Below are 57,671 nucleotides of genomic sequence, written 5' to 3' on the forward strand. Positions count from 1 at the left end.
TCTTATCAGCGACATGACCGCGATAAGTACGAGTTGGTGCAAATTCTCCTAATTTGTGACCGATCATTTCTTCGGTTACAAATACAGGAACGTGTTGACGGCCATTATGGACAGCTATGGTCAATCCGATCATCGTAGGGATGATCATTGAACGACGGGACCAAGTCTTAATTGGCTTTTTATTCCCGCTTTCCACCGCTTTCTCTACCTTCGTCAACAAGTGTAGGTCAATAAAAGGACCTTTCTTGAGGGAACGTGGCATGGTGATTCCTTAATTATCAGTACCCTACCTACCGAAATTAGTCGATTTAACTATTCGATAATGTAGAGTATTTAGTTTAATGCACTAATTACTTAGTACGACGACGTACGATAAATTTATCAGTACGCTTATTCGAACGAGTCTTGTAACCCTTAGTTGGTACACCCCAAGGTGATACCGGATGACGACCGCCAGATGTTTTACCTTCACCACCACCGTGTGGATGGTCAACTGGGTTCATGGCAACACCACGAACAGTTGGGCGAACACCGCGCCAGCGTGAAGCACCAGCTTTACCCAGAGAGCGAAGCATGTGTTCAGCATTGCCGATTTCACCTAAAGTAGCACGACAATCTGCTTCAACTTTACGCATTTCGCCAGAGCGAAGACGTAAAGTAACGTAAGCACCATCTTTCGCAACTAATTGTGCGTAAGTACCAGCAGCACGAGCAATTTGCGCGCCCTTACCTGGTTTAAGTTCGATTGCATGCACAACACTACCTAATGGCGTGTTGCGTAAAGGCATAGTATTACCCGGTTTAATAGGAGCATCAACACCAGACTGGATAGAATCACCAGCTTTTAAGCCTTTAGGGGCTAAGATGTAACGACGCTCACCATCTGCGTATAATACTAAAGCGATGTTAGCACTACGATTTGGATCGTATTCTAAACGCTCTACTTTCGCAGGGATACCATCTTTATTTCGTTTAAAATCAACGATACGATAATGTTGCTTATGACCACCACCAATGTGACGAACCGTAATGCGACCATTATTGTTACGACCACCAGACTTAGACTTAGTGTCTAATAATGGTGCGTAAGGCTTACCTTTATGAAGCTCTTTGTTTACCACTTTAACTAGGTGACGACGACCCGGAGAAGTAGGTTTACATTTTACAATAGCCATTTTAACTACTCCTATGATTCAGCGCCAACGAAGTCGATGTCACTACCTTCTGCAAGAGTTACGTAGGCTTTTTTCCAGTCGTTACGACGACCAAAACGAGCACCGGTACGTTTTACTTTACCCTTAACATTAAGTGTATTAACACCTACAACAGAAACTTCAAAAAGCTTCTCAACGGCCGCTTTAATTTCAGCTTTAGTTGCATCAGTAGTAACTTTGAAAACAACAGTGTTGTTTGCTTCAGCTGCTACAGTTGCTTTTTCAGAAATATTTGGTGCTAAAAGCACTTTCAACAAACGTTCTTCGTTTATCATGCTAGTATCCCCTCAATTTCTTTAACTGCATCAGCAGTAATTAAAACTTTTTCGAAACCAACTAAGCTTACAGGATCAATTGCTGCAACGTCACGAACGTCAACTTTATATAAGTTGCGTGCTGATAAGAACAAGTTCTCGTCAACTTCTTTAGTTACAATCAATACATCTTTAAGCTCTAAGCCTTTCAACTTAGCAACTAATTCTTTAGTTTTAGGTGTTTCTACCGAAAAATCGTTCACTACAACTAAACGTTCTTGACGAACTAGTTCAGATAAGATGCTAGCAATAGCACCACGATACATTTTACGGTTAACTTTTAAACTGTGATCTTGAGGTTTAGCAGCGAATGTTACGCCACCAGAACGCCAGATTGGACCACGAGTAGTACCGGCACGAGCTCGGCCTGTACCTTTTTGACGCCATGGTTTTGCACCACCGCCGCTCACTTCTGAACGAGTTTTCTGAGCACGAGTACCTTGACGAGCACCAGCTGCATATGCAACTACTACTTGGTGTACTAAAGCTTCATTAAACTCACGTCCAAAAGTTGCTTCAGAAACTTCAAGAGCACCTGATGCGTCTTTTAATGATAATTCCATCACAAAATCTCCTGGACTAAGCTTTAACAGCTGGTTTGATGATTACGTTACCGTTGATAGCACCCGGAACTGCACCTTTAACAAGCAACAAGTTACGTTCTGCGTCAACGCGAACCAATTCAAGGTTTTGTGTAGTAACGCGCACAGCACCCATGTGACCAGACATTTTTTTGCCTTTGAAAACGCGACCTGGTGTTTGACACTGACCTAACGAACCGTTAGATCTGTGAGAAATCGAGTTACCATGAGTTGCATCTTGCATGCTGAAATTCCAGCGCTTGATACCACCTTGGAAACCTTTACCTTTAGAGGTACCGGTTACATCTACTAATTTAGTGTCATTGAAAATCTCAACAGTGATTTCACTGCCAGCTTCAATATCGCTACCTTCATTTGCATTTAAGCGGAATTCCCACAGGCCACGACCTGCTTCAACGCCTGCTTTAGCGAAATGACCAGCTGCTGGTTTGTTAACACGGCTTGCTTTACGCTTGCCCGTAGTAACTTGAAGCGCTGAATAACCATCGTTATCTACAGTTTTAACCTGAGAAACACGGTTCGCTTCAACTTCTAGAACTGTAACAGGAGTAGAAACGCCATCTTCTGTGAAGACACGAGTCATACCCACTTTACGTCCAACTAGACCTATAGTCATTGTTAAAACTCCTCTTAGCCCAAGCTGATTTGAACATCAACACCAGCTGCAAGATCTAAACGCATTAATGCGTCTACAGTCTTTTCAGTTGGCTCAACGATATCAATCATGCGTTTGTGAGTACGAATTTCGTACTGATCACGCGCATCTTTGTTAACGTGTGGAGAAGTTAATATTGTAAAACGTTCTTTGCGAGTAGGAAGTGGAATAGGACCACGAACCTGTGCGCCAGTACGTTTAGCAGTATCAACGATCTCTGCTGTAGATTGATCAATCAAACGATGATCGAACGCTTTCAAACGAATGCGAATTCTTTGATTTGACATTTATCAAATCCCCTTTTAAAAGAACAAAAAAATACATCCCTCTGCTTCCTTATGTGCTGGAAGGGGGTGTATTACTTAAAAACATTCAACGCAAAATTAGCGTTGCTGTAATAAGGAAATAACTAATATGTTATCGCCTTAGTTTGTTTTACATTGGGTTTTTACCTTTATAAAAGATAAAAAACTGTATAAACAAAACTACACTCAGTTCTCCTGAATGTGGTCGCGTATTATACATAAGATTAGAATATGAGCAAGTATTAATTACTCATTCATAAATTTTAAATATTCAGGCTGTTAACCTAATAGCGTTTCAATTGAATATTCATTACACTCGAAATAACTATAAAAAGAATTAACTATAATAATTATCATCATATAAAGAGGGGAAGTACATGAATAAACCTTGGTTTACTAATTATCCTACCAACGTAGCTAATGAAATCGATTTAAGCCGCTACACTTCATTAATAGACTTGTTTCATGAAACAACGGGTAAATATCAACAGCAAACGGCTTTTAGTAATTTTGGTGCGGAGCTGACTTTCGATCAGGTAAATTTTTTATCACGTGACTTTGCCGCTTTTTTACAAAATAAGTTGAATATTACCAAAGGCGAGCGTGTTGCACTGATGTGCCCAAATACCTTATGCTTTCCAATTGCTATGTGGGGTATTATTCGTGTTGGGGGCGTACAAGTAAATGTAAACCCTATGTACACGCCGCGTGAATTAGAACATCAACTTAACGATGCTCAAGTAGAAACTATCATTATATTTTCTCCATCTACGTCAATGCTCGCTGATGTTATTAAGAAAACTAAAATAAAAAATGTAATTACAGTTAATCTAGACGACTTAATTAATAAAGGCCTACCTTCTGAACCTACTGATGAGCGTTTAAGTAATACTGTTAATTTCACCGACGCTTTAGCACAAGGTAAAGGTATTGAATTAGTAGAGCCCGCTCTCTGCCAAGATGATTTGTTGTATTTACAATATACCGGAGGTACAACAGGATTATCTAAAGGCGCAATGCTCTCTCACGGTAATTTAATTGCGAATATACTGCAGTATGAAGAATTTGCTCAAAATGAAATTGATTATGGCAATGATATTGTTATTACGGCTATTCCGATGTACCACATCTTCGCATTGATGGCTAATACCCTCGCTTATTTCACCTTTGGTGCTAAAAATGTTTTAGTTACGAATCCCCGAGATATGCCCAGCTTTGTCGAAATATGGAAAAACACACCCGCAACAACTTTTACTGGAGTAAATACCTTATTTAACGGCTTATTACACACCCCTGGTTTTGAACAAGTAGACTTTTCAGCATTAAAGCTGTGTATTGGTGGTGGCGCTGCTGTTCAACAAGCTGTTGCAGATAAGTGGTTACAAGTAACAGGTACTAGACTACAAGAAGGCTATGGTTTGTCAGAAACATCTCCTGTCTTATCGTTAAACTTTGGTGCTACCATCAACGGTAAAGACGTTTATGTACCGGGTATCGGTGTTCCGCTTCCTAATACTGATATTTCTATTCGAGATCATAATGGTAATATTGTGAAACAAGGAGAAGCTGGTGAATTGTGTGCTAAAGGCCCGCAAGTAATGTCTGGCTATTGGAATAATGTTGACGCGACAGAAGATGCCATGACACCCGATGGCTATTTCAAAACAGGCGATGTTGCCATGCTCGATGACCAAGGTTTTTTCCATATTGTCGATCGCATTAAAGATATGATTAATGTTTCTGGCTTTAATGTGTACCCCAATGAAATTGAGGCTGAAATTGCCAATATGCCAGGCATTGTTGAATCCGCTTGTATTGGTGTAACTGATGAGAAAACAGGAGAAGCGGTTAAACTGTTTGTAGTGAAGAGCAAAGACGCAGAATATAACAAGATCACAGAACAAGATGTTATCGATTTTTGTCGTCGAGGCTTAACAGCATACAAAATTCCTAAGCATGTTATCTTCATCAATGAAATTCCTAAGTCGACCGTAGGGAAATTATTACGAAGAGAATTAAGGTAAAAGTTAAGCACTAATAAGCAAGCTAGATTGGTATTTAAGATAAATCTAGCTTTTTTATGTTCTGCTCCTAGCTCTGTTTAACCTATATATAAGCAGAGCTTTTTATTTTACCCCTCATTTACATTTTTTTTTCCAATTTTCTATCGATCCTTAAATAGTAATGTTATACTCGCGCGCAAATTTTCAACAATTCTACATTTTATTCTTCCTTTACTTATATAAAGTATTAAGGAGAGAAAAAGCAGAATAGACCTCAAACTAAATAGAGTAAAGCAATGGCAGATTTATCTAAATACAGAAACATTGGTATCTTCGCTCACGTTGATGCGGGTAAAACCACAACAACTGAACGTATCCTTAAATTAACAGGTCAGATCCATAAAACTGGTGAAGTACATGACGGTGAGTCAACTACTGATTTCATGGAACAAGAAGCTGAGCGCGGTATTACTATCCAGTCTGCTGCAGTAAGCTGTTTTTGGAAAGATCACCGTTTTAACGTAATTGACACTCCTGGTCACGTTGATTTCACAGTTGAAGTTTACCGTTCACTTAAAGTACTTGATGGTGGTGTAGGTGTATTCTGTGGTTCTGGTGGTGTTGAACCACAATCAGAAACTAACTGGCGTTATGCGAACGACTCTAAAGTATCTCGTTTAATCTTCGTAAATAAATTAGACCGTTTAGGTGCTAACTTTTACCGTGTAACTGATCAAGTTAAAAAAGTACTAGGCGCTCACCCACTTATCATGACTTTACCAATTGGTGAAGAAGATGATTTCGTTGGTGTTGTCGACGTTTTAACGCAAAAAGCTTACATCTGGGATGACACTGGTCTTCCAGAAAACTACACAATTGAAGACATTCCAGCTGACATGGTTGATGATGCAGCTATGTACCGTGAGCAATTAATCGAAACTGCTTTAGAAGCAGATGAAGATTTATTAATGGATTACTTGGAAGGTGAACTTACACCGACTGAAGAACAAATTAAAGCGTGTATCCGTAAAGGTACTCGTGAAATCATGTTCTTCCCAACGTATTGTGGTTCTGCATTCAAAAACAAAGGCATGCAATTATTACTTGATGCTGTTGTTGATTACTTACCTTCACCTACAGATGTTGACCCACAACCGCTTACAGATGAAGAAGGTAATGCAAATGGTGAATACGCAATTGTTTCTGCAGATGAAACATTCAAAGCATTAGCATTCAAAATTACTGATGACCGTTTTGGTACATTAACTTTCGTACGCATCTACTCAGGTACATTGAAGAAAGGCGATACCATACTTAACGCTGCTACAGGTAAAACTGAGCGTGTTGGCCGTATGTGTGAAATGCAGGCTGATGACCGTAACGAACTTACCTCTGCGCAAGCCGGTGATATCATCGCGATTGTTGGTATGAAGAGTAACGTGCAAACAGGCCACACATTATGTGATCCTAAGCACCCAATCATTCTAGAAGCGATGGTTTTCCCTAAACCAGTAATCTCTATCTCTGTAACACCAAAAGATAAAGGTTCAACTGAGAAAATGGGTCTTGCTATCGGTAAAATGGTTGCAGAAGATCCTACATTCTGTGTTGAAACTGATATTGATTCAGGTGAAACAATCTTATCTGGTATGGGTGAGCTTCACTTAGATATCAAAGTAGATATTCTAAAACGTAGTTACGGTGTTGAATTAGAAGTTGGTAAGCCACAAGTTGCCTACCGTGAAACAATTACTTCAGAAATTGAAGATTCTTACACGCATAAGAAACAATCTGGTGGTTCTGGTCAATTCGGTAAAATCGATTACCGTATTAAGCCTGGCGAACCTGGTTCTGGTTTCGTTTTCAACTCAGTAGTTGTTGGTGGTAACGTACCTAAAGAATTCTTTCCTGCAATCGAGAAAGGCTTTAAAGGCATGATGGAAACTGGTGTACTTGCTGGTTTCCCTGTACTAGATGTTGAAATTGAATTATACGATGGTGGCTTCCATGCGGTCGATTCATCTGCTGTTGCATTTGAACTTGCTGCTCGTGGCGCTTTCCGTCAATCAATTCCAAAAGCGGGTGCTCAATTAATTGAACCTATCATGTCTGTTGATGTGTTTACTCCTGATGATCACGTTGGTGATGTTATTGGTGATTTAAACCGTCGTCGTGGTATGATCGGTGGCCAAGAAGCTGGTGTTACTGGTGTTCGCATTAAAGCTGACGTACCTCTTTCAGAGATGTTCGGTTATATCGGATCGTTACGTACAATGACATCAGGTCGTGGTCAATTCTCTATGGAATTCTCTCACTACATGCCTTGTCCTAACAACGTAGCTGAAGAAGTTATTGCTGAAGTTAAAGCAGCGAAAGCCGCTAAAGACGCAGCAAGAAAATAAATAATTAAGTTTTAATTATTTAAATAAAGGATGCTTCGGCATCCTTTTTTATTGTCTGGTGTTTATTAACCGATAGTGATTAGTCACTTAATACGGAATCCCCCAAAGTTAAGCGTTTTTACGATGATTCTTTCTAAACTCAGAAGGCAGCTCACCAAAAAAAAGGCGAAACTGTTTACTGAAATAACTATGATCGGTGAAACCTGTAGCATCACCTACTTCCGCAATTGGCATATTAGTTTCTACAAGTAGTCTACGAGAGTTTTCTAACCTAATTTCATTAATTAATTGCTTAGGCGTTTTCGCTAAATACTTTTTAAACCTTCGTTCCAATGCGCTCACTGACAAATGAGCGACGCTGGCTAATTGTTCAATACTAAAATGAGTTTGATAATTTTTTCTAATATAGTCTATCGGCTCTTTAATAGCATCAACACCAGAAAATGCAATGGCTTGTTTTTGTAGATGTCGAGTTATGCCATACGAACCTACAATATTATTAATACCGTCGAAAATGGGCCTTTTTGATGTAGTGTACCAAGCAATATCACCGTCATGATTCATATTCATTTCTAATCGTTCAGTCACTTGTTCGCCCGCTATAATCTTGTCATCATCACGAAAAAATTGCTTAGCGAGATGAGCAGGTGAAAAATCAAAGTCAGTTTTCCCCAGAATACTGTCCAAACTTTTTGCATTAAGGTGTTCTATCAAGGCCTGATTAGCATGAATAAAGATATGATTTCTATCTTTAATCCAAAAAAGATCACTAGACAATAAATCAAACATATTAACTAACTGCTTAACGCCGATATGCTCAAGAAAAGACGTTGAATGCTGTTCAATAATCATTATTTATATTCTCATTTTATGAAGGGTAAAACTAACATGAAAACTTTCAAAACAAAAACTAAACGCCGAATTTATTGCATTGTTCACCGAATTTTTAATAACACCCTCTTCTGTTCGCTCTATATAGTAAATCCATTGTAGCGATTAGTTAGGTATAAATTGATGAAAAAAGTCCGTATGGGAATGGTTGGCGGTGGTCAAGGTGCATTTATTGGTGCAATTCATCGTATGGCTGCTTCCCTTGATGGCCAGATAGAATTAGTTTGTGGCGCCTTTAGTTCCGACCCACAACGTTCGATAGACTCTGGTGCAGCACTTTATTTACCTGAAGAGCGATGCTACGCCAACTATGAAGATATGTTCACCGCTGAGGCATTATTACCTGTAAATGAGCGTATGGAATTTGTCGCGATAGTTACACCAAACCATTTACATTTTCCAATAGCCAAAGCTGCTATTGAGCGTGGTTTCCATGTAATGTCAGACAAGCCCGCAACGTTAAACTTATCAGAAGTGTTAACCCTAGAATCAATACTAGCAAAACATGATGTGCTTTATGGACTAACCCATACCTACAATGGCTACCCCCTAGTTAAGCAAGCTAAACACCTTATCAAACAAGGTGAATTAGGTAATATTGTCAAGATTGTCGTTGAATACTCACAAGGTTGGCTTGCCTCAAAAAGCGATGAAAATAGTAAGCAAGCTAGCTGGCGTTTAGATCCTAAAAAGTCGGGTGTCAGTTGCTGCATGGGTGATATAGGTGTTCATGCTGCTAACTTAGCTGAATATGTATCAGGTATACAAATCACGCATTTATGCGCTGATCTCACCTCTTCTATCATTGGCAGAGCATTAGATGATGACGGTACTGTCATAGTGAAATTTTCTAATGGCGCGAAAGGTCTACTATTCGCAAGCCAAATAGCAGTAGGTGATGAAAATAATTTAAAGCTACGTATCTATGGTGATAAAAAAAGTATGGAATGGTCGCAACTAGAGCCAAACACCCTACTTTTAAAGTCAAATAATGAGCCCACTCAATTAATTCGAACAGGCGTTGGTGAAATGTGTGAAGCGGCCCAACAAGCCACACGTACTCCAGCAGGTCATCCAGAGGGTTATTTAGAAGCTTTTGCTAATATATATCTTAATTTTGTCAAGCAAATCCGCGCACATAAAAATGGTGTAGATTGCTCTAATCAAGAATTTGATGTGCCAAGTATTGAAGATGCAATTAGAGGTATGGCATTTATCGAAAACGTTGTGCAATCCAATCAATCAAATGAGAAGTGGCAAGCATTATCATTGAATACTCAACCAATGGAAGTTAAATAATATGGAACCTATTTTTAAATCACAAATCAAAGGTCCAGGTATTTTTCTCGCTCAATTTTGCCAAGATACAGCGCCCTTTAATAATCTCGCCGATATTTGTCAGTGGGTAGCAGGAATGGGCTATAAAGCTGTACAGATCCCTACATGGGATAAGCGACTATTTAATTTAGAATTAGCTTATCAAAGTGAAAGTTACTGCGAAGAAATTAATGGTATTGTGACTGACGCAGGTTTATCAATTAGTGAATTATCAACCCACCTTCAAGGACAATTAGTTGCGGTTCATCCAACCTATAATAAACAGTTTGACAATTTTGCCATTGATGAAGTGAAAAATAACCCGCAAGCTAGAACAGCCTGGGCAATTGAACAAGTAGGCATGGCCGCAAAAGTGAGTGCAAAATTAGGGTTAAAAGCCCATGCCACATTTTCTGGCGCATTATTATGGCAAACCTTTTATCCTTGGCCACAACGCCCTGCGGGCTTAGTAGAAGATGGTTTTAAAGAATTAGCACAACGATGGTTGCCTATTCTAGATAAGTTCGAAGATGCAGGTGTTGATGTCTGCTATGAATTACATCCCGGTGAAGATCTACATGATGGCGTTACTTTTGAGCGCTTCCTTGAAGCAACAGGGAATCATCAACGGGCAAATATACTGTACGATCCAAGTCACTTTGTACTTCAACAATTAGATTATTTAGCTTTTATCGATATTTATCATGAAAAAATTAAAGCCTTTCATGTTAAAGATGCTGAATTTAGGCCCAATGGAAGAAGCGGTGTTTATGGCGGTTATCAAGATTGGCAGAATAGACCAGGTCGTTTTCGATCGTTAGGGGATGGTCAAATAGATTTTAAACAGATTTTTAGTAAATTAACACAGTATGGTTATGATGGTTGGGCAGTACTTGAATGGGAGTGTTGCTTGAAACACCCAGAAGATGGTGCAAAAGAAGGCGCGCCATTTATTGCTAAACACTTAATTAGAACACCTGAACATGCCTTTGATGATTTTGCAGCTAGTGGTGAAGACGCCAACTTGAATCGAGATATTTTAGGATTATAACAAACTACAAATAAGTGACGAAATATGTCAACAAATATTAATAAAAATAAGTTGTTTATTGCCTGTTGTTTAGCATTAACAGTGACAGCGATGACTTTTGCGATTAGGGCTGGTATTTTAGGTCAGCTCAGTCAAGATTTTGCCCTGTCTGACACAGAGCTGGGTTGGATAAACGCCATGGCCTTTTTGGGCTTCCCCGTGGCTACTATGTTTGGTGGTTTATTATATAATATTCTTGGCGCCAAAAAGCTAGTTTTACTTGCTTTTGTTGGCCATATCGTTGGCTTACTTTTAACAATGAATGCAGTGGGCTTTTGGTCGTTATTAATTTCTAGTTTTTGTATCGGCTTTGCCAATGGCTCAGTCGAAGCCGGTTGTAACCCATTAATCGCAGATATGTACCATAAAAATAAAACCACCATGTTAAACCGATTCCATGTATGGTTCCCTGGTGGCATTGTTATTGGTGCATTAGTGTCAAAAACAATGACTGATATGAGTTTTGACTGGCAAGCGCAAATAGCCATTATGCTAGTGCCAGCGGTTATTTATGGTTACTTAATTTTCACGCAAAAATTCCCTCAGACCAGCAATATTGAAACCTCCACCAGCAAAAATATTAAAGCATTATTTTCACCACTCTTTTTGTTTATCGCTTTTTGTATGACGTTAACTGCGGTCAGCGAGTTAGGCACACAACAGTGGATTGAGCGTATTTTAGGCTCTTCTGGCGCATCTCCTATGCTTATCATGGCTATGGTCACCGGTGTGATGGCGGTTGGTCGCTATTTTGCAGGCCCAATGATTCACAAGTTTAATCCTGCTGGCGTGTTACTTTATTCTGCTATTGTTACTACTATAGGTATTTATAGCATGAGTGTGGCAACTGGCAATATGATTTATGTCTCTGCCCTATTATTCGCCCTAGGTGCGACCTATTTTTGGCCAACCATGATCGGTTTTATCGCTGAAAACATCCCTAAGTCTGGTGCTTTAGGTATGTCGATACTCGGTGGTATTGGTATGTTTTCCGTAAGTATGTGGAACCCTGTGATTGGTGGCTGGATTGATACTGCTCGCCAGCAAGCCTTAGCCGAAAATAGCTCGCTTGAATTAGCTGAGTTGGCGGCTGGGCAAGCAACTTTGGCCAACTTAAGTGTTTTCCCTTTTGTTTTGATTTTTGCCTTTACAGTATTAGTCTTTTATATGCGTAAACAAAGCCCAGCAGCGCCAAGTCTAGCAACAGAAAACCCAAAAAAGGAAGTGTCTTGTGAAAAGTAACAAACAAAATATTCACCTAGAGAGTAAAAGGCAATTTTTACGTGGTTTAACGGCCTTAATAGGCGGTGTTGCTGTATCACAGCTTACTAGCACCAATGCCTTAGCGAACGCTTTTAATTATGAAGCTCAGCCAGACAGTGCTTTAAAAGCAGGCAAAGTGTTTTCAAAACCACAAATGCAAATATTACATGATATTTGTGCCACCGTTTTACCTAAAACAGACACCCCTAGCGCAGCTGAATTAGATGTTCACGGCTTTTTAGACCATCAATTGTCTGCTTGTTATTCAAATACCCAACAAACACAGGCAATAAACCTTGTTGATAAAATAAATCAGCAAAGTAAAACAAATTACGCTAAAGGTTTTAATCATATTTCATCTGAGCAACAAACTGCACTCTTAGTTGCTTTAGAGTCACAAGCGTTAGGTTTTAGCGCTCAAGATAAAAAACAATTTAGTGCCTTAAAATCACTCTTAATTTTTGGTTACTTTACGACTGAGGTTGGCGCTACTCAAGCGCTAAATTACCAAGCCATTCCGGGTGGTTTTAAAGGCTCAGTACCTTATTCAACATTGAAAAAATCATGGGGGTCTTTAGCTTTTTATTAACGCGTGTAATAAGAAGTAAAGAAGTAATTTATGAAAAAAAATATATATATCAATGAAAGTAATGAAGAGTATGACGCCTTAGTCATTGGCTCTGGTGTTTCAGGTGGTTGGGCGGCAAAAGAGCTTTGTGAGCGAGGATTAAAAACCTTAATGATAGAGCGTGGCCGTATTGTTGAACATAGAAAAGATTATACTAGTGAAAACAAAGGCCCTTGGGAGTTTGCTAATCGTACTAAGGTCGACAATTTATTAGTTGAGCAGCAATATAACGTGCAAAAAAAATGCTATGCTTTTAACGATGCAACAAAACATTTTTTTGGTAATGACCAAGAACTACCTTACTCAACAGAGGCTGGTACAGGTTTTAGTTGGATCAGAGCCAACCAATTAGGCGGAAAGTCGCTATTATGGCATCGCCAATCTTATCGCTTTAGTGACCATGACTTTAATGCCAATAAAGCCGACGGTTATGGTAATGATTGGCCACTACGCTATAAAGATTTAGCTCCATGGTATAGCCATGTAGAGCAGCATGCTGGTATCAGCGGTAATTATGATAATTTATCTCAGTTACCCAACAGTGAGTTTTTACCCCCTTTTGAATGGATGAAACCAGAATTCGATTTAAAAAACAAATTCGCTAAGCTGTACCCTAACAGGCCTATGATAATGGGTAGAGCTGCCCATTTAACCAAACCATCAAAACTACATGTATCTCAAGGTCGTGTGCAATGCCAAGCTAGAAATGAATGCCAAAAAGGTTGTTCATTTGGTGCCTACTTTTCAACACAAAGCTCTACATTGCCTGCAGCTGCAAAAACCAATAATTTACACATTGCAGCCAATAGTGTTGTTCAAAGTTTGATATACGATGAAAAAACTAATCGAGTAAAAGGCGTTAGGGTTATCGACAATGACAACTTAACCACGCGTGAGTACTTTGCCAAAGTAATCTTTTTGTGTGCATCAACACTTGGCTCAACGCAAATTATGCTTAACTCTATATCGAAAAAATTCCCACGTGGTATTGCTAATAGCTCCGGGGTATTGGGCCACTACTTGATGGACCATGTTTACAATGCTGGTGCAACGGGGCAAATAGAAGGCTATGAAGATGAGTATTATTCTGGCCGTCGCCCAACAGCACCTTACATACCCAACTTTCAATTTAAGCCCTCACTATATAAGAAAGACTATAAACGCGGCTATGCCTTGTCGGGCGGCGCAAGCCGAAGTGATTGGCGCAGCGCTCGCCATCAATCAGGCATTGGCGCTGACTTTAAACAACAATTAACACAAACAGGGAGCTGGCAGTTTGGTTTACATGCCCAAGGTGAAATGCTACCTCGTTATGAAAACCAAGTGTCACTACACCCAAGTAAAAAAGACAAATGGGGCATGCCACAACTGCATATTAATTGTCAGTGGTCTGATAATGAAAAATTGATGATGGACGATGCTGCGCAAACAGCACAAGAAATGCTAATAAAAGGAGGCGTAAAAAATGTTACTCGTTATACCTCTTATGATAAAAACGCTCCTGGCTTAGCCATTCATGAAGTGGGAACTGCCAGAATGGGGCTTAACCCAACAGAATCTGTTTTAAATACTTATAACCAAACACATGATATTCCGAACTTATTTGTTACTGATGGTGCCAGTTTTTGTTCATCTGGGGTTGCTAATCCGTCATTAACATTTATGGCATTAACCGTTCGTGCTGTCGATTACGCAGTAAAAGAAATGAACAACAAACGTATTTGATAACACTGTTTTATAACCAACAACCAAACAAGTAACCAAACAAAAAATACTGAGAGAGTAAAAACCATATGAAATTTATAAGCGCTATTGTAATGAGTTTACTGATACTATCGGCCAGTGGCTGCGCTCAGAAACCTCAACAAGAAGAAGTTATATCGCCTGTTTTACCTAAGATAAGCGTGCAGCTATGGTCGGTAAAAGATGAACTTAAAAATGACTTTACAGGAACCATTGAACACATAGTGAAACTAGGCTTTCAAGGAGTAGAGTTTGCCGGTGATTTTGGCCCCTTTAAAGATGATCCAAAAGGATTAAAAGTTTACTTGTCATCTATGGGCATACAAGGAAGTGGTGCACACATGGACTTTGAACAGCTTAATGATGAAAACTTCAACAAAACCACTGAATTTTATAAAACCGCAGGCATAGAGTTTTTAATCATACCTTGGGACGAGCGAGCATGGCATCCAGAGGGCATCAAAGCGGTTGTTGCTCAATTAAACCTTTTAGCAAAAAAACTTGCTCCACTGGGGATGAAAGTAGGTTTTCATAACCATGAAAAAGAGTTTAATGAGTACAACAATTCAACCTACTGGGATTATTTAGCGACAAATACCTCACCAGAGGTTATTTTACAACAAGATGTTGGTTGGACTACTTATGCAGGAAAAGACCCAATTGAGTATGTTAAACGCTACCCTGAGCGCACATTAACCACGCATTACAAAGTACGTTTACCTGAAGGTACCGTAGGTAAATTACCTATTATTGGTCAAGATACCATTGACTGGATTAACCTAACTAAAGCAAATATGTCTGTTGGTGGTACTTTATGGATAGTGGTAGAACAAGAAGAATACCCTAACGGTTTAACTCCACTACAAGCAGTCGAGCAATCTAAAAAAGGTTTAGATAGAATATTACAACAACTCTAGTTTTTAGCTTGCTAAAAATACTTTTGTATTGTTAATTCTATAAGCACAATAAAAAAGGGCTGGTCGCTACAGATAAACACTGTGGTGACCAGCCCTTTTTCAATCAAACGTTTGCTAGTAACAAAGCATCCGTTTAACCATTTTGCTCACGTGCAATTGCGCGGTAAGCGATATCTGTTCTAAACTCTACACCTTGCCATGAAATCTGATGTAGTAACTCATACGCTAATTGTTGAGCTTCAGTAACGGTATTCCCTAAAGCAGTAGCACAGAGTACACGACCGCCATTAGTTGTTACTTCACCTTTATCATTTAACTTAGTACCAGCATGAAATGTTTTTGCAGAGGCATTCGTATTGATTTCAAGACCTGAAATTACATCACCTTTAGGATAACTTGCAGGATAACCACTTGCAGCAAGCACAACACCAACTGCAGCGCGACTATCAAAAGCAATGGTTGCTTTATCTAATTCACCACGTGTAGCAGCTAAACAAAGTTCAACAATATCTGACTGTAAACGCATCATAATTGGTTGTGTTTCTGGATCACCAAAACGACAATTATATTCAATAACGTTAGGAGTACCATCTTCTGCAATCATTAAGCCAGCATATAAGAAACCACTGTAAGGTGCGCCTTCATTCGCCATACCTTCAACAGTAGGCATAATAACTTCAGCCATGATGCGGTTATGAATTTCAGGCGTTACTACTGGTGCAGGAGAATAAGCGCCCATACCACCAGTATTTGGACCTAAATCACCATTTAATGCACGTTTATGATCTTGACTTGTTGCCATTGGTAAAACATTTTTACCATCAACCATAACAATGAAGCTTGCTTCTTCGCCTTCAAGAAACTCTTCGATAACCACACGGTGCCCAGCATCGCCAAATGCGTTACCTGCCAACATATCTTCAATGGCATCTTCTGCTTCTTTTAGTGTAAGCGCAACAATAACGCCCTTACCTGCCGCTAAGCCATCGGCTTTAACCACAATAGGTGCGCCTTGCTCACGCACATACGCAAGCGCAGGCTCAACTTCAGTAAAGTTAGCATAACTGCCAGAAGGAATGTTATTACGCGCTAAAAAGTCTTTAGTGAATGATTTTGAACCTTCAAGTTGTGCCGCTTTCGCGCTTGGACCAAATATAGCTAAACCTTGTGCTTGAAATGCATCAACAACACCATCAACTAACGGTTGCTCTGGACCAACAATAGTTAATGCCACACCTTCACTTTGTGCAAAAGCAACCAAAGCGGCGTTATCACTAACATCAAGATCAACATTTTCTAATTTGTCTTCAGTTGCAGTACCAGCATTTCCTGGAGCAACAAATACTTTAGTAACTTGATTAGATTGTGCCGCTTTCCATGCCAATGCATGCTCACGACCACCTGATCCTATAACTAAAACTTTCATGTGTTTTTCCTATTCTTTATTTTGCTTTTTAAAGTCGCTAACATAGTAATATTAAGGTTTAACAAACTTTAAGGTCATACGATCGCTTTCGCCAATCGCCAAATATTTCTCTTTATCAGTTTCGCCTAAACGTAATGACGGTGGTAAAGTCCACACACCTTTTGGATGCTGAGCCATATCCTTCGGGTTAGCATTTATTTCACTTGCGCCAGCAAAACGAAAACCTGCTGCTTTAGCTTGCTTAATAGTAGTTGCTTCTGAAACATAACCCGCTGCTTTTTCAGGGGCAACACCTGCTGGTAAACGATGCTCAACAACACCAAGTACACCACCAGACTTAAGTGCCTTGTAAGCGTCTTTAAACACTTGCTCTACACCTTCAGCTTTCCAGTTATGTAAGTTACGAAAAGTTAACACAATATCAGCAGTGCCTTCTGGGGCTATTTCACTTGCTTTACGAGGAACAAAATCCGTTAATACTACTTCACTATAAATATCATTTGAGGCAATTTTTTTCTCTAATGCTTTACGTGACTTAGAATAATAATTATCTTCGCCTGTATCAGGATAATGAGCACCATAATATTTACCCGACTCTTTTAGAGCTGGCGCTAAAATTTCAGTGTACCAACCACCACCTGGAGTAAGTTCGACCACTGTCATTTCTGGTGCAAAACCAAAAAACTTCAATGTTTCGATTGGATGACGATATTCATCACGCGCTTTATTACTAGCTGAACGATGCTCACCTGACACAGCTTGCTCAAGTGCAGAGCTGTTATGATCATGATTGGCATGGGCATAAAGATTTGAACTAGCGAGTGCGCTTAAGCCTAATGTTGCAGTGATTACTGTTGAACAAAGTAAAGATTTAAAGCTTTTTAAATGAGTCATAATATTTCCATTAACTGTTTTAAGTTACTAAAAGAACACTAGTTATAGCAGATTTTAAATAAACAAGCAGCGGTGATTATATTTATAGCAATTTTCATTGTAAGTAAATAAATCAACACTGCTTAATTTTTTGGAACTAATATCTATCTTAGTGGCGGAAGTGACGCATGCCAGTAAACACCATAGCAATATTATGTTCATCTGCTGCGGCAATAACTTCGTCATCACGCATAGAGCCACCTGGCTGAATTACGGCTGTAATACCAGCTTCTGCTGCAGCATCTAAACCATCACGGAATGGAAAGAATGCATCTGAAGCCATTACAGAGCCTTTAACTTCTAAGTTTTCATCAGCAGCTTTAATACCAGCAACTTTAGCTGAATAAACACGGCTCATTTGACCGGCACCAACACCAATAGTTTCACTATTTTTAACGTAAACAATTGCGTTAGATTTTACAAATTTTGCTACTTTCCAACAAAATTGTAAATCACGCATCTCGTCTTCAGTAGGTTGACGTTTAGTCACAACTTTAAGATCGTCTTTTGAAACACGACCTTGGTCGGTATCTTGCACTAATAAACCACCGTTAACGCGTTTGAAATCAAATCCAGTAGTTTTAGCACCCCATTGACCACAAGCTAATAAACGTAAGTTTGCTTTAGTCGCAACAACTTTAGCTGCTTCTTCAGATACACTTGGTGCAATAATTACTTCAACAAATTGACGAGACACAATAGCTTCGGCTGTAGCTGCATCTAATTCACGGTTAAATGCAATGATGCCGCCAAATGCTGAGGTAGGGTCTGTTTTATAAGCGCCTTCATAAGCCGCTAAAATATCATCACCAATGGCTACACCACATGGATTAGCATGTTTCACGATTACACAAGCTGGCTCTTCGAATTCTTTAACACATTCTAAGGCCGCATCAGTATCAGCGATGTTGTTGTATGATAATGCTTTACCTTGAAGTTGAACCGCAGTAGAAACTGACGCTTCTTCTGGGTTAGCTTCTTTATAAAAAGCAGCATCTTGATGTGAGTTTTCTCCGTAACGTAAATCTTGAGTTTTAATAAATTGGCTATTAAAAGTACGTGGAAATTTCACTTTTTCGTTAGGTAAAGTATTGTCTGAAGAACCTTCTGACTTAGCTTCACCGTACGCTGGTAACATTTTACCAAAGTAATTCGCAATCATGCCATCATAACTAGCTGTGTGCTCGTATGCTGCAATCGCTAGATCAAAACGTGTTTTATAGGTCAATGAATCATTGTTACTGTCTAATTCAGCTAATACACGATCATAATCACTGGCATTAACAACAATCGTGACATCTTTATGGTTTTTTGCCGCTGCACGAACCATTGTTGGGCCACCGATATCAATGTTTTCAATTGCATTTTCTAAAGAACAATTTTCATCACTAACAGCATTAGCAAAAGGATATAAATTAACAACTACCATATCAATAGCATTAATATTATTCTCAGCCATTACCGCTTCATCCATGCCACGACGCGCTAAAATACCGCCATGCACTTTAGGATGTAATGTTTTCACACGACCATCCATAATTTCAGGGTGACCCGTGTAATCAGAAACTTCTGTCACTGGAATGCCATTGTCAGCTAATAATTTTGCTGTACCGCCAGTAGAAAGAAGATCAACACCCTTCTCACTTAGACGCCGTGCAAATTCAACAATACCTGATTTATCTGAAACACTTAATAATGCGCGCTTAATTGGACGAGGAGTATCCATCGATGTATTTACCTTTTTAGTTGTAATTTACTGCTAGTTTATTACTAACTTGTCAAATCACATGAAAATTTAAATGAGTTTAAAAACAATAAAAGCACCCGAAGGTGCTTTCAATAAAAATATCGGTCTAGTTCATTCCGTATTTTTTTAATTTTTTACGTAAAGTACCACGATTGATACCCAGTAAATTTGCAGCTCTTGTTTGATTACCGCGTGTATACATCATTACTTCTTCTAGCATTGGTGCTTCAATCTCACTAAGTACAAGGTCGTACATATCGTCAACATCATTACCATTTAATTGCTTTAGGTAGTTATTGATCGCTATTTTAGCTTGCGTACGTAAAGGAGACGTTTTAGTTTGCGTTTGAATATCACCAGTGATAAACGGAGAAGAAATATTTTGTTCGAACATAATGTACAACTCTTTCTATTAATAAAAATTAACGACCCACTGTTCATCGCTGAACAAGTTGATCAAAACAAAGGTTTAACGTTTCAAGTTGTTCACTTGTAGACGATAAACCATTAAAAGTAGATCTAAAAATTTTGCCTTGATCTCCTGCAAATTTTGCAGAAAAATCATCACCCAATGCATCACCCAATAAGGCAAATGAATGGATATACCAAGACACGTGCTTACGCGCGATTCTCACGCCCATAAAGTCACCGTAAAACTGATGTAACTCTTTAACATGTTCAAGTAGTATTGAACTCACCTCATTTACTGAAGGTGCAGCCATCTGAGTTCCAGTTTTCAAAAAATGATTAATTTCTCGAAAAATCCAAGGTCTCCCTTGGGCACCTCGACCGATCATAATAGCATCGGCTCCAGTATAGCTTAATACATGCTCAGCTTTTTCTACCGAGGTTATATCGCCGTTAGCTACAACAGGAATTGAAACAGCTTGTTTAATTGCTTTTATGGTGTCGTATTCCGCATAACCTTTATAAAAGTCATTGCGAGTTCGACCATGCACTGCAAGCGAAGCAATACCATTATCTTCAGCAATTTTAGCTATTTCAATGCCATTACGACTGTTTTCACACCAGCCAGTGCGAATTTTTAACGTAACCGGAATATTTACCGAATTCACCACAGACTTAACAATTTGTTCGACCTGTGCTGGCTCTCTTAACAAAGCAGAACCCGCTAATTTTTTGTTTACCTTTTTTGCTGGGCATCCCATATTAATGTCAATGATCTGAGCACCATTTTCAGCATTAATCTGAGCAGCAAAGGCTAATTCATCAGGACAGCTACCGGCAATTTGTACACTACGAATGCCAGCCTCTTTACTATGAATCATTCTTAGTTTAGATTTCTCGGTATTCCATACCTTAGGATTCGACGATATCATTTCTGATACGGCCAAACCTGCGCCTAATCGACAACACAATTCTCGAAAAGGTTGGTCCGTAATACCTGCCATAGGCGCAAGAAAAACATTACTGTCAAATTGATACGAGCCGATTTTCAAACCATTACCACGCTGACTATTTTTTAAGCACCATTACAAAAGGGCGCTAAGTTTACGTGTTTTTTATTGAATTGAAAAGCATATAATTTGAACAAAATTAGCTTTTATTTGCCTTTTTAATATTGACTTTTGCCAAACTATTAAAGTGAGCACTTCCTGTACAATTCCCGGTACAATGTACTAACAGGTTTCGCGTTAAAAATCACCTGTGCATCTTGCTATTTTTAAAAAAACACGGTTAATTTTGTAAATAAAAATAAATAACATCTATAGACAGGAAAATAAAAAATGCAAAGTTTTACGACTGAACGTTTATTAATACGACCGTTAGCAGAAAGCGATAAGGCGTTTTACATTAGTCTTTATAGTGATCCGAGAATAATGCGACATATTGGCACACCATTAACTAGCATTGAAGCTGAAAAAAACTTTGAAAGGACGATAGAAGAAACTAAAAAAAATAAGCCTAAAGTTATGACATGGACGATTGTTTGTTTAAAAAAAAATGAGCCACTTGGAATACAAGGGCTAACTAGAATAACATCTCAAGTTAATCCTCTGAACAATGCTGATATTGGTATAATCTTAGCATTAAAAGCACATGGTAAGTGTTTTCCTGAAGAGGCAATGGGAGCATTGATTGAATATGCTTTTCAATACATATCGATTAAAACCATCCGTGCCTTTTATGCCACAAAAAATTTAGCGACTAAACGCTTTATTAAAAAGCTAGGTTTTAATTATGACATCACCCTGCAACCTGAAAATGGTCATAATGCTTATCAATGTCTCAATAAAAATCAATGGGAAGAATCTTTTATTAAAAAGATATTATAAAATTTATCTCAGGTAAAACTAGAATATTAATTGTGAAAATAAAGATATCTGATACTTTAATAGCTATCACAATACAAATTATATTATTTTATTAAATACTACTATCAACAATAAAGGTAATTAAAATGTCAGGCAGTTTAGTTTGTGTCGGCACGGGCATGATGTTAGGTGCACATATTACGCCAATAGCCCAAAGTCATATTGAGCAAGCTGATGTAGTTTTTTCTCTCATGTCTACAGGTATCACTGAACGTTGGATTGAAGAAATGCATCATGATGTTCGAAGTCTTCAATATTGCTATAAGGAAGGCAAGAATCGCAATATTACCTACAATGAAATGGTTGAAGTTATATTAGCTGAAGTTAGGCTAGGTAAAAAAGTTGTTTGTTCTTTTTATGGACACCCTGGTGTATTTTCTTGTGTTGGTCATAGAGCGATTAAAAAAGCCATTAAAGAAAGTTACCCTGCACATATGGAAGCAGGAATATCAGCAGAAGATTGCCTGTATGCTGATTTAAATATTGACCCAGGAAAAACAGGTTGTATTAACTTTGAAACGAGTCAATTTATGTTTTACAAGCGTAACATTGACCCTACAGCCCTCCTAGTACTCTGGCAAGTAGGACTTGCAGGTGATCAATCACTGACAAAGTTTTCTACGGGTAAAGCATATAGACAAGTGCTAGTAAATTTATTATTAGAAACATACCCTATAGATCATCAGGTGATTCTATACCAAGCTAAAGTCTTACCAATAGATACTATGCGGGCTGAACGTATAGCATTAGTTGATTTAGTGGATGCCGAAATATTTATGCACACTACTTTAGTGATACTACCCAGTAAAAAATTACAGGCAAACCAACAAATATTAGACCAATTAGCCAAATTAGATAAACAAAAAAGACAAAGTAAGCATAGATCTAAGTTTAAACTAGTGGTATAAACTTATGCCAATCTAATCCTTGTGAATTTCAAAATAATAAAAAATGGAGAATGTCTTTGTCTACTATAATTGAAACCTTAGTACAAATAGCAAGTGATGCTAGCATACAAAAACCAAAAGAAATTGAACAACTGCTAGTCAGTAATAATGTAGATAAACTCATTGCAACAGCAATTCTAAACAAAGATATCATTTCACTTGAACGTAAGTTAGATGTTTGCCCTGATATAGTTTGTATTTTTGTTCAACCTAAAGATGATGAACCAGCAGAGCAAGAAGAAGATGAAGAGCAAGATAAAAATACAGAAAAAAATATATCTGTCATTAATTTTTAATCCATTGGCTTCATTCCCCATAATAAAAAATGGACTAAATATCTTATGTTTATGTCTATTTTTATATCTCTCATATAGTGATAAAGTTTATAGTAATGATATTTTAAACATAAATGAGCAACTTAATATTGCCGATAGTATACGAACTAGTGATCCTAGTAAGTTTCAAATAATAATCAATAAACTCAAAAAAAATAAAGACTCTTTATCTGTAAACCAAAAATACCATCTAACTTACCTTACTGCATACCAACAATCTATCTTAGGACAACTAGATAACTCCATAGTTACTTATAAGCAACTACTTACCTCGAATGCAAGTGCTGAAATTAAGTTCAGAGCAAGAATATCGATAATAAATACATATGCTTTTACACAAAATTGGGCAGAAGGTTTGTTACATTTATCAATATTACTGAAAGAACTTCCTGAAATAGAGCCACATGAAACACAGATGAACGGTATTACCGTGGCTGCTGTTTTTTATAACCAACTAGGTCAGTATGCTTTAGGTTTAAAATATGCTGAACAACTTTCTACTCATAAACAATCCAAAAGAACAAGTTGCTTGGCTGCTGCAATAATTATTGAATCAAAACTACACTTAGAAAAATTACAAAATAATAATGACGAGATTAATAATGCACTAGAGCTCTGTGAGACTGAAGCTATTGTAGTAAATCTCATTCGCTCTTATCGAGCAAGATTTGACCTAATAAATAATAAACCAGATAATGCTATAAAATTATTAGCTCCTCACTTATCACAAGTAAACGCAACTAAATATCCTATACTTATTGTTAAGTTTTATAGTTTACTAGCCGAATCTTATTGGATCTTAGGAAATTTAGAGAAAGCCGAAGAGTTTGCTTTAGACGCCGTCACAATTGGGAAAAATATCAAAACAAACCAGTCAGTGGTATCTGCTTATAATCTATTGTATAAAATGGCAAAAAAACGTAGTAAACATGAAGAAATTGCCCTTAAATATCATGAAATTTACGCTGAATTAGATAAAGCATATATTAATGAAACTAAAGCAAAACACTTAGCTTTTCAACTAGCGGTACACAAAGAACTAGAGCAAAAAAATCAAATCGCGTTATTAAATCAACAGAATGATTTATTAATTGCAGAACAAGCCTTAATCAAAGCCAATGCAGAAAATACACGTTTTATTCTCCTGATATTAATCATAGTAATCTCAATACTATTACTTTGGGGTTCTCGATTATTACAAGCACATAAACGTATTAAGCAGTTAGCCGAATATGATCACCTTACTGGTATATATAACCGTGGCCATTTTTCTCAAATTGCTAACGCTGCATTAGACTATTGTAAAAGTGCTGGTCAAGAATTAAGTATCATCATGTTTGATTTAGATTACTTTAAAAAGGTTAATGATGACTATGGCCACGCTTGCGGTGACTGGGCATTAAAAAATGTTATTCATGCTTGTAAAGCTATTGGTCGTCAAAATGATATTTTTGCCCGATTAGGCGGTGAAGAGTTTTGTATATTATTAACGAGTTGCGATAAAGACTCGGCTTATCAACGTGCTGAAACATACCGACAAGCGATTGCTAACATTAACACGAAAGAATCTGGTTTTGATTTTAATATCACCGCAAGTTTTGGTGTTACTGACACTAAAACCAGTGGTTATGATTTAGATAAGATTTTGGCTGATGCTGATAGCGCCGCCTATTCATCTAAATATGCTGGAAGAAATCAAGTCACGATATTTCAAGCTAAAACACAAAAAGAAGAGAAAAAAGAAAAAAATTCGACCGAGCTCGATTCTTCACGAAATGCTTTTTAATTCATTATATTTTGAACTCATTATAATAGTAGTAAAGATAACAGACTCATTATAAATAAAGCACTAACGCTTAGTTCAAGCTAGTGCTTTAAGAGCTAGCTTGAACTACAGCAAAAATATCTATCTACTACCTATCTTGTAAGCTATTTACGTTGGCCATTAAGACGAACCCACTCTTCTTGTATAGTTACAGGCTCCATATCACACCATTGACCGTAGATATCTTGTAGTGTTTGCGCTTGCTCTTCTAATACACCAGACAATGCTAGTAAACCTTTATCACCAACATAGTCCATAATAGTAGGCGCTAACTCACGCAGTGGTCCTGCTAATATATTAGCAACAACTACATCGGCTTTAAAAATAGGCTGATCTTTTGGAAGATAAAGTTCTAATCTGTCATCTACATTATTACGTTTCGCATTAGCAAGGCTTGCCTGTAATGCCTGTGGATCAATATCAATACCAATAACTTTCTTAGCACCCAGCTTTAGTGCGGCTAATGACAATATACCCGAACCACAACCAAAATCGACTACCGTTTTATCTTGAAGGTCTAAACCGTCAAGCCATGTTAAGCAAAGTGCTGTCGTAGGATGTGTGCCTGTACCAAAAGCTAACCCTGGGTCAAGCATAACATTGACCGCATCTGGCTCTGGCACATCACGCCAGCTTGGACAAACCCATAAGCGCTTACCAAACTTCATTGGGTGGAAGTTATCCATCCACTCACGCTCCCAGTCTTTATCTTCTAATTGCTCTAACTTGTATTTCATTTGCTTTTTATCAGGATGAATACCTTGTAAATAACTAATCACGTTGTCCATATCATGACTCGCATCAAACAAGCCCATAACAACAGTGTTAGACCAATAAAGCACTTCATCACCAGGTAAAGGTTCATAAATAGGTGTGTCTTTAGCGTCAATAAAAGTAACTGCTTGTGAGCCACAGGCTACTAACCAATCACTATACTTTTCTGCAGTTTCTTCATTAGCGCTTAATCTAAGTTGTATCCAAGGCATGTCATTTTTCCGATGAAGTTAATTAAATTGATTGTGGTTATTTATGAACATTGTTTATTCTGATCATACATGTTCGTAATGATAGTTTATCATTCATTGATGCTAGAGTAGGAACAAATTCATTTAATACGTAAAATATAATGTTAGATTTACTCCCTGATTTATTCGACCTTTATCCTGAACAATTACAACTAGCTGAGCCAGTATTTAATGATTACGGTGGTAACGTTATTTTTTCAGGTGAAATTGTCACTGTATCTTGCTTTAACGATAATTCAAAAGTAAAAGAATTAGTTGCCACCGATGGCACAGGTAAAGTCATGGTAGTTGATGGTAAAGCTAGCACTACCAACGCTTTATTAGGTGATATGTTAGCAGAAAAAGCGGTTGAGAATGGTTGGCAAGCTATTGTGATCAATGGCTGTATTCGTGATGCTGGTACTATTTCTACATTACCTATTGGCGTGAAAGCGCTAGGCTGTAACCCAATAAAAACAGAAAAGTTAGGTGTTGGCGATATTAATGTTGATATCACCTTTGCCAATTTACACTTCAAGGCTGGCGACTTTATTTACGGCGATTTAAATGGTTTAGCCATTAGTAAAAATCGATTAACCATAGACGAGTAAAGATTTTCATTACAGGCTTATGATAAAGTTAAGCCAATTAAGTTAATAATGTCTTTGTACTAAGTTATGTAATGAAATATTTTCCTGTTTTCCTCGATGCAAAAAATATATCCGCTATGGTGGTTGGCGGTGGAGAAGTGGCTACCCGTAAAATTGAATTACTATTAAAAGCAACGACTCATATCACTATAATGAGCGAAACTGTATGCGTTAGCATTGAACGCTTGATCAATCTTCACCAATTAACTTGGCTAGCACATAATTATGAGCAGGGGCATTTAACGAATATTAATTTAGTGATTGCTGCCACCGATAATGCCCTTATTAATGAAGCGATATCTAAAGAAGCAATACCTCTTAATATATTGACGAATGTAGTAGACCAACCTGAATTATGTACCTATATTACGCCAGCTATCATTGACAGAAGCCCAATGCTTATTGCGCTATCAAGTTCTGGCAGCTCACCGATTCTCGTACGTATGTTAAGAGAGCAAATTGAAAAAACACTTCCTCAAGGCTATGGAAAACTTGCCGATTTTTCATATAAGTTTCGTGATCATGTCAAAGCACGCGTTAAAGGATTACGTAATAGGCGCAGTTTTTGGGAAAGTATTCTTAAAGGGCCTATAGGACAAGCTGTACTTGACGGTGATCAACAAAAAGCAGAACAACAGTTAATTGCCAGTATAAAACAAGAAATAGCGCCGCCTAGCGGTGAAATCATTTTTATTCATACAAAGAACGGTAACCCTGATAACTTAACGCTAAATGCCCATCGAGCGATGCAATTTGCCGATGCTGTTTTCTATGATGAAGATGTTAATAATGAATTAATTGAATATGTACGACGTGATGCTGAAAAGTTTTTACAAACTATCAGCTCGAGTATATTGATTAATTATCAACATGCTATTGAGTTAGCCGCACAAGGCCAAAAAGTTATTTACTTACTAAACGGCAATGAAGTATTACCTAAGAATGCCGCATTAGCGGACAGCGATATAGCCACTCAAGTAATAATAAGTGGCGAATAACCCAATCCTTCTTGTATTAGGTGAACTAAGTAGTATTAAGTGAACTAAGTAATATTAGGTGAGCTAGCCTCACCTAATATTTTTCTTTACCACGCACTACAACGACATAACAAAATCGATTAATGATTGACGATCAGCTTCCGCTAAAGCCATATAAGCATTTTTACTTTGCTCGGCTTCACCACCGTGCCATAGAATAGCTTCTTCAACATCTCCAGCCCTACCATCATGTAAAAACCCTGCCGCTGGGTTCACTGTTTTAGTTAAACCGATTCCCCACAAAGGCCGAGTTTTCCATTCCTGACCATTCGCGGTAAAATCACGACGGTTATCAGCGAGTCCTTCGCCTAAGTCATGTAATAACATATCGGTAAATGGATAAATATGTTGCCCTTTTAGTACCTCTGGCGCAGCTAAACCACCCACAAAAAATTTGCCTGTAGACGTAATAAAATCAGGTTGATGACACCCAGTACAATTCACTTGGGTAAATAATTGTGCACCGGCAATCACTGACTCATCGTTAATATTACGCCTAGCTGGAACCGCTAACGTTTCAGCATAAAAAACCACTTCATCTGAGAACTGCTGAGTTGCTTCGGTATTTCCTTGCTCATCAGTACCTGTGTCAACAAACCCAGTACGTGCAAGGTAGCTATCGTGTAACGGAGTATTAAGTACACTCTCTTCAGGGAATAAGGGGTTAGTTATCCCCATATCGCCACGTAACGCTTCAAGTGATTGTACTCGAACACTAGGTGTACTTGCTTTCCAACCAAAGCGTCCTAATGAAACGGGAATAGGATCATTGTTTTTAGCTTTTACCGGATCAAAAACCCAATTAGGACGACCAGTAATACCGTCATTATTAGAATCGTTCTCATCGGCTAATGCTAAAATATCAGCCTCACTAATCAGCTCAAGTAACCCTAAACCAAATATAGGCATACCATTTCTTGGGCTGTAACGTACATTCGCTTGCAAAATAGCGCTATTTAGCGAATTTTCAACGTCTACATCATAAGGTTTTTCAATTGAAAACACTGGTTTTTTAAGGGTTACCGTATCACCATCAGCATACGTTACCGTTGAATATTCATAAGAAAGATAAACATTAGCTTGACCAATAAAAGGATTCTCTTGCCAATCATCCCGAGCCTTTAGTACACCTCGATGGAATAATTGCGTACCAAAACCATCAACACCTACATTTTTACAATAATTATTTTCTACTGATGGCGCCAAACATTCACCATCATCAATACTCATACGTAAAAATATTCCGGCATTAGAGCCCAATAATACCCGACTTTCTCCTGCAGCTAAGGTAATAGTAGAGGGGCGTCCATCACGTTGATGACATGAATTACAATCTTGATTATTAAATACTGGCCCTAAACCGTCTAAATCAGGGTGTTCATTATTCGGTGCTGTAGTAAAGGCGGTTTCAAAATGTGTGTCACCAGTTAAATGCTTATCTAACTCTTCAGAAGTTAAATTTGGCATGGGTGTTGAAAACCCATGCCCTGAATCGCTAGCATCAATCGCTGTTGCATCACCGCCTAATAAACTTACAAAAGTATAGGCTGCTTGTGGTTGCTCGGCTTCTTTGGTTGTATCATCTGAGCTACTGGAGTTACAACCAAACATAATCATTGTACTAGTTATGGCGAGCACTAGATGAGACTGCTTGGCTTTGTGTCGTTTCGTTGAACTATCTGAATTACTTAGTTTATGTAAATAATTTAGTTTACTTAAATAACTTAACTTTTTTAACTTACTTAACTTACTTAGATTAATCATTGGTAGGATGCCCAGAACAGGTGTAGATTATTGTGCATCCTTGCGCAATAATTGTTGAGAATGACTCAATAAATAATTAACGAACCTATTGTTGCCAATCTTGTAGTTTAGTTAAGACATCATTTTCAAAAGAGGTTTGTAACGTTGATAAAGCATCTATCGCTGCTTGAATTCTCACACGCGCATCAGCATCATTAATGGCTTGCCTAAAAGGTAAATCACTCTCACCAGCAATCGCTTCAATGGCTGCAATAGCATCCATTATTTCAGTATCTACTCTTGTGGCAAGATCAGCATCAGCTGCATTAACAAAATCAATAATACCGGCTTTATCAGCCTGCCCTGAAAACTCACCGCGATAAACATTTTGTACGCCACGAATATTGTCAGTAAAATCAGCGAGTGAATTCCAGCTATATTGTGATTCCACTTTAGAAGTATCAATATTGTCGATATTACTACCAAACGGTTCCGCTATTTTGCCATTACCTACCTCATCAATAATACCAATCATACCGTTGATTAATTCTTCTACTACACCCAACTGAGATGCATAAATATCATTATTCGTAGTCAATAATAAGTCTTTGTATGCCGGTGAATTAGCATCATTCGGATCATTCGCAACTATCCATGCATCTAACAATGATTGCGTATAAGTTTTAAATACTTCTGCAGCAGCAGATAAATACTCACTTTCAAGTGTAGTCATTTCATCAATGCTTTTCTCATTATCTTCTACACCATCACCAAACAATAGAAACTCCATGGTATGAAAACCTTGAACATCATCATTAAACGTTTTGAGTTCATCAGCACTAAAACTTGCTTGAGATGCTAATAACGCCTCTAAATCGCTGGTATTTAACGGCCAAGTATCTAAATGAGGATCAATAGAAAGTGCGTCAACTGGGCCAAAGATGTGTGATTCACCTTGCTCCCAAGGTACTCTAACATCTTTCCAAGCTTGCTGAGCTAACGCTAAATTCTTATCTGTTGGTGTGTTTACCAAATTTTGAGTTGCTAATAAAAAGTCTGCCGCACCATCATTAAGGTTTTGATAGCCCGCAACGATCACATCATTAGTTAAATTAGTAATCATTTCAGTTGCTTCAAAGCTGAAATTAGTTTCCACAACGGTAGGCGTTTCAGCGTCTGACGAACTACCACCACAAGCCGTTAGTACTAATGCCGAGATAGCCGCTGCTAATAAAGATTTCTTAAATATCATGTTATGTCCCTTATTTAAATTTCGTTAATTTTGTTAATTTTGTTATTTTGACCGTGCTATATAGAAAAGAAGTAACCCATAGACAAACTAAAGCTAGTGCTATCATCTAAGTTGCTTTGTGCATGTTTTGTTTGTGCGGCCTGTGTTTTAAGTACAATATTTTTAATCGGATAGTAGTTCATACCTAAGGCAATAGACTGGGTATTGAAACGGTCAGTGGCTAGACCTTGTTCAACTTTTTTGATCGGATTTGCATATTCATAAATAGTATATAAATAGAGAGGTTTGCTGACATTGAACAGATCTTGACTGTTATACGATAACTCGACAAATGCCGATTCAGCTTCGCTGCCTAATTGTGAGAAATTGCCCGGCTTTAACCCTGGGGTTGTTTTATTCGCATTAGTAATCGCTTCACTATCATCTAACGACCCAAATAAATATTGACCACGAACAAGCCAATTCTCATAACTGTATGCTCCATGAAGACCAATAATGGTAAGGTTACCGTCGCCATCAACTTTTGTATCATTATTTCTATTACCTGAAGTATCCCCAGTATAAAAACTAACGCCTATGCCTTTACCCACTTTTATATCACCGTAATCTAAGCGAAGTGTGAATGCTAAATCATCGGCATTTACTGTTTCAAAACGTCTTTGATGACCAGTCGCGATCCAGTTATAAGTGCGAAAAAATTCTGAATTAAGACCTGTGGTAATTAAGGTTTGTGCGGTAAAGCCATTCCACTTACTTATTAAATTTACGCCGGTTTCATGCCAAACTTGTGGAATAAGCGTTGCTTCACTCCAATAGCGCTGAGTAGAAACATACTGTGTCGGTTTATGTAAATCAGTCCCTAGACCTACAGGTACAAAAATATGTCCCATCTTCATAGTGAAGTATTTATTGGCAATATATTGAGCTTGCATTTTTTCAACAATAATTTCCCCACCGGCTTCAACTTCCGTTTCAAACTCGCCAAATTCTTCAAAGCCGTCATATTCTAAAGTTGAACCTGTACCACCATGTTCATATTCAAGCTCGATCTCAACTTGCCACTTAGGATCAAAATCGTAAACAAACTCTAACACTACGCGCTCTAAGTCGGTTGTTGCTCTTCGCTCAGGGTTTGTATCTTGAATGTTCTGATAAACGTCTTCACTTTTATAAAGTACACTGCCATAAGAATTAATCTGCCAATTCTTTTTAACATCAAAATCTTGACCTGTATTCAATTGCTTATTTTCAGAGGCTTTAAGCGAGTCTGCTTTTAAAGTCGCTAATTGTTTTTCAATTAACGCGAGCTGTTGTTGTTGCTTTTCTAACGCTAACTCCAACTCTGACTGAGTTGCCGCAACACTCTGATTATTAAAAGAGCAGAGCCCATAAACTAAGATAGATACAAATAGACGTTTCATTAACCCAACCAAATACAAATAAGAACCAATTTTATTTGTATTTATGATAATTCCTCACCACCAATATTGCAAGTGAAAATCATTCTCGTTAGTGTTTGCGTGTGGATAAGAGTATAGAGTAGGCTGATAAACTTGATTTACATGTTATGAACTTTCTTTAAGATAAATTAATAGAACTTCATCTTTCTTATTCATCACTGCACCAATATAGAGCAATTAAATTACTTATTTGCTCATCTGCTGTGTTGAAATGATAGAAAGTCTAGAGACAAAAAAATATATTCTTTATTTTACATTGAGTTATAAATAACAGTGAAAGTTTATAAAGTGGCATAAGAGTTGATACATTATCATAGTAACTATTTGACTAAGGGGATATTATGCTTTCGACATTTCTTAAAGAACATAAACTACCAGAAGAATTCAAAGATACAGTAAAGCAATACTATAAGCCGCTAGCGGATAGAATTTTTAACAAGTTTGAAAATAAAAAACAGCCTTATTTTGTTGGTATTAATGGCTGCCAAGGTAGTGGTAAGTCGACGTTAACAGACTATATTGCTGAATACCTCATAGACCAATATCAAGTTAATGTTGTGGTTATGTCACTCGATGACTTTTATTATTCTAGTGAAAAACGCAATGAATTAGCACAAGATATACACCCATTATTAGCTACTCGAGGCGTTCCAGGCACTCACGATATCGCCGCACTCGCACAAGTTATTAATCAATTAAAAGCACAAGAAATTGGCTTTTCTATTCCCAAATTTGATAAAGCAACTGACGAACCCTTTGCGAAAGACCTTTGGTATTCAATTGAAAAGCCATATTATTCTCATAGAAGGATGGTGCTGGGGCGTAAAATCACAAACGGCAGAACAACTACAAAAACCTATTAATGAACTTGAGTTACAACACGATGCGGATGGTGTCTGGCGAAATTATGTCAATCAACAGCTAGAATCGTTATACGAGCCTTTATATAAAAATATGGATTTCTGGCTAGCGTTACAAGCTCCTTCTTTCGATTGTGTTTATAAATGGCGTTTAGAACAAGAGCAAAAACTAGAAGCAAGAAATCTTGGTTTAACTAATTCAAAAATTATGACACCAGCGGAAATTTTAAATTTTACACAATATTTCCAAAGGCTTAGCGTACAAGGATGTAATAGCATTTCTCATTCTGCCGATACAATTTTTCAACTAAGTCCCGATCGCAGTATTACTGAAATGCATATAATAGAATAGGTATAAACATGTTACCAACCGTGATATTCAGTGATCTAGATGGAACTTTGCTTGATCATTACACTTATCAATCAACGCCCGCAAGCGCAACTCTTGAGCAGTTAAAAAATGCCAAAACACCTGTTGTTTTAAATACCAGCAAAACGCTCGCTGAACTAGAAATTATTAACCAAAACCTTAATCTTAATGCACCATTTATTATTGAGAATGGCGCAGCGATATATATACCTATTGGTACCTTTGAAAAGCAACCTGAAAACACCCAGACTGTTGATGGATTTTGGGTAAAATCATTTTGCCTACCTCGAGAGTATTGGCTGGCATTATTATCTGAAAAATCATCTGATTTTTCTAACCAATACCAAGGGTTTTCAACATTAACTGACTTGGAATTAGCAGAAATAACGGGGTTATCTCTAGATGACGCTAATAGAGCAAAACAAAGACAATTTGGTGAACCAATTCATTGGTTAGGTGATGAAGAAACTAAAAAACACTTTATTGAATACATGCTTGATTTAGGCGCAAATGTTGTTCAAGGAGGCCGGTTCATTCATATAGGTGACTATTGCGATAAAGGCCAAGCGTTAATTTGGTTGGCAGAGCGATACCGCGAGCATTACAACAGCTCAATAGTAACTATTGCCTTAGGTGATGGAGAAAATGATAACTCAATGTTAGAAGCTGCCGACTTTGCAGTACAAATTCGTTCACCTGTGCATGAATTTCCAACGTTATATCGTCAATACCAAACAACTAAAACAAAATCATATGGGCCCGAAGGTTGGGCAGAAGCAATACAACAACTGCTATCAAATTCAATTAACTCAGAGGTAAATCATGGCTGATTTTTATCAAAACGGAACAGTAACAACGTTACATAATTTAGCACAACGTGAATCCGCAGATATGGCGGCCGAATTATTAGAATTTTCAAAAAAACGTCCTTTAGGCCTTATTCTACCTTCATTGTTTTCAGAGCTAGAAGGCAAAGCCTTACCTGATATTATCAGCAAACTTAAAGGTGTAGAGTATTTATCTGAAATAGTTATTGGTTTAGACCGTGCTGATTTAGACCAATATAAACATGCGTTATCATTTTTTGGTGAGCTACCACAACACCATAAAGTACTGTGGAATGATGGTCCTAGATTACAAGCAATCGACGCAAAATTACAAGAACTTGGCCTAGCACCGAAAGAATTAGGCAAAGGTCGTAATGTTTGGTATTGCATGGGCTATATTTTAGCGTCTGGTAAAGCTGAATCAATTGCTTTACATGATTGTGATATTTTAACTTACGAAAGAGAATTACTCGACAGATTGCTCTACCCTGTTGCCAACCCACTGTTTAACTATGAGTTTTCTAAAGGTTATTATGCACGTGTTGCCAGTGGAAAAATTAATGGCAGAGTCTCACGTTTATTAGTAACACCGTTAATTAAAGCATTAAAGAAAACCGTTGGTCACTGTGATTACCTTGAATATATGGACAGTTTTTTATACCCATTAGCCGGTGAGTTTTCTTTCCGCCGAGATGTATTAAGTGATATTCGTATTCCAAGTGATTGGGGCTTAGAGATTGGTGTACTTTCTGAAATGTATCGTAATTACGCGCCAAACCGTATATGCCAAGTTGATATTGCGGCAACCTATGATCATAAGCATCAAGATTTGTCTTTAGATAATGATCAAGGCGGTTTATCAAAAATGTCAGTTGATATTACTAAATCATTTATTCGAAAACTCGCCACACAGGGCGAAACATTCACCTCTGAAAAATTTAGAACATTAAAAGCTACTTACTATCGTATTGCTTTAGATTATGTTGAGACTTATCGAAATGACGCCATGATGAATGGACTACAACTCGATATTCATAACGAAGAAAAAGCGGTAGAAATGTTCGCTGAAAATATATTAACTGCAGGTCATACTTTCTTAGAGCAACCTATGGATACGCCTTTTATTCCTTCTTGGAACCGAGTAGTAAGTGCTATACCAGATATTTTATCGCAGTTAAAAGAAGCGGTAGAATTAGACAATGCAGAATTTAGTCAGTCCTTGAAGTAAAGGTGAAGTATGTCCGCACAAATTAATCTATTGAAAGAAAAGTTAGTTCAGCAGCTGACTTGTATCTATAAAGACGTTCCGCTCGAAACCTCATGTGACGATATTGCACAAGCGCTTATCGATATCATGCGGTTATCAACAACGTTTGAGGTTGCTGAGCCTTTTAAAAATCACTGGTCTGAAGAAGATGTTATATTGATCACCTATGGTGATAGCGTAGTAAGTGAGGGACAAGCTCCTTTAAAAACGTTGAAACACTTCTTAGACACAAAAATAAAAAACACGATTAATAGCATACATATATTACCTTTTTTCCCATACAGTTCAGACGATGGTTTTGCTGTTATTGATTATTCATCAGTTAATGAATCGTTGGGCGCTTGGGATGATATTGAATCCATTAGCCAAGACTATAACTTTATGTCTGACTTGGTCATTAATCATTGTTCAAGTCGCAGTATTTGGTTTGACAATTTTGTAAAAGGAGAAGGTATTGGAAATGATTTCTTTTTCACAGCATTACCAGACGATGACCTATCTGATGTTGTTAGGCCTCGCACTTCCCCGCTATTAAAAGAAATAGAAACCAGTAACGGTAAAAAGTTTGTCTGGTGTACTTTTAGTCACGACCAAGTCGATTTTGACTTTCGTAACCCTGAAGTATTAAAAGCCTTTACTACTATTATCAGACAATATCTTGATAGTGGCGTTAAAATCTTTCGTTTTGATGCCATTGCCTTTTTGTGGAAAGTAGCCGGCACAACAAGTATTAATTTACCTCAAACACACGAAGTAGTGAGATTATTAAGAACCTTAATTGAGTCTGCCCAATCAGATGCAATTATCATTACCGAAACAAACATTCCTAATACCCAAAACCTTACCTATTTTGGTAACGCCAACGAAGCTCATGGCATATATAACTTTTCATTACCACCGCTATTATTAAACACCTTACTTACCGGTAGCTGCTTATACTTAAAACGCTGGTTAATGAGTATGCCGCCACCACAAAATGGCACTATGTATTTTAACTTTATTGCTTCTCACGACGGTATTGGCTTACGTCCTGCTGAAGGCTTATTGAGTGAAGAAGAGCTTGATAACTTAGTTAAAACGGTTGAAGGCTTTGGCGGAAAAATATCATGGCGAACCACAGAAGGTGGCGATCAAAAAGCGTATGAAATGAATATAGCCTTGTATGATGCTATGCAAGGTACGGTTAATGGGAAAGATCAATGGAATTTTGAGCGGTTCATTTGTGCTCACGCGATCATGTTTGCCCTTGAAGGCATCCCTGGCATTTATATTCATAGCCTTATAGGTACTCAAAACGACTATAAAAAGCTATCAAACACCCATCATAATCGTTCTATTAATCGACACCGTTGGGATGAGGAGTTATTAGCTGAAGCACTAAAAGATGAAAATTTGCATCATGCCAAAGTACTGTCATCATTAACCTCGTTGCTAGACACTCGCATAAAACAACCAGCGTTTCATCCTAATGCTACTCAATTTACTTTGCATTTAGGTTTATCATTATTTGGCTTTTGGCGACAAAGCCAAGACAGAAAACAAAGCATTTTTTGTGTCAGTAATATCACAGATAAACCGTTGTCTTTGCCTTTAAGTGAACTCAATTTAATTGTTACCGAGAGCTGGATTGAATTAATTACCGGTGCAGAGGTAACAGACTTAACTGAATCTATCACCTTATTACCTTATCAAACGGTTTGGATTGCTAACATTAAAGCACAGTAGATAAAAAATAGTATCAAGGTCATACACGCTATGGCCTTTACTTTCTCTTCCATATCCCTAGTAAACAAATCCCTAATATTTATATCCTCAGTAAACTAATCATCAAAACACACATTATTATATCAACGTTCTCAAATCTCAGCTGTTGATTGACATTAAAATAAGTAATTAAATTGAATACTTAAGTTCTATTTCTCGGTCAATACTAGTCAACAACCTAATGCTAATACCTAACTACAGACCGAGGCATACTATGCATAAAATTTTATTACTAACACTAACCTTACTACTAATTACCTCAAGTGCTGTTAGCGCGAACGACAAACACAGCCCCCCCTTTATCAAGATAAAACAATGACAAAAGGCCTAAATCATTTAGGCTTAACAGTGAAAAACGTTCAAGCATCAGCTGACTTTTTTATTAATACCTTAGGCTGGAAAAAAGCAGGTGGCTATCCTGACTACCCCTCAATATTTGTTACTGATGGCGAAATTTTCCTAACACTTTGGCAAACTAACGATGTGGAAAATACCGTGGAATTTAACAGAAAAAACAATGTGGGTTTACATCACCTTGCACTAACCGTGACAAGCGAAGAAATATTATCTGAATTACATCGTAGATTTAAACTAGTACCTAATTTAATCATAGAGTTCGCCCCAGAATTAAATGGTAAAGGTCCAACAATACACATGATGATTAGAGAGCCAAGTGGTAATCGTATTGAATTTTCCTACACCCCAGTGAAGGAATCCTCCTAAACACTTGTTACATTTTTTAATATGAAGACATATTCATTAACTGTGATGTCATGTAAACTATCTGCTTATTTCTTGTGGATGGTACTGATTAAAAAATCAAACGAGCTTAAACGCAATAATACTACTCCATGATAAAAATTGGTAAGCGTTGAAATCAATGATTACCTAACAAAGCATTCGCGTAAACACCAAATTTAATGCATAAACAACAGATATGATACCCACTGTCACAATCACTACTTCACAAAGTGAAATTCTTAATTATACAGTAAACGTCATGCTAAAAAGTCATATAAAACATAAGCTCGTCACCCATAACGAGAATAGCAATACCGTTATAAGTGTGCAGGAGTATATATAAACATGATTAAAGCACAAAAAAGAACATCATTTCAAATTATGACCTCAACTGTTCATGCGCTATTAATGCGAGAACTAAAAACCCGCTTTGGCGCTAACCGTTTAGGCTATTTTTGGGCTATTGCAGAGCCAGTGGCACAAGCATCTGTTATGGCGCTAATATTCACATTACTAGGACGAACTAGTGTATCTGGTATCCCTATCGCACTATTTCTTTTTACCGGAATATTACCGTTTAAATTTTTTGGTAAGTTAATACCTCAAGTGGGCGCAGCAGTCAGCGCTAATAAGGCATTATTTACTTATCGGCAAGTAACCGCTATCGATCCAATAATTACACGAGCACTAATCGAAACAGTCACTTTTATTATTGTTTATATAGTCATACTGGGCACAATGGCTTGGCTAGGTTTTGATGTATTACCAGATGACTTATTAGCGCTATTTGCTGCTTGTTTTTTATTATTAACTATGGCTGTAGGTATTGGCTTACTCCTGTGTTGCGCCATCACTTATTGGCCAGATGCTGGAAAACTATTCGCTATGGTTATGTCTCCCATGTTTTTTATTTCAGGTGTTTTATATTGCGCTACCATGATACCTGAACAATATTGGTATCTATTTAGCTGGAACCCAATATTCCATATAATTGAACTAAGCCGAGATGCTTTTTTCACTTCATATAAAACTCCTATTGGAGATTGGTATTTTGTCAGTTTTGTAGCCTTAAGCAGTCTCTCTCTTGGATTAATGGCTTTTAGAATAAACAGGTACAGGTTTATTAACTAATAATAAGCTTTCTCATAATAGGTTTTACTCGCTAATGATACATTTTGAAAATGTCAGTAAATATTACGCAACAAAACAAGGGCGGCATTACGTTCTTAAAAATGTTAACTTAGCATTACCAACGGATCGTAATATCGCCGTACTAGGCCCAAACGGTGTTGGTAAATCAACGTTAATAAAAATGTTAGGTGGTGCAGACTTCCCTAATAAAGGAAAAATAAACTCAACAGAAAAAATATCATGGCCACTGGGGTTACAAGGCGGCTTGCAAGGCTCGATGAGCGCACGTGAAAATGTACGATTTGTAGCGCGAATACATGGTTATAAAAATACTAAACCAATCGAGCAATTAGTAGAAGACTTTGCCGAAATAGGTAAGTTTTTTAATGAACCGGTTAAAAACTATTCTAGCGGTATGAAAGCTCGCGTGGCTTTCGGTTTAACCATGGCATTTGATTTTGACTTTGATGTACTACTTGTAGATGAACTTGGCGCTGTTGGCGATGCAAACTTTCGACGAAAAAGTGAAGCCTTATTAAAAGAGAAATATGAAAAAACCAAACTAATTATGGTTAGCCATTCAATGGGTGAACTACGTAAAAACTGTCAAGCGGGGTTGGTTATTATTAATCAAAACCTGAGATATCATACAGACATTGAGTCTGCAATTAAAGAATATGAAAACCACTATGTCACAACCAAATAAGAAAGAGCTTGGCTCTGTCGCACGCAAGGCTCGAAAACTTAAACGTAAACCTTTGCAATTTATTGCCGATTCTAGAGCTTATATAAAAGCAAAGAAAACAGCTTATTACACAGCAGCAAAACTGGGCTCATTTATTATTGTTCTTGCGGCTGTACTGGCTATTATCGGCTACTATACTCTTATTGCTTCACCTCGCTATGTCAGCGAAAGTCAATTTGTCGTAAAAGAGATTGGCTCTAATGACATTCCACTAGCAGGGTTAATGTCTATTGCCAATAGTTCACCTAATGTTCGTGACGCTTTAATTTTACAAAAATATATTCAGTCACGTTCTATGGCTGTAGCACTTGAAGAAAGTGTTGGTTTAAAACAGCATTATCAAGCCGGTGACTGGGATTGGTTTAGCCGTCTCACCGGTAATGGTAGCGTTGAGCAATATCACGCCTATTATCAAGATCATATTCTGGTGCATTACGACGAAATGTCAGAAGTACTGATGGTTGAGGTACAAACCTTTGATGCTGAATTTTCGTTAACAGTGGCTAATCAAATCATTACTATAAGTGAAACCTTAATTAACCAGCTTGGGCAAAAAATGGTGACTCAGCAGTTAGATTATGCCCAACAAGATGTCAATCGCGCTTATAGTCAACTGAAAAAATACCAAAGTGAGCTTATTAGCTTTCAAGATAAATTTAAGCTATACAACCCCGAGCAACAAGGCAGTGCCATAGTATCAGCAATGAATGCGCTTGAAGCTAAAATAATAGAAGAAGAAACTAAGCTTAAATCGTTATCGTCTTTTATGCGTGCCGACTCTGCCGATATAAAAGCCATAAACAGAAATATTGATGCATTAAAAACACAATTAACCCAAGAAAAAAATCGTTTAACTAATCAAGAGCAACAATCATTAAATAAAATCAACTTAGATTACCAAGAAATCAAGTTAAATAGCCAACTAGCCGCAGACCTTTATAAGTCGTCATTAGCAAGTTTAGAAGTTATTCGTAGTGAGGCTTTTAGAACCCTAAAACATTTACTTGTTATAGAGCAGCCCATTTTGGCGCAAGAAGATAAATACCCTCGTCGTTTATACAGCATTTTTACCTGGTTTATCGCCATGCTTTTAATCTATGGCGTGTTAAAAATGGTAGTGGCCGTTATTAAGGAACACAAAGAGTGAAAAATTTGTTTATAAGAAGCATCGCCAGTGCGTTAATGCTGATATTAACCAGTAATATTGCTTCGGCTGCAGTAAGCATCACCAAAGATGAAAGCAATGAAGCTAAGCAAGCGATATCACTTAGTAGTGATGATAGTAATGAAAATAACAACAGTGAAAATACTAACCACAATAGTAACAGTAACAACACCATCCAAGCTTATGGCCAATGGTTATTTACCGGTGGCTTTAAAGAAAATTCATTTGTTGGTAGTAACCCAAACTATAAAATCACCCAGGGTGATAATTTACTAGTGCAATTGTGGGGTGGTATCGATTACCAAGCAGAGGTAAAAGTTGATCCACAAGGTAATATTTTTATTCCTAAAGTTGGCCCAATTAAAGTATTAGGCGTAAGTAACGCAGAAATTAATAACGTGGTATTAAAAGGTATAAAGCGTGTTTATAAGTCAAATGTAGAAGCTTATGTTAATTTAATGTCTAGCCAAACGGTTAAAGTATTTTTATCAGGGTTAGTGAACAAACCCGGCTTATATGAAGGACAAAGTGCTGATAGTATTTTACGTTTTATTGATCTTGCTGGCGGCATAAAAACTGAACTTGGCAGTATGCGTCATATTGAAGTAAAGCGAAATAACCAAACAAAATATACCATCGACTTATACGATTTTATTCAACATGGCACTATGCCCGCTATTCAATTACAAGAAGGCGATGTAATATTTGTTGCTGCTAAACATGGCGACGTAACCATTGAAGGCGATGTTGGCTTTAGTGGCACATATCAACTAAAAGAAGATACTGCTAAATTAGGTAATATCCTAAATGCCGTTATCGCAAAGAAAAAAGCCACTCATATTACAATAATAGCACCCGAAAATACTAATGGTGAAACTGAGCTATCAGTACAACAATATGCCATGGATGAGGCGCTTGCCAATAACACGATTGAAGTAAAAGCTGGCTCACTCATTAAGGTGTCTTCACAACTACGCGCCAAAGAAATTAGTATTGAACTGATTGGCGAGCATAACTCTCAATTTGAAATTGTATTACCTTGGGGTGCAAGTTTGGCTGACTTATTGGCCGATGTTAAATATACCAAACTATCGAATAGAGACGCTATTCAATTATTTAGAGCCTCAGTTGCCACACGCCAAAAAGATATGCTATTAGCCTCGTTATCAGCATTAGAACAAAGTGTACTAACGGCCCGTTCACAAACCAATGAAGCAGCACAATTACGTTCAGCTGAAGCAAGTACCATTTTACAATGGATTGAGAAAGCAAAACTAGTAGAGCCTAAAGGACAAGTATTATTATCTGACGGCTACAATGCTTCGCAAATTATTTTACAACAAGGTGACCGCATTGTTGTACCAACGAAACGTAACTTAGTCATGATACATGGCGAAGTATTATTCCCTACAGCAATTGCCTACAACGGCGACATGAATATCAATGAATATATCGCCAAAGCCGGTGGTGCTACTGATGATTTAGATGATATGAATATATTGATCATGAAGCCCAATGGCGACTTTGTTGATGTAAATGAGCATTTAAACAGTAAAAAACAAATTAGTGCTGGTGATGAAATATTTGTGTTAGCTAAACCTGATCCAAAATCATTCCAGTTAACTAAAGATATAACACAAGTGATGTATCAAATAGCTGTTAGTGCAGCGGTTATATTAGCTCTTTAAAGAAAAATAAAACCAAAGATTTAAAGATTAATATAATTAAGGAAATAGAAAATTCAAAACATTAAATTTAGGCTTTAAAGGTTCACATTTTTTATTTATAAATAAGGATTTTTTGTGATTGATACCAAAAATGAACATATATACAGAAACAAAAAATATATACATATAAATAATCATAGCGAACACTTGATCATTGTACTCAACACACATAATCAAGGTGATCGTTATTTTGGCTATAAAACTTTATCGGAAGGAGAAACTGGAGTAGATTTCTTATTTTTAGTTGATGCTAATAATAAATATTATTTAGATCATGATAAAGGTAAAACTTATCTGGAATTAATAGAGCAAGTTATCAAAAACTACGATCTAGAAAAAGTAACCATATTTGGAGCTTCTATGGCTGGTTTTGCTGCGCTACACTTCTCTATGGAATTACAATTAAACGTTATAGCCATTAACCCACAAATAAATTTGTCTTCAGCTGAAAAGCTAGCATGGCCAAAACTTCGAGAAACACTCTCTAACTTAGATTCTTGTTATGATTTAGAGAATGGAATGATTCAAAAATATTCAGGACAATCAATATTTCTAACATTTGGACAACATCGATTAGACAAGCAGGCTTAACGATAGTATAGAACATAAATTTTTCTTAAATGACTTATTACGTATAAAAGATATTCACTTCTTAGGGATAGAAAATCGCCGACTAAGCCATTTTATCAAACCTTAACTATTGATAAGATAATGAAATTTTAATTACACCATATACTTTCGTGCGTGTGTCATTATGAGCAAATAAAGTCGTTTATCAAGCATCGACCAATTAGCCAAAGTGGTAACTAAACTGAATTGACACTTTCTTGGTGTAATACAAGACTTAAATCGCGTAAGATAATTATTACTTTATGATCAGTAGGAAGCTTATTATTCAATGACCATTTGGATCCAGTCAAAAGGCGTACTTGCCCGCAAAAAGCAAATTGAAAGTTGTCTATCACAATCATTATCTTTATTTGTTAAAAATAAAGTAGACTCAACTCATGATAGTTTTGCAGGCTGGGGACTTAAAGCGAATACTAATAAAATCAAACAACAGGCTAGTGATTTTGGTGTCCCTTATTTACACCTAGAAGATGGTTTTATTGGTTATATTGGCCACCCTGCTAAACAAGGTCATGCTGTTTCATTGATTTCAGACTCGCAAGGTATTTATTATGATGCCCGCCAGCCCTGTAATTTAGAATCACTAATAAAAGAACCGTTAAGTGAAGCACAGTTAGCCCGTACAAATGCCTTAATAAAGCTAATAACGAACAGCGGCATCACTAAATATAATGTTTATGATGCAGCTGAGTTGCCAGAGTTGTTAAAGGCAAAATTGTTGAATATTAAGCAACAAAAAATATTAATTGTTGACCAAGTTTCTGGGGATTTATCTATCACCGGTGCGATGGCTGATGAAAGTAGTTTTGTTGCCATGATCGCGCAAGCGAAAGCAAATTACCCTAATGCTACCTTGTTAATTCGTACACACCCAGATACTCGCCTTGGCAAGAAGAAAGGTGTATTAGCTAAACTTATTGCTAATGGGGAATTAACCAATGTTGAAGTTATTAATGAACATTGTCATCCTCATGCATTAATCAACGCTGTTGATGCGGTATATACGGTGTCGTCGCAAATGGGGTTTGAAGCATTATTACTTAATAAGCCAGTTTATTGTTTTGGACTGCCATTTTATGCGGGTTGGGGATTAACGCACGACCAACTTCATTGCGACCGACGTGAAAAAATATCGCTGCAGCAGCTTACCTATGCTGCTTTGGTTAAGTACTGCCATTATTACAACCCCGTATTGCAAGTAAAATGTGAACTTGAAGAGGTTATTAACCTTATTAGTTTGCAACAAAAAGGCAAGCCGCAATACCGTCGCCTTTATTTAATTGGCTTTTCGTTATGGAAGCGCGCCTTTATGAAACATTTTTGTCGACATTTAGCCGATGAACTTGTTTTTACCAAGCAGCCACCCGTAACAATTGCTGAAAATGACATGCTGCTGGTTTGGGGCGCTAAATACCCTGAATTAACTCACTGTTTTCGTGTGGAAGATGGTTTTATTCGCTCAAATGGTTTGGGCGCTAATTTGTGCCGCCCTTCTTCATTGTCTATTGATCAAGCAGGCATCTATTTTGATAATCGCACGCCAAGCGACCTTGAACACGCCTTAAATGAAAATGTATTAACGGTAAATGAGTTAAAACGAGGCCAAGCATTAATTAAAAAGATTAACGACACTGGGGTTAGTAAATATAATGTCGGCGAGCACAACGCGATTACGATTAATAATCAGCATAAAAAAATATTACTGGTTATCGGCCAAGTTGATGGTGATGCATCAATTGTTACCGGTAGTTTAAACATAAAAAGTAATGAAGCGTTACTTTATGCGGTGAAAGAACAACACCCTGATTGTTATATTATTTATAAACCGCATCCTGATGTAGTGTCGGGTAATCGTGAAGGTAATGTATCGTTAGAATGCATATCACAGTGCGTTGATGAACAAATTATCCACCAGTCTTTAACAAGTTTGTATGCACATATTGATGAATTACATACCATGACCTCGTTAAGCGGTTTTGAAGCTTTATTAAATAATGTTGTTGTTCATACCTGGGGACAACCGTTTTATGCTGGTTGGGGACTAACCACTGATTACTACCCGCCTAAAAGACGATTTAAAACGATAACCTTACCCGAACTGGTATTTACTACGTTGGTTCAATACCCGCTTTATATTGATTGGGGCACGGGCTTATGGGTAACACCTGAGTTGTTAATTGATAAAATTGCTGATGGCAAGAACCAAGATATTAAAAAAAAGTCGTTTTGGAATAGAAAATTATTAAAGTTACAGTATATTTTTGAAATATTCCGCTCCAGACATTAAGATAACTATTGCTAGAGTATTATCTACTTATAGCAATAAAAGTGTTTCCCCCTTTATTAACATAAACCTTTTCATTTAACAGCTTTCATAATTAAAGTAAACGCTCTATCATTAATAATGTTTAATGATAGAGCGTTAGAATACTTTACAATTTTTTTAAAAGATTTTTGTTTGCATCAACGAAAAAACTCTTAGGTTCTTTAAGAAACTTGCGTAACTTTCTTTTAAAGCGTCTCTTAAATACGCTTTCAGATTCCTCAATTGTTGTTTTTTCATACTCTGTTCTAACTTCATTTTCTGAAAGTGGCACTGTCCCAATTTCATTTTGAGGATCTAATATTCTTGAAACTTTATTCATTTCATTGCTTGAAATAGCATGGTTAACTAAAAAATCTGTACAGAAATCAAATAAATGGCTAAATTCTAATTCATTAAGATGAGTTTCTTCATTGTTTAAAGCTTTTACCAACTTTTCGGAGCAATCAAAAGATTTATTAAATAAGTTATTTGAGTAAAATGATTTACCTAATATGAAAACCTTAAAGCCAGCTAAAGATGCTTCTAAACCAGCCTGAGAACACATTGTCATCACAGCAGAGACTTGTGAGTATAAGCTTTTTAAAGAAACATTTTCACAAATTAGTAAGCGTCCGTTAGTTATGTATTTTTCAAATCTAAGCTCTAATATTTCTTTCGTCAGCGCTGTACCTATATTTGTCTTATTGCTTTCGTATGGATGTGCTTTAAATACCACATCATAAGAAGTTGTATTTAAAATATTATCTATTACCTTCACGTAATTAGCTATAGAGTCATTTAAGGTATCTGAACGCAAAATAGAATAGTCATTACAAACTTGACCAATAATTAATACACGTTGACAAACTGGTTTTAAAAAAATATCTGCGCCTAGCGATTTCACATTTTTATTGGTTTTTTTATTAATAATATCTAAAGCACGTAGTCTTTCAGGAGAATTGACTGAACCACTTTGTTGATACTTAAAAATAGAGCCATTAGGTATTGGTCCAGGTTGTTCCTCTAGTAAAAATTCATTACCCGTCCATAAGTGCTCAACTAAAAAGAATTTAGCTGAGAAGTTATACGCTATAGTTTTAAATGATTTTTGATAAATGGATGAGCCGGAAAAAGTAATCGCATGACTTACTTCATTTGCAGCAAAAACAACTTTCCAATAATTTAACCAAAAGATTGCTGCAGCATAATTATCAATAATCACTTGTCGGTGAAGTTCAAAGTCTATTTCAAAATCAATAAAGACTTTATCAGCCAAACACTTTTTATAGTGCAATGGAATCAAGATAGATTTAATTTCCAACTCCGCAATGGAAAAGAGGTTTATTCCATCATAATTATACGTTTTATAATTATTTATGTTTATGCATTCACTTAAAAGGTCAGAGTTACCTTGTAAAACATGGCGATGAGTCACATAATTTCCATAAGCAACTTTCATTTGCTTATGACTAGTATCAACTTTAATTATTTTATTTTGAGTAAGATAATCAATCAAAGGTGCAAAGTTTCTTTGTGTAAAGTGAATATTATCGGAAAGTAAAGTTAAAGCCATGTTATACGTCCTTCGTTTGTAAATTTGGGATCTCGCTGGTATTAAAATTACTTTTTTGTATATATTCAAACAAATCTGAACCTACTTCACCTTTCACTATAATATTATTTATTTTGGTCTCATCAAACACTGTAAAATCAAAAGTTGAAATAGAATCTTTAGCTGTATCTAAAATATAGGTATTGTCTGGTAGTGGAAGAGATTTTCTATTTAAAGAGATACCCGAAAATTTATAATTTCTAAAATTGTGCCTTGATATTTCCTCACCTTCAAACATCGTTTCATCAAAGTGATGTATGATATTTTTTAACCCGCTTATACATTCACTATAAATCAGAAAGCATATCTCATTAAACCTGTGTTGTTGTAAATCAGCTTTATTTATATTTAAAATATGCTTATTAATACAATCAACGTCTCCTAATGCTGCACCAGAAACGACGCCATCAGCAATAAACTCTGAATTTCCTGCAACATCCCAACAAATAACAGGTATCTTCATTGCCAAAGCCTCTAAAATAACCATAGAGCAATTTTCGAAGAGACTAAGTGCTAATATACATTTAGATTTATGTAAAGCGGCTAACTTATTTTCACCATATAGTGCCCCTTTAAGTGTTACTTTACATTGAATGTTAGTAGATAAATCAAAGTCATTCATTCGTTGACCAAAGATTAATACATTGTAATGCGCAGGTAGTTTTTCTAAAATGCTATTTAGATAGCCAACACCTTTTAATCGTTCATTTCGCCCCATAAACACTACATCATATTCTTTCAAATACGCGCCATAATTATGCGCTTGTATTATTGGATTTCTGTAAACGATTTTATTAATTTTTGAAAATTGAATATCATTAGATAGCTCTTCCACTATTGCATCAGATGGAGCTGAAACGACATCAGCATTATTAATAACCTGACACTCTTCTTCAAACCTAACTTCATCAATAGGAGTTTTATTGATTCTTTGTACTACAGCGATTGGTGTGTGCAGCCGAACATGGATAAAATATCCATCTAATTTTAATGTAGATGCATAGGTTTCAGGTGATTCAACTATGGTGTCACTAGGAGAGAAATTTTTTCTTATATAGGTAGCAACATAATCTTGAAATGCTGAACGCTCGAGTTTATCTTCATTAGATATAACGTGGACTTTAACATTATGAAACACATCTTCGTCTAAATAAGCGCTAATAACATCTATATAGGAAGAAATTCCAAATCCACTGTTTTTCAACGGGTTAACAAGTATATAGTTGACCATTATTTCATTCCTATTCATTATATTTAGTAATGTTTTTAATTCACAAAAAAATCTAATTTGGTTTCGTCTGCAACTTAAATAGCAACAAAACTACAGATGAAGGTAAACAATCGGAATATTAGCAGAGCGATGAGGACCTAAGACTAACTTTTCTAGACTAGAATCGACTTATGTGGTTAAAAAAACTTCGAGATACCTTAAATTTTACTAGATAGCGATAACCCAATCAATAGAGGTAGGCTGATTTGCTTTTATTATACAAAATAATATCACAAACAGAATACAACAAGTACAAGGTGAAAACTTATCTAACACTTTAATTAGTCATAGTGATCTTACTTAAAAGCTGACATTTGTTTAACAATCGATAATTATGCAAGATTAAGGTAAAAATATAAGGCAGGCTCGGCTTTATAATGCCTGGGGGCTAACCACTGATTATTACCCGCCTAAAAAACGATTTATAATTTAAATTAATGTGCCCAAATCTCGCTAAAATATGTTTTTAGTAACTCAGCCACTATGACTACTCTTTCAACGTGTTGGTAGCGTTTATGGATGACGATATGTAACTCACCCGCTGCCAATTCACTTAGATCAACATTTAACACTGTAAGCTCTTTAATTAAGGGACTTTCTACAAAACCATTAGGTAAGGCTAATGCTCCTAATCCGGTACAACAAGCTGCGATTTGCACGTTATAATCATTCGCGCTAAATACTGGCTTAAAATTCTGTATTTCTCTCTTTAAAATTTGATTCGTCAGTAAATGGTCATGATCTTCAGACCAACAGATCCAATTTAAATCTTGCAAAGTCACATCATCACTTAACGAGTTAGCAACATCTTCCGCGACATACACGTTTATGCCACAATAAAAAGACGCCAAACAAATTAAATCGTTATCTTTTGGTTTTTCTGTACGAAGTGATATATCAGCCTCACCGCGTGTTAAATTAAACGTATTGGTGCCACTTAACACTTCAAGCTGAATACCGGGATAGCTTTCTTTTAGTTTTTGTCCCACTTGTGGGAGAAAAGCAAAACAAACGCCAGGAGGAGCAGTGATCCGAACTCTCCCTTCAACTTTATTGGGTGCTTGAGCTAACGTCATGGTTTCAACCGACCAAATAGCCATTTGTTTTGCAGCGGGTAACAGTTTTTGACCTAATGCAGTCAGTTGACAGCCCTGACTAAAGCGAGAAAATAAAGGCTGACCAAGCTCTTGCTCTAGCTCTGCAATACGCCGGCTTAAAGTTGGTTGGGATCATTATACGGATTAGAAAAAATGACAGCACTTACTACAACGGAAGATTATATCAACGCACAAAACGTGGCTTTAAAAGGTGTGTTTTTAACTCATTTACACCTTGATCATATCAGTGGTATGTCGGCAATAAATAAACAGGTGCCTTTGTATGTAGGGCAAGGTGAAACTCAAGAAAGGTATTTCTTATATGCGGCAACGCAAGGTATAACCGATATAATGCTTGAAGGTAGACCCGCATTACAAGAGTGGGCTGAAGACTATATTGATGTATTTGGTGACGGTAGTGTATTTGCTATTCATTCACCAGGCCACACTGCTGGTTCTACCGCCTATTTAGTCAATAGCATTGAAAGCCCTGTACTTTTTACTGGTGATGCAAGTCATACGTCGTGGGGCTGGAATCATAGTGTTGAACCGGGCAGTTTTTCAACCGACCAAATTCGTAGTCGAGCAAGTTTAAATAAACTCATTAAGTTAGTTAAAAGTTATCCTGAAATTAGCGTACAGCCTGGACATCAAAGTTTGTAAATGATGTGCATTATTACGAATGAGAGATGCTATTACGTCGGCTTTTTGAGTGAGTGTCTCACTTATCTTTCCTAAGTATCTTTCCCAATTATCTGATCTCGTCAGACAATACTATGGGTGATAGTTTCAGGGCTAATTCACCGTGGTCAACGAATATTATAAACGCTATATGTACTTCATAAATGAACCAAGATAGATGCCTGATCTTTCTTGGTCATTTTACTCACCACAAGGTTAAATGAATTATCAATCATGCGCTCAATTTCTCCTGGCGGTATTGAGCCATCAAGAATAATGGTATTCCAAAGTCTTTTATTCATATGATAACCGGGGATTACAGCAGGAAATATATCACGTAACATAATAGCTTCATCAGGATCACATTTTAAATTAATGCAAAAACTACCTTTCATTTTCCCGTTAGTACTTTGTTCATTACCCTTGCCTAAAGCGAGTGTGGCAAACATTTTATCTTTCACACGAAATACTTTTATATCATCACCAAAAGGGGAATATACAGAGGTGTCAGGCTTTGAAAGCAAGTAACCTTCTATCTGTTGAGCAATTAAGTTATCTGTCATCATAGCTCCCTGTTATCAAAGGTGCCTATATTAGCCCATTAAGGTAGCTGAAAAGCACCATAAAAAAAGCCCTGACATATCAGAGCTTCTATTTGCTTTTTTAAATGCTAGCTAACCTGAGCTACATTACTATTAAAAAGCTATTAAAAACTATAAGTCGCTTCAACCCAAGCACTCACGCCTTCTTGTGGTAGCCTCGACATTACAGCAACATCAGTGCCTTTTACGCGGTTATAACCACCTAAATGCTTTTGATAGCTTTTATCTAACAAGTTATCCACACCAAAACGTAAAGTAACCTCGTTATTCACATAATATTGAGCATCAACATTAAGTACACCATAACCTGCCGTTTCTTGCTCATCGTTAGTTGACGAGACTTTCGTTTGTTTTGCTGCCATCACTAAGCTTGTTTTTACCATCCAGTTTTGCCCTGTATAGCTTAATTGAACTTGGCCATTAAGTGGTGCAATACGATATAAGTTATCATTAATGTCACGACGTTCACCTTGTACATAGTTAATAATGGTGAATAACTGTATTTCGTTGGTAATATTGTAATAACCGTTCAGATCAAAGCCATAAAGCTTGGCATCAACATTAGAGAACTTCAGCGGGTTGGTGTCGCCAGCCATCATAGTCGCCATTTGTTTAGCGGCCATGTCATCCATGCCTATTGAGGTGCCCTGAATATAGTCATCAATTGATTGATAGAAAATATGAGGCGCAATCATCAACGTATCATCCTGATAATTTAGGCCTAAATCGAGTTGATACGCTGTTTCTGACTTCAAGTTGATGTCGCCAATATAAGTATGGCCATCAGCTAAGCCGCCTGTTGATTCCATTGGCGTCCATAAATAAAGCTCTTGGTATGATGGCGCACGCGTTTTTACACCAATGCCTGCAGAAATCGATAAATTATTAGAAAGGGTTGTTTGTGTATTTAACGCAATATCAAGGTTGTTGTCAGATACTTGACGATTAGTCTCATTAAAACCATCTTGTAGCTCGCTTGCTAAACTTGCCATACTTTGCATTTCCATATCAGAATCCATGCCATCGCTCATATCCATATCGTCACTCATGTCCATATCTGAGTCCATGTCCATCATTGCCATTGAATTACTTACGTTTCCGGCATTAGACTCAGCTCGTTTTAACCTAGCACCCAACTGCACTGTGGTTTGGTTAAACTGCTTTTGCCATTCTACAAATAAGCCATAACGATTGTCTTCAACGTCATTAAAATTAACAATTTCAAACATCATATTACTTGGATTAGTGATCACTGAATCATGGGTTGCAAAATATCCATCTATACCAAAAGATAGCTCACCAAAATAAAATTCTTTCGCTAATTCAAAGGTAAAGTTTGACGTTTCTGCTGTCGCGTTATTACGGCGGTAGGCGGAAGGATCATCGTTTGTACGCATTAAAAAGTTTGTCATGCCATGATCAGCATCGGTATAGCCTAGCTGCCATTCGCCTTGCCATTCATGTAAACTAAAAACACCATCTAACGTCACTCGATGACTTTCAATATATTCAATGTCCATCGGTAACGCTGGCGTACCTGAGTCATTCGTGTCTGTATAATGGTAATTTAGCCCGACTTCGTTATCATTTTTGCTATAACGAATGTCACCACCGACTTGTACTTTGTCAAAATCGGTAGGTTGAATAACAACGTCGTTGCTGCTTTCCATACTATCGCCCAATTGGCTATTACCGTAGAGTAAAACGGCAATATTATCTTTAGCAATATTGGTCACCGCTGATAAAGTTTTAGCGCTGTTGTTATTACGGTAGCCAACTTGAATATCGCCATTTACGTTTGTGGTTGTGTTGTTCATTTTTTCAGCTTTACGCATTTTCACTTCAATCGCACCACCAAGGGTATTAATGCCTGCTGATACCGGTGCAATGCCACGGTATACTGTCATTGAATCAACAATTAATGGTGTTGAATAACTCAGTGGCGTATCCATAGCATTAGGCCCTGCACCAATAACAGGATGTCCATCAAGTGACGTAGCTACTCTATCACCATATAAACCTCGATATTGTGCAATACCGGTAATTGGACCATTGCTATTAATGTTTGCGCCTGGGACTGAAATGAGCCAGTCAGCTAGGTCAGGAACACTCGTTTTTCCTTGAACATACCTTATACTACTTTCTAAACTGTGATGGCGTTGGTTAGTAATAGTGATGACTTCTAAATTGTCACTAATATCCTTAGTCTCACCTGCTAAAGCTGTATTAGACATAATTAGAGACGAAGAAGTCATTGCTGATAATAAAACAAGTTTTACGGCAAGAGATAAACGCGTAATAGAAGTGCGCATAAAATTTCACTCAATGTTAAAAGGTTGGTTAAATTGGTTTCTAACTTTTATTCAATTGTGTGTATTCTTACGGGATAGTTAAGAGAGAACAAAGGGAAATAGCCAATGTGCGACAAAATGTCACAGGCAATAACCTGTTTACTTGTACTAGATCAATAAAGGGAACTTATTATAAATATTCAGAGGATAATCTGATACCTAATTAAAAGTGAAAATAATGATGAGTTTTATCAAAAGTTAATGTAAAAATAATAATATAGAAAATACTAAGTGACTAATGCGCTGACAATGGCACAATGGTACGACAATTTTTTAGCAGGAATCTGAATGAAAGTTATTTTTAGCTTGGCGCTTTTTTTACTCGGTACAGTACTAAGCAACTCTAGTTTTGCCGAAGAGCAAGCAGAACAATTATTTAACCAACTTAAACCCTCCCTTTTTCAAATAAAATTAATAGACAAAGCCAGTGGTGAGAAATCGTCTATTGGCTCAGGCTTTCAAATAAGTAACAACGGTATTATTGCTACTAACTATCATGTTATTTCTAGCTATGCTTTGCATCCTCAAAAATACCGAATAGAGTACCTTGACGGTCAGGGAAATACTGGTGATTTATCATTAAAAAGCGTGGATGTAATCAATGATCTAGCGTTAGTTAGACGTGATGTTGCACAAGAAACGCCTTATTTTCAATTATCGAAAGCATCGCCACATAAAGGCGAGCAACTCTTCTCACTAGGCAACCCTCATGACTTGGGTATGATTGTTGTGCCCGGTACTTATAATGGTCTGAAAAGAGAGTCGTTTAATGATCGTATTCATTTTACGGGTTCAATTAATTCAGGAATGAGCGGTGGCCCCGTGGTAAATAAGGAAGCGGAAGTTGTTGGTATTAATGTCGCAACGTCAGGTAACTCTATTGGTTTTCTTGTACCACATGACAAGTTAGTCGCACTATATAATAGCTTTTTAAACACACCACCGAATAGTATTGAACAACAAATGACTGCACAATTAATGGCGAGTCAAAATAAATTAATAGAAGCTATTTTAAGCAGCACATGGCAAGAAAAGCAGCTTGGTGAAGCCGCTATTATTCCTATCATTGATGTCCCTTTTATTCGTTGCTGGGGAAATTCAAATGCAGATAAAGCGGATGCGTTAATTTTAACGGCTGTCGCTAATTGCTCTTTAGATGAAAATACGTATATTTCATCTAACTTCTTTACCGGCACCATGGAAATTGAATTTAGAACGATGCAAGCGAAAGATATTAGCACTAATAAGTTTTATCACTTGTACCAACAACAAATTGCTCATGCCAATGCAGGCAATAGAGCTGATAAAGAAAATGTTACTGAATTCCAATGCCACGATGATTTAGTAATGCCCGATAATCAAGTGATTAACAATAAAACAGTCTTTTGTACTCGTGCTTATAAAAAGTTTCCTGATTTATACGATGTCCTTTATTTAGCTGCTTCCGTAGATAAGAATCAACAAGCAATCGTTAGCCACTTTACGATAGCGGGGGTTAGTCAACCCAATGCATTAGCCTTTACTCGCCAATTTATGGAGGCTGTATCATGGAAGTAGCAACAAGAGATATGCCTGAACCAGTTATTGACAATGATGAAATAATACAAAATCAAGCGCTTATAGAAAAGATACAAGACAGTGAAATCATCATTGAAGAAATTAGTCGCAATCATAAATTACTGCACAGACACAGGTTAACAAAACCACAAATACACATAGGCCGTGATTACCATAATGACATTATCCTAGATGATCCACATATTTGCCCTAGTCATATAAGTATCAATGAAATAGATGGTCAATGGAAAATTACAGATAATCAAACATTGAATGGCTCTTACCTTGAAAATAAAGCTCAAAATAAGCGACCAGCACATGATCACATAATCAATGACGGTGACATTATTACCTTAGGGAAGAGTCAATTAAGAATATTGTTTAATCATCATCCCGTTGAAGCAACATTGCCTTTTAGCCCTTTTGAAAGTTTTATTAATTTAATGCGCCACCCTATTGTGCTGTTATCAAGCCTCATTTTATTTACCTTAATTGCTGGTAACGTGTTTTATCTCAATACCTCAAAAGAAGTTAATTTTAGTCAATTGTTAGTGCCAACTATTGGCATGACGCTCGGTTTTGCTTTATGGCCTGCTGGGGTCGCTTTAGTATCTTACTTGACTAAACATGAAACGCGAATAATGGCGCAAATAGGGATAAGTTTTGCTTTTTTCAATATCATGTGGCTTAGCGACTTCTTAGAAGGCTTTGTTAAATTTAACAGCACGAGTGACTCGCTAGCTTCTTTGATGATTGTATTGATTTCTATTGTCTTAGCGTTTAGCTTATTTTGGCTTAATAGTTATATTGGTTTCCATATGTCAGCAAAACGACGAATAGTGGTTGCTGCAAGTATGACCTTATTATTATTTGGTGGTAGCTACATAGTGCAATACAGCAATAAGCCTGATTTTGATCCAAGACCACAATATAATGCAACGATTATGATGCCAAGCTTTCTAATTTCATCAAGTGCCAGTGGGGATGATTTTATTGAAGATAGCAGTAAGTTATTTGATAAAACAAAGCAGGAAGCACTTAAAGAATAGTACTGTTGAGGCTTTTCAGCTAACTTTAAAAGTATAAACCTAAGAAATACAAGCTTAAAAAGTAAAAGCTTTAGAATACACTAGCCACTTTTTATATTACTAAAAGTGGCTAGTAAAAGTAGCTAGTGTTAGCGCTTAACGCAATATCATAAACAACCCATTAAGGGCGAGGAATAAAACCTACAGCATCATACACTGATGTTAATACTTTGTTGGCGCGAAGCGTTGCTTTTTCAGCGCCACTTTTCATTACTTGCTCAAGAAAAGCTTGGTCTGCACGGTATTGATGAAATTTAGTTTGAATTGGCTCTAACATAGCAACAACAGCGTCAGCCACATCACCTTTTAAATGGCCATACATTTTATCTTCATAGTCAGGTACTAAACTATCAATTGATTTGCCTGTAGCACATGAAAGTATCGATAATAAATTTGAAACACCCGGTTTTTCTTCCAAATTATAATAAATGTTAGCCTGCTCGTCAGAATCTGTCACTGCACGTTTAATTTTCTTAGCAACTTTTTTAGGGTCTTCTAAAAGACCAATAAAATTACCAGGATTAACATCTGATTTAGACATTTTTTTACTTGGCTCTAATAAACTCATCACCCGAGCGCCATGTTGAGCAATAAAGGGATCGGGTACCGTAAAAATGTCACCATAAATATTATTAAAACGTGTCGCAATGTCACGTGCTAATTCTAAATGTTGCTTTTGATCATCGCCAACAGGTACGCTATCAGCGCCATATAATAAAATGTCTGCAGCCATTAATACCGGATAAGTAAATAAACCTGAGTTCATGTTCGCTTCAGATTTTTGTGACTTATCTTTGTATTGCGTCATACGATTCAATTCACCCATTTGGGTATAACAATTTAGCACCCAGCTTAATTGCGCATGTGCAGGTACATGTGACTGGATAAAAATGGTGCTTTGCTCAGGGTCTACTCCACACGCTAAGTACAATGCTAGGCCGTCTAAGGTCGCTTTACGTAAGTCTTCTGCCTTAGGTCGAACCGTAATTGCGTGTTGATCAACCAACATATAATAACATTCGTGGCTAGATTGCATATCGACCCATTGCTTTAATGCGCCTAAATAGTTACCAATAGTTAATTCGCCAGATGGCTGACAGCCACTTAGTACAATAGGTTTACTCATGATGTTCCTTAAATAAAGCTAGAGTACGCCTCTAGCCATTTTGTTATGTATGATTTTTTGTTCTCGATTTACACTTTTGCTAGTTCAGCACGCATAGCATCAATAGCTACTTTGTAATCGGGTTGTGAGAATATTGCACTACCCGCAACAAACATATCTGCACCAGCTTTAGCAATGTCAGCGATATTATCAGCTTTCACGCCGCCGTCGACTTGTAAACGAATATCTCTACCACTTGCGTTAATTTTTTCTTTCACTAAACGTAATTTGTCTAATGTTGTTGGGATAAAAGATTGTCCACCAAACCCAGGATTAACTGACATCAATAAAATCACATCAAGTTTGTCCATAACAAAATCTAAACACTGTAAAGGGGTTGCTGGATTCAATACTAAACCCGCTTTACAACCATGATCTTTTATCAGTTGTAAGGTGCGATCAATATGATCACTCCCTTCTGGATGGAAAGTAATGATATCTGCACCTGCTTTAGCAAATTGAGGAATTAATGCATCAACTGGCTTTACCATTAAATGTACATCAATAGGTGCGGTTATACCGTAATCACGCAATGACTGACAAATCATTGGCCCGAACGTTAAATTAGGCACAAAGTGATTATCCATAACATCAAAGTGCACAACATCAGCACCCGCAGATAAAACTTTAGCAACATCATCACCCAAACGAGCAAAATCGGCAGATAAAATAGAAGG

Annotated in this window: 52 protein-coding genes and 1 pseudogene (2 of these 53 running past the window's edge); 29 read left to right on the forward strand and 24 right to left on the reverse strand. The window is 37.1% G+C overall.

The window, feature by feature from the left end:
• From rpsS to rpsJ, 6 genes are all read right to left on the reverse strand, one after another.
• Positions 1-262 carry the 5' portion of a 30S ribosomal protein S19 gene (gene rpsS, locus GQS55_RS17345; protein WP_011041718.1) on the reverse strand. The gene continues 14 nt to the left of window position 1, outside the view, so only the first 262 of its 276 coding nucleotides appear in the window; it begins with the start codon at positions 260-262; the stop codon falls past the left edge of the window.
• Between the two features lie 88 nt (positions 263-350).
• Positions 351-1,175: a 50S ribosomal protein L2 gene (gene rplB, locus GQS55_RS17350; protein ID WP_159821676.1), complete on the reverse strand. Its 825-nt coding sequence runs from the start codon at positions 1,173-1,175 to the stop codon at positions 351-353.
• An 11-nt stretch (positions 1,176-1,186) separates the two neighbouring features.
• Positions 1,187-1,489 (reverse strand): 50S ribosomal protein L23, encoded by a 303-nt coding sequence (gene rplW, locus GQS55_RS17355; protein WP_159821677.1) that lies wholly within the window; start codon positions 1,487-1,489, stop codon positions 1,187-1,189.
• The gene (gene rplD, locus GQS55_RS17360) at positions 1,486-2,091 is read right to left on the reverse strand and encodes a 50S ribosomal protein L4 (protein WP_159822967.1); all 606 of its coding nucleotides are present in this window, start codon (positions 2,089-2,091) and stop codon (positions 1,486-1,488) included. The genes rplW and rplD overlap by 4 nt, the downstream gene beginning before the upstream one ends.
• Positions 2,092-2,107: 16 nt before the next feature.
• Entirely contained in the window at positions 2,108-2,746 is a 639-nt protein-coding gene (rplC, locus tag GQS55_RS17365; RefSeq protein ID WP_159821678.1) for a 50S ribosomal protein L3, read from the reverse strand.
• Positions 2,747-2,760: 14 nt separating this feature from the next.
• Positions 2,761-3,072, reverse strand: coding sequence for a 30S ribosomal protein S10 (rpsJ, locus tag GQS55_RS17370; RefSeq protein WP_070375080.1), 312 nt, complete (start codon positions 3,070-3,072; stop codon positions 2,761-2,763).
• Between the two features lie 395 nt (positions 3,073-3,467).
• Here rpsJ and GQS55_RS17375 point away from each other — a divergent pair, with 395 nt between their 5' ends.
• A complete protein-coding gene (locus tag GQS55_RS17375; RefSeq protein ID WP_159821679.1) occupies positions 3,468-5,114 on the forward strand; it encodes an AMP-binding protein in 1,647 nt (548 codons plus the stop codon).
• A 275-nt stretch (positions 5,115-5,389) separates the two neighbouring features.
• A complete protein-coding gene (fusA, locus tag GQS55_RS17380; protein ID WP_159821680.1) occupies positions 5,390-7,495 on the forward strand; it encodes an elongation factor G in 2,106 nt (701 codons plus the stop codon).
• A gap of 108 nt (positions 7,496-7,603) precedes the next feature.
• Here the strand turns inward: fusA and GQS55_RS17385 are convergent, their stop codons facing one another.
• The gene (locus GQS55_RS17385; protein ID WP_159821681.1) at positions 7,604-8,347 is read right to left on the reverse strand and encodes an AraC family transcriptional regulator; all 744 of its coding nucleotides are present in this window, start codon (positions 8,345-8,347) and stop codon (positions 7,604-7,606) included.
• A gap of 162 nt (positions 8,348-8,509) precedes the next feature.
• Between GQS55_RS17385 and GQS55_RS17390 the strand changes: the two genes are divergently transcribed.
• The 6 genes from GQS55_RS17390 (at position 8,510) to GQS55_RS17415 (ending at position 15,344) form a co-directional block, all read left to right on the forward strand.
• Positions 8,510-9,685 (forward strand): Gfo/Idh/MocA family protein, encoded by a 1,176-nt coding sequence (locus GQS55_RS17390; RefSeq protein WP_236559683.1) that lies wholly within the window; start codon positions 8,510-8,512, stop codon positions 9,683-9,685.
• A gap of 1 nt (position 9,686) precedes the next feature.
• A complete protein-coding gene (locus tag GQS55_RS17395; protein WP_159821682.1) occupies positions 9,687-10,754 on the forward strand; it encodes a sugar phosphate isomerase/epimerase family protein in 1,068 nt (355 codons plus the stop codon).
• A gap of 24 nt (positions 10,755-10,778) precedes the next feature.
• Complete coding sequence (locus GQS55_RS17400) at positions 10,779-12,035, forward strand: MFS transporter (RefSeq protein WP_159821683.1); 1,257 nt, start codon at positions 10,779-10,781, stop codon at positions 12,033-12,035.
• Positions 12,025-12,645: a gluconate 2-dehydrogenase subunit 3 family protein gene (locus GQS55_RS17405; RefSeq protein ID WP_159821684.1), complete on the forward strand. Its 621-nt coding sequence runs from the start codon at positions 12,025-12,027 to the stop codon at positions 12,643-12,645. Before GQS55_RS17400 ends, GQS55_RS17405 begins: the two co-directional genes overlap by 11 nt.
• A 30-nt stretch (positions 12,646-12,675) precedes the next feature.
• Positions 12,676-14,409 carry a GMC oxidoreductase gene (locus GQS55_RS17410; protein WP_159821685.1) on the forward strand — a complete coding sequence of 578 codons (1,734 nt, stop codon included), beginning with the start codon at positions 12,676-12,678 and terminating at the stop codon, positions 14,407-14,409.
• A gap of 68 nt (positions 14,410-14,477) precedes the next feature.
• Positions 14,478-15,344, forward strand: a complete 867-nt coding sequence (locus GQS55_RS17415; protein WP_159821686.1) for a sugar phosphate isomerase/epimerase family protein — start codon at positions 14,478-14,480, stop codon at positions 15,342-15,344.
• 133 nt (positions 15,345-15,477) lie between these two features.
• Here the strand turns inward: GQS55_RS17415 and purD are convergent, their stop codons facing one another.
• The 5 genes from purD to dusB all read right to left on the reverse strand — a co-directional run bounded on the left by purD (position 15,478) and on the right by dusB (position 20,910).
• Complete coding sequence (gene purD, locus GQS55_RS17420) at positions 15,478-16,770, reverse strand: phosphoribosylamine--glycine ligase (protein WP_159821687.1); 1,293 nt, start codon at positions 16,768-16,770, stop codon at positions 15,478-15,480.
• Positions 16,771-16,821: 51 nt separating this feature from the next.
• Positions 16,822-17,664 carry a class I SAM-dependent methyltransferase gene (locus GQS55_RS17425; RefSeq protein ID WP_159821688.1) on the reverse strand — a complete coding sequence of 281 codons (843 nt, stop codon included), beginning with the start codon at positions 17,662-17,664 and terminating at the stop codon, positions 16,822-16,824.
• A 148-nt stretch (positions 17,665-17,812) separates the two neighbouring features.
• Complete coding sequence (purH, locus tag GQS55_RS17430) at positions 17,813-19,429, reverse strand: bifunctional phosphoribosylaminoimidazolecarboxamide formyltransferase/IMP cyclohydrolase (protein ID WP_159821689.1); 1,617 nt, start codon at positions 19,427-19,429, stop codon at positions 17,813-17,815.
• A 127-nt stretch (positions 19,430-19,556) separates the two neighbouring features.
• A complete protein-coding gene (gene fis / locus GQS55_RS17435) occupies positions 19,557-19,844 on the reverse strand; it encodes a DNA-binding transcriptional regulator Fis (protein ID WP_114325692.1) in 288 nt (95 codons plus the stop codon).
• Positions 19,845-19,887: 43 nt separating this feature from the next.
• Complete coding sequence (gene dusB, locus GQS55_RS17440; RefSeq protein WP_159821690.1) at positions 19,888-20,910, reverse strand: tRNA dihydrouridine synthase DusB; 1,023 nt, start codon at positions 20,908-20,910, stop codon at positions 19,888-19,890.
• A 288-nt stretch (positions 20,911-21,198) separates the two neighbouring features.
• On the opposite strand from dusB, the gene GQS55_RS17445 reads away from it, so the two are divergent.
• The 4 genes from GQS55_RS17445 (at position 21,199) to GQS55_RS17460 (ending at position 24,854) form a co-directional block, all read left to right on the forward strand.
• Positions 21,199-21,747, forward strand: a complete 549-nt coding sequence (locus GQS55_RS17445; protein WP_159821691.1) for a GNAT family N-acetyltransferase — start codon at positions 21,199-21,201, stop codon at positions 21,745-21,747.
• A gap of 125 nt (positions 21,748-21,872) precedes the next feature.
• A complete protein-coding gene (locus tag GQS55_RS17450) occupies positions 21,873-22,694 on the forward strand; it encodes an SAM-dependent methyltransferase (RefSeq protein ID WP_159821692.1) in 822 nt (273 codons plus the stop codon).
• Between the two features lie 56 nt (positions 22,695-22,750).
• Complete coding sequence (locus GQS55_RS17455) at positions 22,751-23,029, forward strand: hypothetical protein (protein WP_159821693.1); 279 nt, start codon at positions 22,751-22,753, stop codon at positions 23,027-23,029.
• Positions 22,977-24,854, forward strand: coding sequence for a GGDEF domain-containing protein (locus tag GQS55_RS17460; RefSeq protein ID WP_159821694.1), 1,878 nt, complete (start codon positions 22,977-22,979; stop codon positions 24,852-24,854). Before GQS55_RS17455 ends, GQS55_RS17460 begins: the two co-directional genes overlap by 53 nt.
• Before the next feature lie 143 nt (positions 24,855-24,997).
• Here the strand turns inward: GQS55_RS17460 and prmA are convergent, their stop codons facing one another.
• A complete protein-coding gene (prmA, locus tag GQS55_RS17465) occupies positions 24,998-25,879 on the reverse strand; it encodes a 50S ribosomal protein L11 methyltransferase (protein ID WP_159821695.1) in 882 nt (293 codons plus the stop codon).
• A 140-nt stretch (positions 25,880-26,019) separates the two neighbouring features.
• On the opposite strand from prmA, the gene GQS55_RS17470 reads away from it, so the two are divergent.
• Together GQS55_RS17470 and GQS55_RS17475 are read left to right on the forward strand one after the other, a co-directional pair.
• Complete coding sequence (locus tag GQS55_RS17470; protein ID WP_159821696.1) at positions 26,020-26,508, forward strand: putative 4-hydroxy-4-methyl-2-oxoglutarate aldolase; 489 nt, start codon at positions 26,020-26,022, stop codon at positions 26,506-26,508.
• 71 nt (positions 26,509-26,579) lie between these two features.
• The gene (locus GQS55_RS17475; protein ID WP_159821697.1) at positions 26,580-27,545 is read left to right on the forward strand and encodes an NAD(P)-dependent oxidoreductase; all 966 of its coding nucleotides are present in this window, start codon (positions 26,580-26,582) and stop codon (positions 27,543-27,545) included.
• Positions 27,546-27,641: 96 nt separating this feature from the next.
• Here GQS55_RS17475 and GQS55_RS17480 read toward each other — a convergent pair whose 3' ends face one another.
• From GQS55_RS17480 to GQS55_RS17490, 3 genes are all read right to left on the reverse strand, one after another.
• Complete coding sequence (locus GQS55_RS17480) at positions 27,642-29,201, reverse strand: di-heme oxidoredictase family protein (protein WP_159822971.1); 1,560 nt, start codon at positions 29,199-29,201, stop codon at positions 27,642-27,644.
• A gap of 232 nt (positions 29,202-29,433) precedes the next feature.
• Positions 29,434-30,579 (reverse strand): imelysin family protein, encoded by a 1,146-nt coding sequence (locus GQS55_RS17485; protein ID WP_159821698.1) that lies wholly within the window; start codon positions 30,577-30,579, stop codon positions 29,434-29,436.
• A gap of 56 nt (positions 30,580-30,635) precedes the next feature.
• Complete coding sequence (locus GQS55_RS17490; protein WP_159821699.1) at positions 30,636-32,000, reverse strand: hypothetical protein; 1,365 nt, start codon at positions 31,998-32,000, stop codon at positions 30,636-30,638.
• A gap of 380 nt (positions 32,001-32,380) precedes the next feature.
• Between GQS55_RS17490 and GQS55_RS20115 the strand changes: the two genes are divergently transcribed.
• From GQS55_RS20115 to GQS55_RS17545, 12 genes are all read left to right on the forward strand, one after another.
• On the forward strand, positions 32,381-32,902 hold the full coding sequence (locus GQS55_RS20115) for a hypothetical protein (RefSeq protein WP_236559684.1): 522 nt from the start codon (positions 32,381-32,383) through the stop codon (positions 32,900-32,902).
• A 91-nt stretch (positions 32,903-32,993) separates the two neighbouring features.
• Positions 32,994-33,251 (forward strand): hypothetical protein, encoded by a 258-nt coding sequence (locus GQS55_RS20120; RefSeq protein WP_236559685.1) that lies wholly within the window; start codon positions 32,994-32,996, stop codon positions 33,249-33,251.
• Positions 33,252-33,259: 8 nt separating this feature from the next.
• On the forward strand, positions 33,260-34,099 hold the full coding sequence (locus GQS55_RS17500; protein WP_236559686.1) for an HAD-IIB family hydrolase: 840 nt from the start codon (positions 33,260-33,262) through the stop codon (positions 34,097-34,099).
• Positions 34,092-35,324: a glycosyl transferase gene (locus tag GQS55_RS17505; protein WP_159821700.1), complete on the forward strand. Its 1,233-nt coding sequence runs from the start codon at positions 34,092-34,094 to the stop codon at positions 35,322-35,324. Before GQS55_RS17500 ends, GQS55_RS17505 begins: the two co-directional genes overlap by 8 nt.
• 9 nt (positions 35,325-35,333) lie before the next feature.
• Positions 35,334-37,088, forward strand: coding sequence for a sugar phosphorylase (locus GQS55_RS17510; protein ID WP_159821701.1), 1,755 nt, complete (start codon positions 35,334-35,336; stop codon positions 37,086-37,088).
• A 354-nt stretch (positions 37,089-37,442) separates the two neighbouring features.
• A complete protein-coding gene (locus GQS55_RS17515) occupies positions 37,443-37,850 on the forward strand; it encodes a VOC family protein (RefSeq protein ID WP_159821702.1) in 408 nt (135 codons plus the stop codon).
• A gap of 363 nt (positions 37,851-38,213) precedes the next feature.
• Entirely contained in the window at positions 38,214-38,999 is a 786-nt protein-coding gene (locus GQS55_RS17520; protein WP_159821703.1) for an ABC transporter permease, read from the forward strand.
• 34 nt (positions 39,000-39,033) lie between these two features.
• A complete protein-coding gene (locus GQS55_RS17525; RefSeq protein ID WP_159821704.1) occupies positions 39,034-39,705 on the forward strand; it encodes an ABC transporter ATP-binding protein in 672 nt (223 codons plus the stop codon).
• Positions 39,689-40,891: a lipopolysaccharide biosynthesis protein gene (locus tag GQS55_RS17530; protein ID WP_236559687.1), complete on the forward strand. Its 1,203-nt coding sequence runs from the start codon at positions 39,689-39,691 to the stop codon at positions 40,889-40,891. Before GQS55_RS17525 ends, GQS55_RS17530 begins: the two co-directional genes overlap by 17 nt.
• Positions 40,888-42,597 carry a polysaccharide biosynthesis/export family protein gene (locus tag GQS55_RS17535; RefSeq protein WP_236559688.1) on the forward strand — a complete coding sequence of 570 codons (1,710 nt, stop codon included), beginning with the start codon at positions 40,888-40,890 and terminating at the stop codon, positions 42,595-42,597. Before GQS55_RS17530 ends, GQS55_RS17535 begins: the two co-directional genes overlap by 4 nt.
• Before the next feature lie 114 nt (positions 42,598-42,711).
• Positions 42,712-43,227, forward strand: a complete 516-nt coding sequence (locus tag GQS55_RS17540; RefSeq protein ID WP_159821705.1) for a hypothetical protein — start codon at positions 42,712-42,714, stop codon at positions 43,225-43,227.
• Positions 43,228-43,534: 307 nt separating this feature from the next.
• A complete protein-coding gene (locus tag GQS55_RS17545) occupies positions 43,535-45,553 on the forward strand; it encodes a capsular polysaccharide biosynthesis protein (RefSeq protein WP_159821706.1) in 2,019 nt (672 codons plus the stop codon).
• A 145-nt stretch (positions 45,554-45,698) separates the two neighbouring features.
• On the opposite strand, the gene GQS55_RS17550 is transcribed toward GQS55_RS17545, so the two are convergent.
• The 4 genes and pseudogenes from GQS55_RS17550 to GQS55_RS20340 all read right to left on the reverse strand — a co-directional run.
• Positions 45,699-47,144: a capsular polysaccharide export protein, LipB/KpsS family gene (locus GQS55_RS17550; RefSeq protein ID WP_159821707.1), complete on the reverse strand. Its 1,446-nt coding sequence runs from the start codon at positions 47,142-47,144 to the stop codon at positions 45,699-45,701.
• A gap of 1 nt (position 47,145) precedes the next feature.
• The gene (locus GQS55_RS17555) at positions 47,146-48,414 is read right to left on the reverse strand and encodes a glycosyltransferase (protein WP_159821708.1); all 1,269 of its coding nucleotides are present in this window, start codon (positions 48,412-48,414) and stop codon (positions 47,146-47,148) included.
• A gap of 473 nt (positions 48,415-48,887) precedes the next feature.
• The gene (locus tag GQS55_RS17560; protein ID WP_159821709.1) at positions 48,888-49,553 is read right to left on the reverse strand and encodes a substrate-binding domain-containing protein; all 666 of its coding nucleotides are present in this window, start codon (positions 49,551-49,553) and stop codon (positions 48,888-48,890) included.
• A gap of 36 nt (positions 49,554-49,589) precedes the next feature.
• Positions 49,590-49,670, reverse strand: a pseudogene (locus tag GQS55_RS20340) (LysR family transcriptional regulator); the annotation flags it as partial.
• Between the two features lie 33 nt (positions 49,671-49,703).
• Here GQS55_RS20340 and GQS55_RS17570 point away from each other — a divergent pair.
• Positions 49,704-50,213, forward strand: coding sequence for an MBL fold metallo-hydrolase (locus tag GQS55_RS17570; protein ID WP_159821710.1), 510 nt, complete (start codon positions 49,704-49,706; stop codon positions 50,211-50,213).
• Between the two features lie 176 nt (positions 50,214-50,389).
• On the opposite strand, the gene GQS55_RS17575 is transcribed toward GQS55_RS17570, so the two are convergent.
• Together GQS55_RS17575 and GQS55_RS17580 are read right to left on the reverse strand one after the other, a co-directional pair.
• A complete protein-coding gene (locus GQS55_RS17575) occupies positions 50,390-50,794 on the reverse strand; it encodes an MmcQ/YjbR family DNA-binding protein (protein ID WP_159821711.1) in 405 nt (134 codons plus the stop codon).
• Between the two features lie 143 nt (positions 50,795-50,937).
• Positions 50,938-53,145, reverse strand: a complete 2,208-nt coding sequence (locus tag GQS55_RS17580) for a TonB-dependent receptor (RefSeq protein ID WP_159821712.1) — start codon at positions 53,143-53,145, stop codon at positions 50,938-50,940.
• A gap of 327 nt (positions 53,146-53,472) precedes the next feature.
• On the opposite strand from GQS55_RS17580, the gene GQS55_RS17585 reads away from it, so the two are divergent.
• Positions 53,473-54,741, forward strand: coding sequence for a S1 family peptidase (locus GQS55_RS17585; RefSeq protein WP_159821713.1), 1,269 nt, complete (start codon positions 53,473-53,475; stop codon positions 54,739-54,741).
• Positions 54,732-55,790, forward strand: a complete 1,059-nt coding sequence (locus tag GQS55_RS17590) for an FHA domain-containing protein (protein ID WP_159821714.1) — start codon at positions 54,732-54,734, stop codon at positions 55,788-55,790. Before GQS55_RS17585 ends, GQS55_RS17590 begins: the two co-directional genes overlap by 10 nt.
• Positions 55,791-55,950: 160 nt before the next feature.
• Here the strand turns inward: GQS55_RS17590 and trpS are convergent, their stop codons facing one another.
• Positions 55,951-56,955 (reverse strand): tryptophan--tRNA ligase, encoded by a 1,005-nt coding sequence (gene trpS / locus GQS55_RS17595; RefSeq protein WP_159821715.1) that lies wholly within the window; start codon positions 56,953-56,955, stop codon positions 55,951-55,953.
• A 68-nt stretch (positions 56,956-57,023) separates the two neighbouring features.
• Positions 57,024-57,671 carry the 3' portion of a ribulose-phosphate 3-epimerase gene (gene rpe / locus GQS55_RS17600; RefSeq protein WP_159821716.1) on the reverse strand. Its footprint extends 21 nt past the window's final position, so the window shows 648 of its 669 coding nt (coding positions 22-669); its start codon lies beyond the right edge, outside the window; it ends in the stop codon at positions 57,024-57,026.

This window comes from Colwellia sp. 20A7 (assembly GCF_009832865.1).
Lineage (GTDB): Bacteria > Pseudomonadota > Gammaproteobacteria > Enterobacterales > Alteromonadaceae > Colwellia.

Excerpts from the sequence above, each read along its gene's own strand:
- rplB (WP_159821676.1), bottom strand. The coding sequence starts at position 1,175 with ATGGCTATTGTAAAATGTAAACCTACTTCTCCGGGTCGTCGTCACCTA.
- rplW (WP_159821677.1), bottom strand. The coding sequence starts at position 1,489 with ATGATAAACGAAGAACGTTTGTTGAAAGTGCTTTTAGCACCAAATATT.
- rplD (WP_159822967.1), bottom strand. The coding sequence starts at position 2,091 with ATGGAATTATCATTAAAAGACGCATCAGGTGCTCTTGAAGTTTCTGAA.
- rplC (WP_159821678.1), bottom strand. The coding sequence starts at position 2,746 with ATGACTATAGGTCTAGTTGGACGTAAAGTGGGTATGACTCGTGTCTTC.
- rpsJ (WP_070375080.1), bottom strand. The coding sequence starts at position 3,072 with ATGTCAAATCAAAGAATTCGCATTCGTTTGAAAGCGTTCGATCATCGT.
- GQS55_RS17375 (WP_159821679.1), top strand. The coding sequence starts at position 3,468 with ATGAATAAACCTTGGTTTACTAATTATCCTACCAACGTAGCTAATGAA.
- fusA (WP_159821680.1), top strand. The coding sequence starts at position 5,390 with ATGGCAGATTTATCTAAATACAGAAACATTGGTATCTTCGCTCACGTT.
- GQS55_RS17385 (WP_159821681.1), bottom strand. The coding sequence starts at position 8,347 with ATGATTATTGAACAGCATTCAACGTCTTTTCTTGAGCATATCGGCGTT.
- GQS55_RS17390 (WP_236559683.1), top strand. The coding sequence starts at position 8,510 with ATGAAAAAAGTCCGTATGGGAATGGTTGGCGGTGGTCAAGGTGCATTT.
- GQS55_RS17395 (WP_159821682.1), top strand. The coding sequence starts at position 9,687 with ATGGAACCTATTTTTAAATCACAAATCAAAGGTCCAGGTATTTTTCTC.
- GQS55_RS17400 (WP_159821683.1), top strand. The coding sequence starts at position 10,779 with ATGTCAACAAATATTAATAAAAATAAGTTGTTTATTGCCTGTTGTTTA.
- GQS55_RS17410 (WP_159821685.1), top strand. The coding sequence starts at position 12,676 with ATGAAAAAAAATATATATATCAATGAAAGTAATGAAGAGTATGACGCC.
- GQS55_RS17415 (WP_159821686.1), top strand. The coding sequence starts at position 14,478 with ATGAAATTTATAAGCGCTATTGTAATGAGTTTACTGATACTATCGGCC.
- purD (WP_159821687.1), bottom strand. The coding sequence starts at position 16,770 with ATGAAAGTTTTAGTTATAGGATCAGGTGGTCGTGAGCATGCATTGGCA.
- GQS55_RS17425 (WP_159821688.1), bottom strand. The coding sequence starts at position 17,664 with ATGACTCATTTAAAAAGCTTTAAATCTTTACTTTGTTCAACAGTAATC.
- purH (WP_159821689.1), bottom strand. The coding sequence starts at position 19,429 with ATGGATACTCCTCGTCCAATTAAGCGCGCATTATTAAGTGTTTCAGAT.
- fis (WP_114325692.1), bottom strand. The coding sequence starts at position 19,844 with ATGTTCGAACAAAATATTTCTTCTCCGTTTATCACTGGTGATATTCAA.
- GQS55_RS17445 (WP_159821691.1), top strand. The coding sequence starts at position 21,199 with ATGCAAAGTTTTACGACTGAACGTTTATTAATACGACCGTTAGCAGAA.
- GQS55_RS17450 (WP_159821692.1), top strand. The coding sequence starts at position 21,873 with ATGTCAGGCAGTTTAGTTTGTGTCGGCACGGGCATGATGTTAGGTGCA.
- GQS55_RS17460 (WP_159821694.1), top strand. The coding sequence starts at position 22,977 with ATGAAGAGCAAGATAAAAATACAGAAAAAAATATATCTGTCATTAATT.
- prmA (WP_159821695.1), bottom strand. The coding sequence starts at position 25,879 with ATGCCTTGGATACAACTTAGATTAAGCGCTAATGAAGAAACTGCAGAA.
- GQS55_RS17470 (WP_159821696.1), top strand. The coding sequence starts at position 26,020 with ATGTTAGATTTACTCCCTGATTTATTCGACCTTTATCCTGAACAATTA.
- GQS55_RS17475 (WP_159821697.1), top strand. The coding sequence starts at position 26,580 with ATGAAATATTTTCCTGTTTTCCTCGATGCAAAAAATATATCCGCTATG.
- GQS55_RS17480 (WP_159822971.1), bottom strand. The coding sequence starts at position 29,201 with ATGATTATGTTTGGTTGTAACTCCAGTAGCTCAGATGATACAACCAAA.
- GQS55_RS17485 (WP_159821698.1), bottom strand. The coding sequence starts at position 30,579 with ATGATATTTAAGAAATCTTTATTAGCAGCGGCTATCTCGGCATTAGTA.
- GQS55_RS17490 (WP_159821699.1), bottom strand. The coding sequence starts at position 32,000 with ATGAAACGTCTATTTGTATCTATCTTAGTTTATGGGCTCTGCTCTTTT.
- GQS55_RS20115 (WP_236559684.1), top strand. The coding sequence starts at position 32,381 with ATGCTTTCGACATTTCTTAAAGAACATAAACTACCAGAAGAATTCAAA.
- GQS55_RS20120 (WP_236559685.1), top strand. The coding sequence starts at position 32,994 with ATGGATTTCTGGCTAGCGTTACAAGCTCCTTCTTTCGATTGTGTTTAT.
- GQS55_RS17500 (WP_236559686.1), top strand. The coding sequence starts at position 33,260 with ATGTTACCAACCGTGATATTCAGTGATCTAGATGGAACTTTGCTTGAT.
- GQS55_RS17505 (WP_159821700.1), top strand. The coding sequence starts at position 34,092 with ATGGCTGATTTTTATCAAAACGGAACAGTAACAACGTTACATAATTTA.
- GQS55_RS17510 (WP_159821701.1), top strand. The coding sequence starts at position 35,334 with ATGTCCGCACAAATTAATCTATTGAAAGAAAAGTTAGTTCAGCAGCTG.
- GQS55_RS17515 (WP_159821702.1), top strand. The coding sequence starts at position 37,443 with ATGACAAAAGGCCTAAATCATTTAGGCTTAACAGTGAAAAACGTTCAA.
- GQS55_RS17520 (WP_159821703.1), top strand. The coding sequence starts at position 38,214 with ATGATTAAAGCACAAAAAAGAACATCATTTCAAATTATGACCTCAACT.
- GQS55_RS17525 (WP_159821704.1), top strand. The coding sequence starts at position 39,034 with ATGATACATTTTGAAAATGTCAGTAAATATTACGCAACAAAACAAGGG.
- GQS55_RS17530 (WP_236559687.1), top strand. The coding sequence starts at position 39,689 with ATGTCACAACCAAATAAGAAAGAGCTTGGCTCTGTCGCACGCAAGGCT.
- GQS55_RS17545 (WP_159821706.1), top strand. The coding sequence starts at position 43,535 with ATGACCATTTGGATCCAGTCAAAAGGCGTACTTGCCCGCAAAAAGCAA.
- GQS55_RS17550 (WP_159821707.1), bottom strand. The coding sequence starts at position 47,144 with ATGGCTTTAACTTTACTTTCCGATAATATTCACTTTACACAAAGAAAC.
- GQS55_RS17555 (WP_159821708.1), bottom strand. The coding sequence starts at position 48,414 with ATGGTCAACTATATACTTGTTAACCCGTTGAAAAACAGTGGATTTGGA.
- GQS55_RS17560 (WP_159821709.1), bottom strand. The coding sequence starts at position 49,553 with ATGGCTATTTGGTCGGTTGAAACCATGACGTTAGCTCAAGCACCCAAT.
- GQS55_RS17570 (WP_159821710.1), top strand. The coding sequence starts at position 49,704 with ATGACAGCACTTACTACAACGGAAGATTATATCAACGCACAAAACGTG.
- GQS55_RS17575 (WP_159821711.1), bottom strand. The coding sequence starts at position 50,794 with ATGACAGATAACTTAATTGCTCAACAGATAGAAGGTTACTTGCTTTCA.
- GQS55_RS17580 (WP_159821712.1), bottom strand. The coding sequence starts at position 53,145 with ATGCGCACTTCTATTACGCGTTTATCTCTTGCCGTAAAACTTGTTTTA.
- GQS55_RS17585 (WP_159821713.1), top strand. The coding sequence starts at position 53,473 with ATGAAAGTTATTTTTAGCTTGGCGCTTTTTTTACTCGGTACAGTACTA.
- GQS55_RS17590 (WP_159821714.1), top strand. The coding sequence starts at position 54,732 with ATGGAAGTAGCAACAAGAGATATGCCTGAACCAGTTATTGACAATGAT.
- trpS (WP_159821715.1), bottom strand. The coding sequence starts at position 56,955 with ATGAGTAAACCTATTGTACTAAGTGGCTGTCAGCCATCTGGCGAATTA.